The organism is Sphingobacterium sp. BIGb0165 (genome assembly GCF_024810095.1).
Lineage (GTDB): Bacteria > Bacteroidota > Bacteroidia > Sphingobacteriales > Sphingobacteriaceae > Sphingobacterium > Sphingobacterium detergens.
On sequence record NZ_JANUEB010000010.1, the window covers coordinates 230,686 to 288,356 of the forward strand.

A 57,671-nucleotide genomic window follows, 5' to 3' on the forward strand; every position below is an offset into this window, starting at 1 on the left:
GATTATGCGACCTATATGAAAGATAGTGTCTTCAATGTTGCAGGTATGACGAATACCGCCGCATTGTCAAAGGCTGTCTACGATAAGATCCCAACCAATGTTATTGGTCATGATAAAGTCTGGCGAAGATCTGTTGTACAGAATTTTCAAGATGGCCCATTGGGTGACAAGGGAGTTTACAGTACAGTACGTGACCTATATCGCTTTGATCTGGCACTGCGGGATGGTCGATTGTTGAAGCAATCAACCTTGGATTCAGCTTATCGTGGTTACCCTGATGCCAAAAAAGGCATTTTTAGCTATGGCTATGGATGGCGGACATTTGAACATGGAAACGATCATATTGTCTATCATACAGGATGGTGGCACGGTTTTCGTCACATTTATGTACGGGATCTGAAAAGGAATATTGTGATTGTTTTACTCTCCAATATGACAAATGGGAGCTTAGTGAAATTGGATGAACTTTATAAAATTTTGGGGATGCCAGTTTTACGTAAGAATGCCTACAGTACCCATGGCGATTTTATTATTGATGAATAGATCCATTCCCCTAATCGCTGTAAAAAATAAAAACAGCGTATTCAAAGGGAAACTACAGGATTAAAACTCCAATACCGATGAAGGCTGTGTAAATGCCTTTGCGCTGTATAGTTGATGAAAAAATAAGTATAAGGATGAAAAAGACATTAATCTTAGGTGCGAGTACGAACCCTTCGCGTTATTCAAATAAGGCAGCGAATATGCTCCGTAAGCACGGACATGATATTGTTAACATCGGTTTGAGCGGGGGAGAAGTGGCTGGTGTGCCTATCGAGAAGAAAGGAGACGTGCGTACTGATATAGACACAGTGACCATGTATCTTGGGGAGCAGAATCAAAAGGAATATTATAACTATATTTTGGCGACGAAACCAAAGCGTATAATCTTTAATCCGGGGGCTGAGAATGCTGAGTTTGAGCAGTTAGCTATGGAAAATGGTATTAAAACTGAAAGAGCCTGTACTCTGGTATTATTGAGTACAGGTCAGTTTTAGATTTTGGATTTCTGGAGCAATTCGACAGACAAATACTTTGTGATAAAATAGTTTGTCAAACCGACTGTATTACTGTCCAGATTCAAACTCGATACTTTTATATCACAATGTTCTTTTAATATCGCCATTGTATACGAATTGATCGCCTGTTGTATCGGGATTGTAATTAACTCGTTGGCTTTGGCAATTTTACCTCCAAGTACAATAAGTTCTGGATTGAGCAGCTGGATCAGGGAAGCGAAAGCTTTACCTAGATTTGTTCCCAATTTAGAAATTTGGTTTATGGCAAATTGATCACCTTTATTAGCAGCCTCGATCACATGAGTTGGTGTTAGGTGATCCAACTCTTCCTTATGTAATTCATTGAGCTTGGTAAGTTCACCTTTTTGGATCTCCTGTTTTGCATTGTTGACCAGGGCAATTCCCGAAGCTACTGTTTCCAGACAACCTCTTTTCCCACAATAACACAATTCACCATTATCAATAAATGGCATATGGCCCACCTCGCCGGAATAACCGTCCCGTCCGAGATAAACTTCACCATTGGAAACTATTCCAAGACCTATTCCCCAATCCATTAAAATAATGAGGCTATTTCTCGTGTTTTTGGCCAGACCAAATTTTAGTTCTGCATATGCGGCGCCTTTTACGTCATTGAGTATATAAACAGGTTTGCTGTATTTGTTCTCGAAGTAAGCTGTAATAGATTGCGATGTGTCATGCAGAAATGTTTCATTAGTTCCCTCCTCAGCATTGATTAGACCTGGCATGCTAATGATCAGTCCGGTTAAATTTTCCGTATCTACTGATTTTTCTAACAAATATTGATCGATAATCTGCGTAATATCATGGAGATTATCAGCATTGCGCGACAATTCATTATCCTGTTCTACAGTTTCAGCAACTATATTTTGGTTGTTATCCATGATGCTCAGTGTGATGGAAAAGCGTTGCAGCTCGATACATAACACCTGGAACAATCCATCACACAGCCGATATAGGTTTGGTTTGCGACCACCGATAGATTCTCCCTTGTCAAATTGACGGATAATATTGTCCTCCAATAGTTCAGCAATCAGGCTGTTGACTGTAGGAAGGCTTAGGGAGAGATTTTTTACAATGTCGTTTACTGATACAGATCCTAATTCGGCTATTAATTTGATAATAGAAAGTTTATTGAATAGATTTTTCTTTTCAGGTTTACTATCCAATTTTTTGTTAATCAGTAAGTTCACGGCTTTTGTCATAAAACATCATATTTTGAATTAGAATCCTAGAACCTTAATTTAATAAAAGTTTTGGAATCATTCGGTTATTTTTCTCACTTGTCAAACAAGCCGGTCGTTTAGAAAAAAGGGGATAAGATCCCTTATCCCCTTTATTTTACACTTCGTAAAACTATTTGAGCTTTTTTACTCGAATGTCTTTGAAGAATACTTCAGTTCCATGTCCCAAGAAACCAAGGTGGCCACTTGTACGTTTTAAACCTGGATGCTCTTTACCATCTAACGTACCATTTTTACTGGCTTCAGCAATATCAGCATCGACAATGACAGTACCGTTCAAGGTTACCTTAACACGGTTGCCTTTTACATAGATTTCTTCGGAGTTCCACTCGCCCAATGGTTTTAGGTAACCCCTTTTGGCCGTTACTACACCGTAGATAGAGCCATGATATTGGTAAGGTTTTAAATCTTTATAGACATCGGCATCATTATCAAGAACTTGGATTTCCATAGCTTCATAAGCTGCATCACCTTCTAACGGGGCACGTATACCGACACCATTGTTAGCTCCTGGTGTCAATTTGAAGTCAAAGCGATAGATAAAATCTGAGTACTCTTCTTTTGTATACAAGTTCCCGCCAAATTTAGCATTAGGGTATACCCAGATATAACCTTCATCATTAATGATGTAAGCTTTGTTTTCAGTCCATTTGTCCAGATTTGTTCCGTCAAATAGCACCTCAAAACCATCTTTTTTCTCTTGGTCGCTTATTTTGAAAATCTGCTTTCTAGGAAATTCCTTAATGAAAAGATCTCTGTAGTAAACAACTGAGCCATGAGCTTGGAGTTCGATCTGTTCCGTTGGGAAAATGGATTGATTTCTGTCCCAATAATTTTCAAGTGGAATATTATCTGTGACCAATTGACCGTTTAACCAAACTGTGACTTTATCGTCGACCATTTTGATTTTAAATGTATTCCATTCGCCTGTAGCATTGTCAGCAACCTTGAGCGGTTTGCTTTCATTTTTTTGGTTGTTGTACAATCCCCCCGAGCCTACTTGAGCGCCAACTCTCGTATTGGCGATATCCCAAATTTGTACTTGTGGAGTACCTCTCAAGTAAATACCGGCATCACCCTCTATACCACCATAGTTCTCTAATTTCCAGTCTACAAGCATCTCAAAATCTCCATATTGTTTTATGGTAGCAAGGTTATCTCCTTTTCCACTAAAAACAATCTCTCCATTTGAGGCAGACCAGCCCTTGCGCATGATCTCGTCTGCTTTCGCTTGTTCGGTTGCCAGCGTTTTGGCGTTCATTTTACCTCGTTTGATTGGATCAGCGACTAATCCTTTCCAGCCGCTAAGGTTCTTACCATTGAAAAGTGATACATAACCTTCTTTTACCGGCATTTCAGAAAGGTAGCGAACGACCGCTTCTTTCAGGTAACCACTCTCGCTACCGGACAGTTTGCCAATTACCTGTTCTAGAACTTCTCTGACTTTGCTACCATAGTATTTATTGTCCATGGCAATATTCATGGCTGTATTAGCAGCGGCTTCTCCCAGCTGTGAATCAGCCATTTTATCCGCAGCAAAAATAAAAGCTTGGTAAGTACCTGTTGGTTGAAGAGCTGAAAGTGCAGCCTTCTTCTGTTCTGCTGTCTTTGCAACACTAAATGCGTCACGCAATAAAAGTGTTTTTTGATCAGCCGAGTTAGCCGAAGATGAAATCGATTTGATTAATCCTCTGTAAACCGTATTGAATAGGTTGTCATCTTTTTCTGTTCTTGATAAGGATACTAGTTTAGGAAGTGCATTAGCGGATGACCAACTTGACAACGATGTAATGGCTGCAGCCCTTAATTCCGGATTATTATTATTTATGTAATTGCCGACTGCTTGCAATGATTGATCGTCACCAAGTCCAGCAAAAATAGGGAAGTATTTTGCAGCACTAGGAGCAGCTGATTTTGAAATATTTGCAGCTAATTTTCCTGTTAATCCCTTTGCATTAGGGCTTGATTGAACAACATTGACAACTGCTTTTTGCAATAATGCTGCCGATTTCGGATCAGTGGTATTGTTCAACCGATTGAAAAGTTCTTCAAGATCAGATTCCTGAGCCACATTAGGTAAAGCTTTATTTATAGCTTCTTCTACCGTTGGATTTGTTGTTTTGATTGCTAGAACAGCTTTTGAAGAAGCATTATTGGAGCGTTTGCTCAATATATCCAATAACTGAACTTTTTTGCTGTCATCAACAGAAGCGAGGGCAGTATTGACATCATTGATCACATTAGCATCCTTTGAAGATAGGATAAGCGCCTTAACAGAATTGTTAAATTCTTGATCCGCATCGAAGGCCTGTATTAGGATATTGGTCTCTTTGCCCTGTGAAAGGGTATTGATCGCGCTTAATCCTGCTAATTTTGTCACTGGCGAAGTCGTTTTGCCGACCAAGGCCTGGATTGCGTTTAAACTGCTCGCAGATCCGTTGTGTGCGAGATAGTTTAGGACACTTTCCTGCACCTCTGGTGTACCCTTACTCGCTAGAGCCAGCAGGCTTTTAGCATCACTACCCTTACCATATTTACCGAGTAATTGCAACGCAAGGTTACGGTATGCACCATTATCACTCTTTACTGCAGACAGTAGATTTTTTTGTTGCTTACCTGGATTGATGACAGCCAATAATTTCAATGAAGCAAATTGTCCGTTGATGGATTTCGCTTTTTGTGATTCCTGGAAGAATTTGTTCAGGAATTTGATCGCTTCTTGATCATGCTTATTCTCGATCAGTGATTGCGCATAGTCAATACCTAGTCCGACAGCATCAAATTTATCGTAACTGTACGCTGCATCGTTCAATTTATTTTGAAATAAAGAAGCGGAGGCTGTACCACCAATTTTACTTAGTGCGATCAATGCCGTGCGTTGGAATGCATCGGAGTTATATTTTTTGGTGAAATCCAAAATAACATTTTCAGCATTCGTAACCTTTAAATCACCTAATGCTGTAACAATAGCGATTGCAGTTTTTTCCGTTGTAGAAGCTGCTAATGCTTTTTCCAATGCTGCAGCTGATTCGCTGGTACGGATAGAGACCAAAGTTCTTGCAGCTGCATCGGCTAGATTATCGTTCGTTAAACAATTTGCCACAGCTGAGATTGCAGAGTTATCTGCGCACTGGCGCAGTAAACGTAAAGCGAAAACTTGATTTGTAGGTTCGCTCAGTTGTGCGATGGATTTTGCTAAACCTTCAACAAATATCTTTTTTTGTTGCTCTTTTCCAGGCTGATTTACATAAAAAGAATAGCTGTTGGCAGCAAATTCAATTGGAGCATTATTACTTCCTGGAGCTTTTAGGCCTTTAAGGAAAGCAACGATGTCATCGGAAGTAAATCCTTCCAGCTCGTGCATGGCGAGCAGAAACTTTTCTTTTTCCTCTGCGGGTTGCTGAGCCAGCACATCAGCTATTTTGGTAGCTGTGGTTCTATTTTGCGGTTGCTGGGCATATGAGGCACTCGAGATGAGAAGCAATACAGCCAGCGAATTAAATATCTTTTTCATTGAGATTATTTATCTTTTATCGGCATGAAGCTACCATGATTACTGTTATCCATCCAGTGTTCTGATGGCTTTTTTGGTTCATGATATTTCATCGGATTATAATTGTTAGATAGACCAAGGACCTCTCATTGGTTGGTGAATTAAACGATTTGCAGCGTCATCATCAATAAACTGCTCATTTTGAGAATCGTATTTTAATGAGCGGTTGAGGCGCAGTGCTGCTAATCCCATATTAACCAATGTACAGGAGCGGTGTCCATTTATTTCATTGAGGGCGAATTTTTCGCGTGTCCGGACAGATTCCAAAAAGTCGGTGATTTGCGGTGCCGGCTCAGGGTATTGTGCCAGTTTTCTTTCCAGATCAGGAATATCAGATGCAAATCCTTTATATAATTTACCTTTAGGTCCTTCGATATAAGCCGCTTTTTCATCTTTGGCCTCACCATCTAAAATGATCTGACAACCATCAGCATAAGTGAAAGTAATACGTCTCCAGGTGCCAACAGCATCTGGGTGTTGTTGTGGTGCATCCACATCTACACTCACAGGGCTTTCATTGTCCTTGCCTAAGAAATATTGTACAGGATCCATATAATGTTGGCCCATATCACCTAATCCACCACCATCATAATCCCAATATCCTCTAAAAGTCGTGTGTACGCGATGTTTATTGTAAGGTTTATATGGTGCTGGACCTAACCAAAATTCGTAATCTAATTCCGCGGGAACTTGTTCTTCTGGTAAGTTTTCTTTTCCTACCCAGTAGAATTTCCAGTCAAATCCTGTATGCTTACTTATTGTTACTTTTAATGGCCAACCCAACATGCCTGTATCTACTAGTTTTTTGATTTTACTAACAGGTACATTCATTCCATAAAAATCATCTTTGAAGCGAAACCAGGTGTTCAAACGGAACATATTCCCGTGTTGTGCAATGGCTTCTTTCACTTTCTTACCTTCACCAATAGTACGCGTCATTGGCTTTTCACACCAAATATCTTTTCCTGCTTTGGCAGCCTCTATAGACATAAGACCATGCCAGTGCGGCGGAGTAGCAATGTGGACAATATCTACTTCTGGAGATTTGATTAATTCTCTAAAATCGTGGTATTCTTTTACACCGCCACCCAAGTCACTTTGTGCAGCCGCAAGATGGCTTTTGTCAACGTCACAAATGGCAACTGTTTTTGTTCCGGCATAACCGAAGTGTCCACGGCCCATATTTCCGACGCCAATTACTCCTTTGGTTAGATGATCACTCGGAGCAAGATAGCCTTGGCCTCCAAGTACAAAGCGTGGTACAATAGAAAATGCTGCAGCACCTACCACTGATTTTTTAATGAAATCACGCCTTGATGAATTCTGTTCTTTCATGTTGGTTGGATTAGTTGTTTTATAATTGATCCATTTTAGGCTGTTAAAATTAACTGCAATTGGATATTGAACCTAAAAATAGATAAAAAACTGATAAATATAAACTGATAACTAAAATTTTATGTATTGTTTCTTCTTGTTTTATGAAAAAATAATAAAAGGATGGCTCTAAATTCATTTCTTTCGTATATAAAGTTTAATTCTATTGTCCAGAGGTAATATTTAGTTACAGAATTGTTACATGATCTGCACTGTTCGAATTTCTTACTAAAGAGCATAAGTTTTCTAGAACACAATCTAATCCACCTCATGATATAGACCTGCAGTATGTGGCATTTTGAAAGGGCAGAACGATTTATTGGTCCTATTGATACCTGAACAGTAGCCTTAGTTTGTATTCATACAGAGAGTACTCGCATAAAAATCAGGTGATAGGATACCGGAAACTCGTGAAACCACTCAATCGTTTTCGTAAAACAAGCTTGATTATGCTTACAGAATCAGGCATCTTTATGGAGCCTTCAAAAGAAGAAAACCGATATGATAAGATCAAAAACACTATTGACAATTATTTATGCGTTAATCCTACCTGTAATGGGGTTTGGGCAATTTAAAGTTGCTCCGCTCGGAAACACGATATATGAGGGCGTATTTACTGGGAATGGTCTATTGGGAACAATGACGTACCTATCGGGTAAAAAATCGGTGCGTATTGACATCGGCCGAACGGATGTATATGACCACCGTGCAAATTCGGAAGACAAGTTGTTCGATAAGGCCCGCCTGTCATTGGGGTACTTTAATCTGGACCTGGGGAGTGCAATAGCCCAAAGCAAGGGTGATATCTATCTAAAGGAGGCTTATGCCGTGGCAACGATCTCGACAGATCAGGGACAGATCAAAGTGAAAACGACAACACTTTCCAATGATAATATTATCTTGTTAGAGGTGTTAAAACAAGATTTTACGGGAAAGTACTCGCTCAATTGGGTAGCTGATTCGGCAATCAGTCCACGCATGAAATTTTCCTATACCCAAAAACCGAAGACATACCTTGCCAATCCTACTGGAAAAAATGGACAACAAGGTCACATAAAATACTATGAACAAGCATTAACAGCGGGTGGGGGATATACCACAGCTTATTTACTTCGATCATCCAATGATCTTGACACTTATGTTATCACAGTTGGATACAGCCAAGAAGGAAAGGATTTTACAAAAGAAACTCTGGACTATCTCAAAAAAATCGACAATAGGAAAATAACAAAGGCGCTGACACAACATCGTCAATGGTGGAAGAACTATTTTATGGCATCTACACTTGAACTGCCTGATTCAACTTATCAAGGTTTCTACGATATGCAATTGTACAAACTGGCAAGCGCAACTAGATCGGACAAGCCAGCTATGGATCTGCAAGGACCGTGGACGAGTCCCACTCCCTGGCCAGCTTATTGGCTCAATCTAAATATGCAGCTCGCATATTCACCGACTTTTAAAGCAAATCACCTGGATATCGCTAATTCCTTGATTCAAATGATTGACCAAAATAAGGATAATCTACGTCTTAACGCTCCGGAATCCTATCGCTACAATAGTATAGCCGTGGGTCGTTCTTCTGCACCGGATTTATGGAGCCCAGTATTATTGCAAAAAGGTGTCTCCCTTGAAAAAGCTTCTGATGGTGATAAAGAACTTGGTAACCTTGTATGGCTGCTGCACAGCTACTATCAGTATTATCGGGCAACACTGTCGCGAGATGTATACGATCGTTTATTCCCTCTTTTGAAGGAAGCAGTCAACTACCATTTGCATTTGCTGGAGAAAGATCAAAATGGGAAATATGCTATCGCTGTTAAAACCTATTCACCTGAATATTCAAAAGGATTTGCTTATAATACAAACTACGACCTATCAATCCTAAAGTGGGGTTTAAAGGCTTTACTGGAACTAGATGACGAACGTGGAGGCAACGATCCACTTCATACTGTATGGAAGGATGTGCTGGCACATTTGGTTGAATATCCACAAAACACGGATGGTTTTATGATTGCCAAGAACGTACCCTATGACGAGTCACATCGACACTATTCGCATCTGATGATGATTTATCCTTTTTATGATGTAAACTGGGATCAAAAGGAAAATAGGGAGCTGATCGAAAAATCTATTGCACATTGGCAGAGTAAAAAACAATGGCTTCAGGGGTATTCCTTTTCAGGGGCGGCTTCGATGTATGCCATGATGGGACGTGGCGATGCGGCTTTGGCCTCGTTGGATGTTTTATTGAACAAATATGTAAAAGCGAATACCCTCTATGCGGAAAGTGGTCCTGTGATCGAAACGCCGTTGGCCGCCATGGCAAGTATACAGGAGCTATGTCTGCAATATTGGAATGGGATATTGCGTGTATTCCCAGCTGTTCCGAGCAAATGGAAGAATCTCTCCTTTACCCACTTTTTAGCGGATGGGGGCAATTTGATTTCTGCACAACGTAAAAATGGGAATACAGTAGCTGTTGAAGTTAAAAGCCAATACGGTGGAACATTAAAGCTAAAGCTCGATATGCTTAACCCAATCGTTAAAATACAGGGAAAGGGTAAGTATACGAAACAAGAGGATGGTTTAATCATGTTAGAACTCAATAAGGGAACTATAGTCGCTATTCGTGAAAGTAAATAACATCAATATAGATTAAAACAATTAAAGTAAACAACGTATAGAAAGGGAATATAAATAATGAGATTTAGAAAGCAAATTTTTATGATTTTATGGGCTGCTCTGGGAACAGGTACTTTGGTCCATGGACAAACTGTGAAATTAAAACTGTCAAAAGAGTTTGTCCAACAGCAACTGGATGCAGCTGCCAAGCAGATTAAAGTTTTGGATAAGGAAACTCCGGCGGATAAGTTTCCGAAAACATTTGAAAATGGCAAGGAAGTTTTCTCGTCATCAAGCTGGTGGTGTTCGGGATTCTATCCTGGGACTTTATTTTATTTATATGAAGGAACCAAAGATCCAGATCTACTAAAGAAAGCTGAGGATAAATTAACCCACCTGGAAAAGGAGAAGAATAACAAAGGTACACATGACTTGGGTTTTATGTTGTTCTGTAGTTTTGGAAATGCCCTTCGATTGACTGGAAACACACAACAATATGAACCAGTTTTAACAATAGGAGCAAATTCATTGGCATCGCGTTATAGTCCGAAGACAAAAACTATCCGTTCATGGGATCACGGGTCCTGGGATTATCCCGTCATTATAGACAATATGATGAACTTGGAGTTTTTGACACAGGTCTCTAAAATAACAGGAGATAAAAAGTACTATGATATTGCGGTCACACATGCTGAAACAACGTTAAAAAACCATTTTCGGAAAGATTATAGTTCTTACCATGTGATCGATTATGATAAGAATACAGGTAAAGTACGCGCTAAAAAGACCCATCAAGGTGCATTTGACGAGTCAGCCTGGTCACGGGGACAGGGTTGGGCCTTATATGGTTATACCATGATGTACCGTGAAACAAAGAAAAAGGAGTTTTTAAAGCAGGCACAGCAGATAGCGAAATACATTCTTGACAATCCAGATCTACCCTCCGATCTAATTCCGTACTGGGATTTTGATAAGGATAAGATCGCTGCGTCTGATAAGATGTACCCGAATAAAGATTTAAGGGACGTCTCTGCTGCTGCTTTGTACGCTTCGGCCTTACTTGAGCTTTCGCAATATACCAAAGACGGCGAATCTGCACTTTACTTAGATAAAGCGGAGACAATGATCAAAAATCTATCTGAAGCACCTTATTTGGCTGCTTATGGTCAAAATGGTGGCTATATTCTTCAGCATAGTGTAGGGGCGCTTCCTTTAAATTCGGAGATTGATGTACCATTGACCTATGCTGATTACTATTATGTGGAAGCATTGGTGCGTTATAAAAGGTTATTGGATGGCGAACCAATGATTAAGGAAATCGCGAAGTAAATACAGTAAAAATACCAAGTTAAAGATGACAAAGGCGCCCATTTAGGCGCCTTTGTTACTTTTAAATTTATGTATCCTACTACAGTCTCTTTTCAAATATTTAATCCTTTTTCTAATCCATCTTGTGTTTTAATCATCTTCGTAGGAGTCCGCTATTTGCTCTGATGGATTATACCCAAATTGTTTCTTAAATTCCTTGCTAAAGTACTTTCTTTCAGAAAATCCGACTGCATAGGCTACCTCACTGACATTCATCGAAGATTTTAGCAACTCCTTCGCTCTGTTAAGTCGGTACATCTTTACATAATTATTGATTGAAAGGTTGGAAATCGCCCGTAGTTTTCGATAAATAATAGGTGTGCTCATTCCCATCTTTCGGGAGATGAAATTAACATCAAAGTCATCCGACTGCATATTATCTTCGATCAGTTGATCCAATGTGGCAATAAATTGAGCATCCAGTTCATTGTCAAAATCTGTCTTTTTAACCTGAAATTCCTTGCGCTTTTTATGACTGATTGCGATGAGATTCTGCACAGATAGAAACAACAACCTATTGTCAAAAGGTTTTGTTAGATAGATGTTTGCTCCGTATTGTAATGCCTGTGTCTGTGAGTTACTGTCTGTCACTGCGGTCAGCAGGATAACTGGAATATGGCTTGTAGCAATATTTGTTTTTACAGCCTGGCATAACTGGGCTCCATTCATATAAGGCATCATCAGGTCAGATAAGATCAAATCGGGGATATACTCTTGGGCTTTCGATAAGGCATCTTCTCCATTGACAGCTGTGATGACGGTATAGCTGTCCTGAAACAAATGGACAATGGTATCCAGTAGTTCTCTATTGTCTTCGACAATGAGAATGGTCTGTTGCAAAGATCTGTCCATTACGGTCGGAGTTGCTAAATTTGAATCATCTATTACAGTGATCAGTGAATCTGTGGGAGAGGACACGCGAACTTTCGATAGCTTTGGCAAACGTAGGTTGAACACCGTCCATTCACCTTTTTCATCGTTCATGGTAAAACAACTAATTTCTCCCTGATGCTGTAGGACAATCTGCTTGGTTAAGGCTAGCCCGATACCGGTACCTATAGTGTCATTTGCTTGTTCCTCCCGATAATACTCTTCAAAGATCCTGAATTGATTGTCCGTTGCAATGCCAATCCCGTTATCGACAATGTTGATAATGATGCTGTCTTCGCTATCAAGGAGCTCAAGATAAACGGTGCCATTCTCGGGGGTATACTTAATGGCGTTTGACAATAGATTGAACATGACCTTGTCAAATTGAACAGCGTCTATGGATTGTAACCCTACGGCATCCAATTGTCGGATATAATAATTGAGATGTTTATTCTGCGCAAGATCATTGAGGAGGTAGAATGTGTCTTCAATATATTCCCGGAAAGGAATATCGCTTTGTTTCAAGATGAAGTGTTTGTCATCAAATTTTTTGAAATCAAGTAGCTCGTTAACAACCCCCAATAATTTGGCTGCGTTCTTTTTAATCCGTTTTATCTTAGATTGGGTAGTCGATAAGTTGGCCGTTTCGGTGATGATTTCATCCAGAGGAGCAGTGATCAAGGTCAGTGGGGTACGGATCTCATGCGAAATTTGTGTGAAGAATTTGATTTTCTTTTCCTGTTCTCTTTCAGAATTGATTAGCATCTGGCGTTCTACGACAAACTTGATGACAAAGTGTACCCCGAGGGAAAATAGTCCGGCGTATAAGAGGTAAGCCCACCAAGTTCTCCAGAGCGGCGGCTTTATATCAATATGTATTTGTAGTGGAGTACTGCTCCAGATGCCATCATTATTGCTGGCATATACACTGAGTGTATGCTGTCCTTCGGGAATATTGGTATATCTGACACTAGGCGTACTGGTTTCTATCCAATCCTTATCAAAACCTTCGAGTTTATAACGATATCTATTTTTCTGTGGTTTAATAAAATTGGAACTCGAGAAATTGACCGTGATAAAATTCTCGTCATAACGTAATTGCAGCAGATAGTTATTGGACTGATCACCTTGCTGTATGCGGCCATAGTTCAATGGCGCATCTTCAAGGAATATATTTCTAAAAAGCACATTCGGTTTTTTCTGATTGAAAGTGATTTTTCGGGTGTCGATTGAAACTAGACCATTTAATGTAGTCACGAATAAAACACCAGATTCGCTGCTATAGACCTTAGCTCCCTGCATGTTTTTGACAGGGAGACCATCATACTGATTCAGGACAGTAGTATACTTTGTTGTTGGATCGAAAAAAATCAGCCCATTTTTGCTACTTATCCAGAAATGTTTGTCCATCATGACAGGCCAACCTAAGGTGTTATTGTGAAAACGGGCCAGTGGCTGGATATCGCCCAAATGATATAATTCAGTTGCAGTTGTAAACCAGATATCGCCATTTGGATGGACATAAAAGCCTTGAATTGATAATTTTGGATCCGTAAATGGGCGAATAACTTTTGTCCTGGGATCTTGCTGGTAAAGTCGCCCCGCCAATAAAAAATAAACGCAATTTTTGTTGTCCGCTTGGATATCCGTTAATGTAGTAGGGAGTACTTTGACCGGATATGGCGGTTTCCCTGGAGGTACAATATATAAACCCACATTTGTACCCAGGTACAGATAGTTGTCTACTCCGGCATAGATGCTATAGATATTGTTTTTTAAATGTAGCGGATTTTTGTCCAAGAGAACATGTTGTGCAGTTTTAGTCGTTAAATCAATGATCGAATAACCGCCACCATGCTGTGCCGCATAGAGGACATTGTTACGTATTGACAGATCCTTGATCAGATTGGATCGTGATAGCTGAGGAAAAGGATGGATTGTTCCCATCTTTTTATCCAAGAGATTTATACCTTCTTCCTCCGTCCCGATCCAATAAGCATTTTGGGATTCCGCAAAACTGCCAACAATATCGCTATTTAGCCTATTTTGAGGAGACTCACGACTCGAATAAACATGCAGGGGGATCATGTTCGGATAAATGGCATTGATTCCGCCAAAATAAGTGCCTAACCAAATAATTTGTTGATCGTCGACAAATATATCATAAATGGAATTTTGGCTTAGCGAATGCGGAACCAAAGTATTGTGTTTGTAATTAATAAAAGGTGTACTACCTGTAAAGACAGAAAGCCCTTTTAGTGTGCCCAGCAATAATGTATTATTGGGGCCTTTATTGATTTTTCGGATGTTATTACTTAGGAGGTTGCTGCTCCCTTCATGAATGTGTTGCCAATGCTTATCCGACAGTCGATATTGAAATAATCCCTGCAGTTTCGTCCCTATCCATAATGTACCATTTTGATAATACAAAGTGCTTACGATACCCTGATCTTTTAGTGGTAATGAGATACGGTCGATGCGTGTTATCTTATTCTCTTTTAACGTGCAAAACTCAATACCGCTATCGCTGGCAACAGCATATGTTGTTGAATTAACCGGAACAATAGCTTGAACATGATTGCGGGTCAGAATCGGTTTTATGGTATAGGAGTTTCCTAACGGAATGGCAAGATAGAGCCCCCGAGCGGAACAGAGGATGGTCTGATTGCCGTGAACATAAATATCATGGATAGCTAAGGGAAGATCAAATGGCTTGTCGTGTTGATAGACGGGTTTTCTTTTATCAATATTAAAAATGAAGAGTTTCGTTGCGGTAGCAATGAAAAGATCATTTCTTGAATTGATATTAATCTTATTGATGTAATCTACATTTTTGAAAATGGAGTCAGTGACTAAAACATTCGTCACATTCCTGGAATCGTAAATAAATAGGTTGTTTCCCCCACCAAACCATAATTTACCTTGTTGATCCTGCGCAATTGTCAGTACCGCCTGTTTGTCCAGGATATTATCCTGTGTCAATGTTTCGAAACTAAAGTGCTGGGCACAACAAATAATACTTGAGCATAGGAGCAATAAAGTGGCGGCAATGCTTCGAACCTGTTGTACTGGAGATTTCATAGATAAATAGAGGTTACAGCATCAAATTTAAGATTTTACCCCTTAATATTTATAAAAATCACCCTATTAAATCGTCGTTCTTGCTCAATTTTGACATAGTTAAGTAACCATTTTTAATTATAAAACCAATTTCCTAAAGTATGGCTAAGTTTTACGCAATAGGATTGTCCGCGATGACGCTATTTTCTGTAGGTGCAGTTCATGCCCAGCAGAAAATAAATGTAACGGGACAAATCAAAGACAGTCAAGGAACACCGCTATCAGGTGTAACAATTCGTGAGAAGGGGGGGACAGTCTCAACTTCTACAAACGGATCAGGAACCTATTCCTTATCTGTGAATCCTAACGCAACACTATCAATTTCCTATGTAGGATACCAAAATCAAGAGATTGTACTAAATGGCCGCAATGCCATTAATGTAACGTTGGAAAGTGCCAGCTCGGCGATTGATGAGGTTGTTGTTGTGGGGTATGGGCAACAGAAGAAATCCAAACTATTGGGCTCTGTTGCAACTATCGATGGAAAAAAACTGGAGAGTAGGGCTGTGACGAATGTATCCTCGGCCTTGTCGGGGCTGGCTGCTGGTGTTCAGGTGAAAGTCGGCAATGGTAAGCCCGGTAGTGATGGAGCAACCATTCGCGTACGTGGTACAGGTACCATGAACAATAATGATGCTTTGGTGATTATTGACGGTATTCAAGGGGTAATGGATGCTGTAAATCCAGAGGATATTGAAACAATATCAGTATTAAAAGACGCGTCTTCGGCAGCGATCTATGGTGCGCGGGCTGCGAATGGAGTTATTGTCATTACAACAAAGAAAGGAAAAGGTGGACAAGCACCGCAAATAAAATACTCAGGTTTGTTTTCGAGAACGACACCAAGCGCGAAGCCTGAATTTCTAAGCGATTATTTGAGGCATATGAGCTTGTTTCAAGAAGCTGCAGAAAATATAGGCGAGAAAGGTCCATATACGCAAAGTGCTATTGATACCTGGACAGCAGCAAATGCTGATCCAAATGGTGTGACCGCTCAGGGCATACCAAATTATGTCGCATATCCCAATACCAACTGGGGAGATTGGATTTATGAGAATGCCTGGTTAAAGAGTCATAACGTCAGTGTTTTGGGGGGGAGTGAAAATATCCGCTATAACCTATCCGGAAGAATACAAGACAACCCGGGTATTATGCACAACACAGGGATGAAGCGCTATGAAGGACGGGTGAATCTGGAGACAGATGTTACCAATTTCCTGACAGTCGGTACACAGACATTTATTCTGAAAGAAGACCGTTCTATGGCTTCCGATGCCAATCTGTATAATTTCTTGCGACAAACGACACCGGGTATTTACCCAATGTATGACGGTAAGTTTGGAAGCGCTGTACTCAGCTCCGGTGAATCATCGCAGCTGAACAATTTAATGACGTATCTTTACGATAATAAGGGAAGTAATGAGCGTACACGACTCAACGCTACCTTATTTGCAAATGTTAAACTTTGGAAGGGTTTGACATTTGAAACGAAATTTAACTATCAAAGCCGATTTGATGAAGTGAAAACCTGGTCTGATCCGTCACCACGCTATGACTTTTCAACCATGACGATTACATCGACACCTGTTAACCTTGCGACCTCGACGACCGGACAGTCTTATGGTAAAATTTACAGAAAATCTTTCGATAACGTATTGCGTTATAATACGACGATTGGTAAACATACGATTGGCGCATTAGTTGGTCATAATGAATTTTATTACAACGATTCCGGATTTAGTGCTTCTAGAAAAGGATTGATCGATGCGACTATTACCAATATCGGTACAGGAACGGAGATGAACAGTATTTCTGGAGGCGAATCTGATAACTCCATGCGTTCCTTTTTTGGTCGTGCCAGTTATGACTATGATGCAAAATATTTAGCAGAATTCAGTTTACGTCGGGATGGGGCTTCAAAATTTGGGCGAGGACGAAAATACGGTACATTTCCTTCTGCTTCTGTTGGTTATATCTTATCTAAGGAGTCGTTTATGGAAGCTGTCAATCCTTATGTACAGGATATTAAACTTCGGGCTTCATGGGGTAAATTGGGGAATGATGGCGGAGATGATTTGAATGTCTACGGCTGGCACGGAGTATATGGTTCGGTGGGATATTCATTTAATGGAGCTCAAGCCAACGGATTAGCATTGTCACGTTTTGGCAATAACTTGTTGCAATGGGAAGATTCCGAAAATAAAGAGCTTGGATTGGAATTTGCAACTTTAAACCGCCGTGCATCTGTGGAACTAAGTTTATACGAACGTAAAACGTCAAACATTATTCGTACAGCACAAATGCCAATTACGGCGGGTACTGCTAGTGGTCCTTATTACAACCAAGCCGCTATGCGTAATAGCGGAATTGAGCTCAATCTAAACTGGCGGGATAAGATTGGGGATTTCAGTTATAACATTGGTGGTAATTTCTCATATAATAAAAATAAAGTCACGGAATACCAAGGTAAGCTGGTTCAAGGTATGGTTGATGACGGAACGGGAAAAATGGTATGGAATACCAACTTAGGTGATGTATCCACAGGTGGTGTAAACCGGAGACTTGAGGGATACCAGTTGGATGAATTCTATCTACGTCAGGTATATCAAGGTGATGGTAGTTATTTTAATGCCGATGGTTCGGTTAATATCAATGGTGGACCTACCAAAGGGATGATCCGTACGGATCAGGATTACGAATGGGCAAAAGCAATGAAGGCTGCGGGCTATTCTTTTATAACCTCATCCCAAGCCATTGCGGATAGCTATGGTGCGAATGCACGGATGTATTATGGAGACTTGGTCTATGCCGATCGGAACGGAGATGGCATCTATGGAAATAATGCCGATCAGTACTTTACCGGTACGTCGACAAATCCTAAATATATCTATGGATTCAATCTCGGGTTCTCTTATAAAGGTCTGGATATGTCAATGATTTGGGCAGGAGAGGCTGGAGGACAGTATTACTGGACAGATATTGGTTATAATAATAATGTGTTGATTCTTGGTAACCAGGTGACCACTCGTATTGCAGATGATCATTATTTCTATAACCCGGCAGCACCAAATGATCCACGTACCAACCAAAATGGATATTTTCCTAGATTGAAATATGGCACTTCTGCAGAAAATATCAATAATCAAGCAAGCGATTATTGGTTATATAAGGCAAATTTTTTAAAGCTTAGAAATTTGCAAATAGGTTATACGTTTGATAAGAAACTAACTGAAAAAGTTAAAGTACGCAGCTTAAGGGTATTTTTTACAGGTGAAAATCTACTGATGCTTACGGACTTTCCAGGGTTAGATCCAGAAGTTGGTGCAGGAGCAGAATATCCAACAATGAAACAGTTTGCTTTTGGTTTGAATATTGGATTCTAAAATAGAAAGATCATGAAAAATAATATAAAAAAATATAATTTGTGGAGTAAAAAAATACTGCTTGGCGTGACTATCGGTTCGGCAACATTGTTTTCTGCTTGTCAGAAAGATTTATTGGATACCGTACCTAAAACACAGGTATTAACCAATAATATGTGGCTAACAGAAAATCTTACTGACCAAGGTGTAAATGGTGTTTACCAAGGTTTGCGTTTAGGTCAGATGCTGTATGTATATGACACCTATGTTAGCCTTCAGGGAAGGGACAATTCAACCTTGATGAACGCAACGGCTACTGCGTCATCGGGTATTTTCTCGTCTACATGGCAAAATTTGTATGAGGGTGTTCACCGGAGTAATAATGCGATCTATGGTATCACCAATGTGTCACCTGTAGGGGCTGAAAAGAAAGCAAGATTACTTGCAGAGATGAAATTTTTGCGCGCGTTCCATTACTATCGATTAAATCAACTGTATAAAGGAGTTCCCATTTATACTGAACCAATCGAGTGGGATAAGGTGGATAAACCAAGGAGTACAGAAAAAGAAGTCTGGGATTTGATTATTAAAGATCTGACGGATTGTATCAATGAACCCTTATTGCCAAATCGTTATGATAAAGGAAAGGCCGAGTTTGGGCGAGTGACTAAATCTGCAGCACATGCGCTTCGTGGTAAGGTGTATATGTATACGCAAGAATGGGCAAAAGCCATTGCCGACTTTGAGCAAGTCAAAAATATGGGACATACCTTATTTGGTAATTATGCCAACCTGTTTAAAGGTGATAATGAGCAAAGTCCTGAAATTATATTTAGTATCCAAAATATCGCTTTGGCAGGATATGGTTCAGATTACCAATTCAGGTTTGGATCACGATCAGCTTTTGGATCCAATTGGAATACCTATTTGGTACATCCTGATGCGATAGATCGCTATCAGCGTAAAGATGGATCTAAGTTTAATTGGGATGATTACCTGCCAGGTTATAATCAGATGGCACCGGGTCAAAGGGAGGTGTTTTTCTTACGGAATAATTTGACCCCCACTGAAATATCGAACATTGAAAAACGGACTACAAATAAGCTTGATATGTCTTTGTATTTGCCAACAGGTAATGAAGAACGACTTAAGAAAGCCTATGAAGATAGAGATCCAAGGTTAGTAAGCAACGTGATTTTGCCTTATTCTACTTTTGTCGGAGCAAATGGCGCGACAGACCAAACCTTCACCTCAAGATGGCCATATCGGCAAGAATTTGGTGGTGTGTTTGACTTGAGAACAGATATTGTCCCTAATTTTTACTATTACCCACGTAAGTTTGTTTATGAGGGAGCTAACCCAGGTATTCCCAATAGAGAGGCAGGCGCTTATGATTATATTGTGATGCGATATGCAGATATCCTTTTATTATGGGCAGAAGCACTGAATGAAACGAAAAAGCCTAGTGAAGCTGTGTTAAAAGTAAACGAGGTAAGAAAGCGTGCCGGAGTTGGAGAATTACCATTAGGGATAGGTGAGCAGGATCTCAGAAAAGAAATTCGTGAAGAACGCCGCCGTGAATTGATGTGTGAAGGTGTTATCTACTTTGATGAGTTGCGTTGGAAAACATTGAAAGAAACATCATTTTACACAGGAAATGGAATTAAACAGGCATGGGGAGGAGTTGTTTCGCCATATGACTGGCGAGGTGATCAACTTTATACATGGCCAATTCCACAAGTGGAACGGGAACGAAACACATCATTGACACAAAACAGTGGCTGGGATGATTAAGAAATAAGGAAAGATAGTTCTCCTTTTGTAAAGAACTTGTTATCAATCGCTCGTGCAATCGTTTGCTAGAGCGATTGATTCTTTTTAGTTTGTTTTTCTGTATTAAAATAAAGATTTTTAATGTTTTGTGTGCTTGTTGAGTACACATTATTTATAAACCATTATCGATGAAGAGAAGATCTGTATTAAAATTGTTAGGCGGAGCTGGCGTTGGTGCATTGACGGCCTCGTTGCCAATGGGGGCGAAGGCAAGTGTTTTATCTGATGAAAGTATAAGCTATGCTGGGAATGACCGTGCTTATTGGGTTTCAATACTAAGCAAGATGGCCACACCTATATTGGATAATATCAGTAAACAGCAATGGCGCAAAAGGATGCCGATGGAGGTAAGTCCTACTTTTGACAATAGAGATCCAGGAGTTGGTTATCTCGAGGCTTTCGGTCGATTGCTGGCAGGTATGGCACCTTGGCTGGCTTTAGCTGATGACAGCTCCGAAGAAGGAAAACTACGTAAGAAATTGCGTGATCAGGCCTTATTGGGGATTCAATATGGTGTAGATCCTAAATCTCCGGATTATTTTACATGGCGAGGTCCTTCATCGCAAACACTCGTAGATGCAGCACATCTTGCCCTTGCTTTCCTGAGAGCTCCCAAAGCACTGTGGGAACCATTGGATCAGGTAACAAAGAAAAGGGTTGTCGAAGAATTTAAACTATTACGTAAAATTAAACCTAATGAAAGTAACTGGTTGCTTTTTGCTGCAATGACCGAAACTTTCCTATATAGTGCTGGCGAGGAATGTGCGCGTGAGAAAATAGACTATGCCGTCAATAAATTTGATCAGGAATGGTATGTTGGTGATGGCTGGTATAGTGATGGAGCACATTTTAGCTTTGATCATTACAATGGCTATGTAATCCATTGCATGCAAGTGGAATCACTTCGTCATAATATCTCCGCTGGTGGAAAATACAAAGAAATGTATGAACGCGCATATAAACGCATGCAGCGTTATGCACATCATTTAGAACGTATGATATCGCCTGAAGGACACTATGTGGTTGTAGGACGTTCGTCTACCTACAAGAATGCAGCGTTTCAACCTTTGGCAACTGTAGCCTTAGAAAATAAATTACCCGATGATATTTCAAAAGGTCAAGTGAGGGCAGCCCTGACTGCAGTCCTCAGACACATCTATATTGACAAGACTTTCGCTCCATCGGGATGGCTGCGTATGGGTGTGGTTGGAGACCAGCAGTCAAATTTGGCCGACTATTATACCAACGCCGGATCAATGTATGTGGCATCGCTGTCGTTCCTACCCTTAGGATTACCCGTTACGGATGAGTTCTGGACATGTGCCCCACAGAAATGGACCTCGCAGAAATGCTGGAATGCGGAACAGTTTCCGAAAGATTATTACGTCAGTTACTAATTCCTTGTTCTTTTATTCATAATCTAAATACTAAAAAAAAAAGAGATACTAGGTAGGTCTTAGACTTGTATAAGTAAAATCTCCATACTCATATCTCAATACTAAATACTAATAATGAAGATACAACACTATATTACAGGAGCTTTACTGATTGGGCTTGGCGTACAAGCAATATCATGTTCTAGTCAGAAGAATTTAACAACAGCCAAATTAGGACTGAATAAAGAATTTGTCAAAACTAATCTTGAAGATGCACGTAAACAGATTAACTATCTAGCTTCGTCCATCCAGGAGTCGGATATTCCTACCACCTATAAAGATGGGAAATATGTCAATTGGGGTTCTAGCTGGTGGTGTTCCGGATTTTATCCTGGTACTGTGCTCTATCTTTATGAATATACAAAAGATGAGAAATTGTTGGATGAGGCAAAACGAAAATTAAAACATTTAGAAAAGGAGAAAAACAATAAAGGAACACATGATCTTGGATTTATGCTTTATTGTAGTTTCGGTAATGCATTACGGTTGACAGGTGATTCTACAGCATATAAAGGCGTGTTAAGTACAGGTGCTGCTTCATTGGCAACACGCTTTCATGAAGCTCCAAAAACAATCCGCTCATGGGATGGTGGTAAGAACTGGGATGGGCAACCGTGGACATATCCTGTTATTATTGATAATATGATGAATCTGGAATTTTTGACCGAAGTGTCCAAAATGACAGGAGATAAAAGATTTCGGGATATTGCTATCCAGCATGCAAATTCGACAATGGTTAACCATTATCGAAAAGACTACAGTTCTTACCACGTGGTAGATTATAATCCGGATAATGGAAGTATAATCTCAAGAAAAACAGCACAAGGAGCATTCGATGAGTCTGCATGGGCAAGGGGACAAGCTTGGGGATTATATGGATATACAATGATGTACCGCGAAACAGGTGAAAAGAAATACCTGGAACAAGCGCGGAATATCGCTAAGTTTTACCTTAATCATCCCAATCTTCCAAAGGATCTGATTCCATATTGGGATATGGATCAAAATAAACTGACCAAGGAAAGTAAGTATTATAATCAAAAGGATCTACGTGATGTTTCTACTGCTGCGGTTACAGCTTCTGCATTGTTGGAATTGGCACAATATACAAAGGGCAGTGAAAGTCAGTTGTACATTTCCAAAGCTGAGCAGATGTTAAAGTCACTTTCTGCGAAACCATACAAAGCGGATTACAAAGAAGCTGGGGGTTACATATTGAAACATAGTGTCGGTTCTATTCCGCATAAAACGGAGGTAGATGTGCCATTGACTTATGCCGATTATTATTACGTAGAGGCATTGATCAGATATGACCGAATGCTCAATGGCGAAAAAGTGATCAAGCGATAAGGGCATTATCTATGGATAACGGGTGGGGGAAACTAATTCCATTTTAAAATAACTAATTCCAGTACTATGAACTATAAAAAATTAGTCATTATCGTATTATTAGTGCCACAGGTATTATTTGCTCAAAAGAAAGAGAAAAATAATGGTCTACAGCAGCGGGCATATTTGGTAAAAACGCTTACCAAAATAGCTGATCCTGTACTAATGGCATTGAGCAAAGGTGAATTAGTTAAAACAATGCCGATCGAATCGCGTAACAATCTGGACCGGACAGGTTGTACTTATTTGGAAGCATTCGGTCGGTTAATGGCTGGAATGGCACCTTGGCTTGAACTTGGACCGGATGATACCACGGAGGGCAAGCTGAGAAAGAAATATATCGATTTATCCATTGCCTGTATAAAAAATGCGACGGATCCCGATAATCCGGATTATATGAACTTTAGAAAGCATCCCAAAACACAAAGTCAAGCGTTGGTGGATGCTGCATTTTTAGCGCAGGCGCTTTTAAGGTCCCCAAATCAACTCTGGGGTAAATTAGATGATCAGACCAAGAAAAATGTGATCAGTGCATTTAACCTGACCCACGAAATGAATGCCTATGGCAATAACTGGGTGTTATTTAGTTCCGAAATCGAGGCCTTTTTCTTAAAATATGATAAGGTTGTCGATAAAAGTCGGTTGGACAGGGCCATTGACCTAATGGTTTCCTGGTATAAAGGTGATGGAATATATGGTGACGGCCCTAACTTTCATTACGATTACTACAATAGCTTTGTAATACATCCGATGCTTTTAGAAACTAGTCTGGAACTGAAGAATGCTAATTTGGACACAGCAAACCTCTATCCGATATTCTTAGATCGCGCCAGAAGATACGCGACTATACAAGAACGTTTAATCTCTCCGGAAGGAACTTATCCGCCTGTCGGACGTTCATTGAGTTACCGTTTCGGTGCTTTTCAGCTGCTGTCTAAAATTGCGTATATGCACGAATTAGAAAAAGGAATCGAACCTGCTCAGGTGCGATGTGCGCTTTATACGGTAATAAAAAGACAGATTGAAATGCCAGGAACTTTTAATCGCTCCGGTTGGTTAAATATTGGTTTTGCTGGCCATCAACCGGAAGTGGGCGAAACCTATGTTTCTACGGGAAGTGAATACTTATGCTCAGAAGCCTTCATCATTTTGGGCTTACCACCAAACGATCCGCTGTGGACTGCCCCCGATGCAAGTTGGACAGCTAAAAAGGCATGGAATGGTGAAACAATGATTATAGATCATACGTTGACACCGGATATTATTGGAGCAGATGTTTACAAAGAGCGGAAGAAATAACAAGCACAATAAAAATGAAAACAAACTAAAAACCTTGGGAAAGGAAAAGATCATTGATATTGCTATTCAAACAGGGTAGGAAAATAATCCTGGGAGAATTGGAACGACCATTACATATATTTTCATTGGGATAAGCGATCGATTCAGTTTATCTTGTTAGTAACTAACATGAAAGGAGGTTGCCTATGGCGTATTGAAAACGGAGGATTATTTTTTGATAGGCTGTAAAAAACTTATCGTTTATTCAATTATTTATAAACAATTTTAAATTATGTTAAAAAAATCTTTTATAGTAACATTTATGCTATTGATCAGCGTTAGCTTATTGGTTCAAGCGCGAGATCATGGAACCACAAATCTTGTTAAGGGTTCGAAAGCAGCAAATAAAACTTTAACGACTCATCTCTCCAAGGAAAAGGTAGCAGGTAAGAGTACATCGAACCTTAACAATACTTTCGAATTTTATGTTTATAATTTTACTAGTTCACCTATTTATTTAACTTTTAGCCCTAATTTTCCCGCTACTCCCGTTCAATATGTTACTGTTCCCGCAAATACACTTGGATATCCCGTCAATATTAAAGAAGGAAATTATTATCTTCAAGCCAGTTCTTCTTGGCAATCTATGCGGTATTTGATGAGTTGTGGCTATTCTGGCTCGGGACAGTCTTACGCTTTTGAAAATGTGTTTTTATCTGATACCCAAGGTTGTACTTCTTTGGATATAGAAAACGAATAATTAATAACACGATATTTTGAAAACGCCTGTCTCATTTTGTTGAGGCGGGCGTTTTTTATAGAATTTAGGATCGATTCAGTCTAAACGAATAGCTGTCTTTTAAGGGCAATTTTTCTGTGTATTTGATGATAATCCTTTGCTTATATATGGTGTTGATCTGTTGTCGATTGTTCGATGGCTATTCGGGCGTTGTTCGGGGATCTGTTGGGATTGCTTCGGGACCGCGTTGAGATAACTTTGGGATTGGTTTGACTGTTCTTCGACTATTGTTTGCCTTGTTGCTAATGAATGACCGAAACAGAACTGACCAAATGTCGAAGCAATCCCGAAGTTGCTTCGAAGCATTTGCAGAGCGTATCCGAACACCGTTGGCGCTCGAACGGACTTGAGGGGACTTTAAGGGAGTTGGAGGGACTTTGTCGACTCTAACTATCTTGGTCTTATGTGTTGTTTTACATCCTATAATTGATATGATGGATTTGGAATCACATAAGATACAACTGTGGTATGATTGGGATAGTTGTATAAAATGTCGTCATAAAGCAACAATATATTGTCTTTTTTTTGCATTTTGTGTGATAGAATTAGACCGATCTCTCAATATTAAACTGAATAGGTGAAAAAACTTGTTTTTCTTTCTATGCTGCTGTGCAGTACGTTTTTATCTACTTTCGCATTACAGCAGAGTGGGGCATCAATCAGTTCCATTGATAGTCTACGGAATGTATTCAATACCGTTAGGAACGATAGCGTTAAGGCCAGAGCAGCGCTATTACTGGCAAATAAACTCATGTTTGAGTGGAAAGATACTATCGCGGCGACAGGTTATCTGGCGGCAGCACAGAAATTGTGTACAACGAAGCCTTACCTGAAAGCACTATACACCTATTATAGTGCCTCCCATATCTTTATGACTGCTGGTGAAACTGATGAATGCTTACAGCTGTATAAACAGACTGCGGAGATGCTCGAAAAATTTAAGACTAAGGAAGCTTATGAATTTTGGGTGAAGGCTTGGTGGAATTACGCCATGATCATCGATCATAAAGATGATCGGAAAGGTATGGTGCAGATCCAGATTGATAAAATAATTCCCGGAGCAATCAAACAGGAGGATTATAATCAAGCTGCAAAATCCTACCAATCAATTGGCTTTGCTTTTAAGGAAATAGGCGATACAGAAAAAGGTATCTATTATTTTAAAAAAGGGCTTGAACTCTATGAAAAATATCCCCTGTCTAAAGAGAGACATGCAATATCACTATTAAACTTGGCGCGTGAATATGTTGAATCTCGCGAACTTAATCTCGCAAAATCTTATCTGTTAAAATCGGAGCAAATTTTAGATACGCTAAAGGAGTCTGTAGCTCACCTAAACTACGGTGAGACAGCCAGCATGTATTATTGTGCGAAAAATGACTTTACGAAAGCCCTCGAGGTTGTCGAGAAAGCACTGAAAATTGCGGAACGACTAAATATGCCTTATGAGATCGGCATGATGCATTATCAGAAGTTTAATATCTATTTTAGTTTGGAAAAATATGAACTGGCATTGAAGGAGCTGAAGATTGTCATGCGGGATATGCCTTATGATATGACAAGTAACATGCAACAATTTGCCAAGGACCTGTCTGAGACCTATGCCAAATTAAAGGATTACCCCAATGCTTATAAATGGATGGGAAAACATGTTGCCATTAAAGACAGTTTGGCCCAAGCGGCTTATAAAAGTGAAATAGCGGGCCTTGAAACCAAATTTAGAACGGCCGAGAAGAACGAGAAGATCATGAGATTGGAGTTTGAACAGCAGCAGACGGTACTTCAACAGAAAAACCAGCGTTTGTATAATTATATATTGGGGATATTTTCTTCGGTATTGCTGTTGTTGCTCGGTTTGTCTGTTTATTTATATCGTCAGCATAGGAAGAGGGCGCAGCACGATATGGAACTGTTGGCACAGCAGCAAGAACTTCAGGTGACCAAAGCGCTATTGAAAGGGGAGGAGCTGGAGCGTCATCGGGTCGCCCGTGATTTGCATGATGGCCTTGGTGGCCATTTGACAGCGATGAGACTTCAGATCTCTTCTGAAGGGGATCTGCCTGTATTGGATGGGATAAAATCTCAGCTGGATCAGATGATTGCTGATGTCAGGTTGATCGCACACAATATGATGCCCGAAAACTTATCACGTTCGGGGCTATTGGTTGCCCTTGAAGATCTCTGTACTTCGATGCAGCACGGTGCTGTTGTCATTGAGTTGCAGTGCAATGGCCTGTCCAACAATATTACGGAGAATATGCAGGTCAATATTTATCGTATTATTCAGGAGTTGATCAACAATGCCATTCGACATGGGAATGCCGATCAAATTATCGTGCAATGCTTACAAAATGAACAAGGCTTTTTGATTAGTGTAGACGACAATGGCAAAGGATTTGATGTGGAGGAGGTTGTGGAAGCTAAACGGGGAATAGGACTTAAAAACGTACAAATGAGAGTTGAATATTTAAATGGAAAAATGAATATCTTGTCGCAGCCTGGGGCAGGAACAAGTGTCAATATCGAAATACATGTCTGAGCAGCAAAAAACATTAGCGATCTTGGACGATCATCCAATTGCCATCGAAGGGATCAAATCATTTTTAAAAGAAAATCTGTCATACGACCGGGTACTGGGATTTTCGTTGGGACAAGCGCTGACTGATTTTTTGAAACAAGATCAGGTAGACCTGCTCTTATTGGATATTTCTTTGCCCGATACGAATGGTATCGATCTGTGCGGTGAACTCAAGAAGAACCATCCTGAACTTATCATCCTTGGGTTTAGTAATCATATGGCACGCAACAGCATACTACAGATGCTTGCCAATGGTGCTGCTGGATATATCTTGAAAAGTGCCGATGCGGAGGAAATTATTACTTGCATTCAAAAAGTCTCCCTAGGTAGTATGGGCTTATGCGCGGCAACGCAGCGGATCATAGCAGCTGCACCATCTCAACAACTACCCTCACTGACAATGCGCGAGAAGCAGGTATTACAATTGTTGGCAGAGGGAAAGACAAGTGCACAAATTGCCGAAAAACTATTCTTAAGCCCATTGACAGTGGATACTTATCGGAAAAATCTGATTCAGAAATTTGCCGTAAAAAATACCGCAGAACTGTTGACAATACTATTTAAGGAAAACTTGCTCTAATTCATTTCGAGTAACTACCCTAAAATTAGGAGGGTAAATTACCCTATTTCGTGGTATTGTCCTGTGCACAGTGTATTTATACTTTTGCTTATATAGATATGCAAAAGATGAAAACAATAAACAAAAACCTAATGATCCTTTGCCTAGTGGCAATGGTTGCAATGATCTTTGTCGGATGTAGCAAAGATAAGGATGAGCCAACAGTCTCAGGAAAAATAGATGCCATTGTAGGTACCTTTAAAGGGAAGATGGTCATCGGCGGTGATGCTGAATATTTTAACGCGATTATCACTATTTCTAAAGTCGATGATGGCAAGGTGAAAGCTACGGTGAAAACAGGAGAGGCTTACAGTAGAGCTACAGCAAAAACATTCCCTGTTCAAAACATTTCCAATATCCATATTTCCGGTCAGGGGCCTATGGGCTCAATTACCTATAAACTTGATGATAAGAATATCCAGATCACTACGGAGGCTGAAGCCAGTAGCGATGTAGAATACTTCTTCCAAGGGACAAAACAATAACCATCGCTGCTCTAAGGGCTTTTGGTGATAACAAATCACGATTCATGTATTAGGGTCGTGATTTTTTGTTTTGTCATGCTGTTTTAATCAATATCATTTAGTTTAAAAATATGGAATAACTCGTACCTTTATCCCTATGACCGACATTCAGAAACGATTCGACCGTATCCTTGCTATCTATATGCATTTACAGGCAAAACCTGTGGTGACAGCCGCAGCGCTGGCAGAAAAATATGAAGTGAGCCTACGGACAATCTATCGTGATATCCGATCCCTGATGCAGGCTGGAATACCTATTTATGGCGAAGCAGGAAATGGCTATTCTTTAGTTGAAGGGTATAAGATGCCGCCATTGCAATTTAGCCGCGAGGAGGCCTTAAGTTTTGTTGCCGCGGAGAAATTGGTCGAAAAGTATACAGACAAGAATCTCGCCCACCATTTTACGACAGCAATGCTCAAGATGAAAGCTATTTTGAGAGGGAATGAAAAGGAACATGTTGCTCTGGTCGGAGATAACTTTTTGGTACGGGGAGAACGTCATCAATTCAATGAAAAATTAACGCATGGAACCAATACACTTATTGAAAGTATAGCGGCGAAAAAATGCGTAGAAATCTATTATTCCAAACCGTCTGACGAAACTCCAGAAAAACGTGAAATCGAAGCAGTCGGTATTTTTGTGGAAAGTAAATTTTGGTATATACTTGCTTTTTGTAAACTCCGAAAGGATTATAGGCAATTTCGTCTGGACCGGATCAGCAATATCCGGATACTCGCCGACGATTTTGGAAAAGACCATCCTGAACTTTCATTTTTTCTGAATAAGAAACATGAAATGCCGACAACCAAAGTGGTGGTTCAGGTGGACAAGGAAATGGCGCGATATATGGAATGGGATCGCCATTACTTTGGATTTCAAAAAGAAGTGGTTACCGATAGTTATGTTGAAATGCACTTTGAAAGCATTCATGTTGAAGGTGGATTTGCGCGCTGGTACCTGATGTTTGCTGATAAAGGAAAGATTATAGAGCCGGAATCACTAAAAGGAACCGTAAAACGATTGCTGGCGGCAGCACTCGAACAGGTTTAATCTGAGTTTAGGCCCCCTGGTGTTCCCCATAGGGAGATTACTAAAAAGGATACTTGTCCGGTATCTGAGTTGAACCCGAACAAGTATCTTTATATTAAATAGATTATATGATGTCAGTGATAATAATGTGGTAGGTCTCCAATACTATCTAGCGCGTCTTCGACTAGTAATACTAGTATCTCCTATCTCAAATCTAATATCTCTCATCTAACAATTAGTCCCGCTCCCAGAAAAATGGAGGTTGGATACCCAACAAACGTAAATAGACAAATCCTTGACCACGGTGGTGGATCTCATTATCGATGAAATAGAATATACTGTGGATGATCGGCGAATTGTATTGTCCGAACAGGTTAAATTCCTCGGAGAAACGTTCTGTTGGTATCTTGTCGAATAATGCGCTGATCTGCGGAGTGGCTTCGTCCCAAGCTTGTAATAGTTGAGCCTTGGTTGTATAGCTAAACTTCTCATTAAGCTCACCGCTTTTATTATTGACAATTTCCTGTAGCCCTGGGACAGCAATACCCAAAAGTTCCTGAATCATTTCGGCAAATGTCCGCATCCCTTCTACTTTATAATTGAAAAGTGCTTCTTCTGGAAATTTTTCGATTGCTTGTCTTGTTAAGTTTCTGTGGCCTAGCCAATGTGCAAGTAGTTCGTTCTTGGAAATGATTTCTGTTTTCATGATTATCGTATTTAAAGTATTTAAATTTTAGTCTACACTAAGCGTCTTATGTTGTTAAGACAGTTCAAAATTAGCTGAATCAATGACAGCAGTCTGGCAGCAGGAAAATAGAAATATTGTTTTTTTATATTTTTTGTGAGGGCTGTTATGATCAGGAACAGGAGCTGTGTAATTGGACAAATAAAAACTGATAACTGAGTAAAATAGAAAATAAAAAAAATAATTCACTAATTATTTGACAGTTATAAAAATGTTTGTAACTTTGCAGTCCCTTAATGGGAATAGTGTGTCTTGAGCGAAGCCCTACTGCTTCGAAGGACTTTTAATTAATTAATTTACAACATGTCAGGTATTATTGGAAAAAAAGTAGGAATGACGAGCCTGTTTAACGCTGATGGGAAAAATATTCCTTGTACAGTGATTCAGGCCGGGCCGTGCGTGGTTACGCAGATACGTACGGAAGAAAAGGATGGCTACTCGGCAATTCAACTTGGTTTCGACGAAGCTAAGGAGAAAAACACGACAGCTCCTTTGAAAGGGCACTTTGCGAAAGCAAACACAACGCCTAAGCGTAAGTTGGTAGAGTTTAAAACTTTCCCAGATGCAAAACAACTTGGTGACGTAGTTGACGTTACACTTTTCGAGGAAGGCGAATTCGTAGATGTAGTCGGTACTTCAAAAGGTAAAGGTTTCCAAGGTGTAATGAAACGTCATGGATTTGGTGGTGTAGGTGGTGCGACTCACGGTCAGCACAACAGATTACGTGCTCCAGGTTCATTAGGTGCTTCATCATGGCCTTCACGCGTATTTAAAGGTATGCGCATGGCTGGTCGTACAGGTGGTGACAGAGTTAAAGTTCAAAACTTACAGGTGTTGAAAGTTTACGCTGAGCAAAACCTTATCGTTGTTAGTGGTTCCATTCCAGGAGCTAAAGGTTCTTATGTAATCGTAGACAAATAGTAGAGATGGAAGTTAAAGTTTTAAATTTATCAGGTAAAGAAACAGGTGCCAAGGTGCAACTTCCTGAGTCGGTATTTGGGTTAGAGCCTAACGATCATGCGATCTATTTGGATGTGAAACAATACTTAGCGAACCAACGCCAAGGAACTCACAAATCTAAACAACGTAATGAAATCGCGGGTTCAACTCGTAAATTACACAAACAAAAAGGTACTGGTGGTGCTCGTGCGGGTTCTATCAAATCTCCATTGTTTAATGGTGGTGGTCGTGTATTCGGTCCTCAACCTCGTGATTACTCGTTCAAATTGAACAAAAAATTGAAACAAGTAGCACGTAAATCAGCGTTATCTTACAAAGCTCAAGATAACAATGTAGTTATTTTGGATGCAGTTCAATTTGATTCTTGCAAAACAAAAAACTATGTAGCTTTAGTAAACGCGTTGAACATTGCTGACGAAAAAACTTTATTGGTTTTGCCAGCATATGATAAAAATGTTTATTTATCAAGCAGAAACTTGAAAAAAGCAAAAGTTATTGTTGCTTCGGATTTAAATACATATGATGTATTAAATGCAACAAAATTATTGTTGACGACAGATTCTGTTAAAACTTTGGAGGAAGCATTAGCTAAGTAATATGGAAATTATCAAAAAACCTATCTTGACTGAGAAAGCTTCTATGTTAACGGAAAAATTAAACCGTTACGCTTTCAAAGTAGATCACAGAGCAAACAAAATCCAGATTAAATCAGCTGTTGAAGCTATGTTCGGTGTTACAGTTCTTGCTGTAAACACTGCAGTTGTAGCAGGTAAAGCAAAAAGCCGTTACACAAAAGCAGGTTTCGTATCTGGTAGAGCTCCTAAGTATAAAAAAGCTATCATTACTATTAAAGATGGCGAAACTATTGACTTTTACAGTACTATATAATTTAAGATGGCAGTTAAAAGATTCAAACCGGTAACCCCTGGTACTCGTTTCAGAATAGGCGCAGATTATTCTGATGTTACTACAAACGTTCCTGAAAAATCGTTAGTAGTAAAAATCAACAAGAAATCAGGTGGTCGTAATAACTCCGGTAAAATGACTATGCGTTATCTCGGTGGGGGACATAAAAAAGTATACCGATTAATTGATTTCAAACGCGATAAAAAAGATATCCCTGCAAAAGTAGCTACTATTGAGTACGATCCAAACCGTACTGCTCGTATTGCATTGTTGCACTACGTAGATGGTGAAAAACGTTACATCATTGCTCCAGCTGGTTTAAAAGTTGGTCAAACTGTAGTAGCAGGTGATAAAGTTGCCCCAGAAGTTGGTAATACATTACCATTAGCAAACATTCCATTGGGTTCTATCATCCACAACATTGAATTAAATCCTGGTCAAGGTGGTTCAATTGCTCGTTCGGCTGGTACTTATGCTCAATTGTCTGCTCGTGATGGTAAATATGCCATCATCAAATTGCCTTCAAGCGAAACACGTATGATCTTATTGACTTGTGTTGCTACAATTGGTTCAGTATCGAACCATGAAAGATCTAACCAAGTGTTAGGTAAAGCAGGTCGCAAACGTTGGTTAGGTCGTCGTCCAAGAGTTCGTGGTGTTGCAATGAACCCAGTAGATCACCCTATGGGTGGTGGTGAAGGCCGTACTTCGGGAGGTCACCCACGCTCACGTACAGGTGTATTAGCTAAAGGCTTCAAAACACGTTACAAGAAGAAAACATCGAATCGTTACATCATTGAGAGAAGGAAAAAATAATGGCTCGTTCAATTAAAAAAGGTCCTTATATCGATCACAACTTAGAAAGAAAAGTTCTTTCTATGAATGAAACTAACAAAAAGTCAGTTATCAAAACATGGTCTCGTAGATCAATGATTTCACCTGATTTTGTTGGCCATACCTTCGCAGTGCACAACGGGAATAAATTTATCCCTGTTTATGTAACAGAAAATATGGTAGGTCACAAGCTTGGTGAATTCGCGCCTACGCGTACATTCAGAGGCCACGCAGAAAAGAAAAAATAATAGGTAATGGAAGCAACAAAAAAACTTAAAAAGTCTGTCTTAATTAGACAGCGCAAAGAGCAAGAGAAAGCTCAACAAGGTGGAGCTTCGGATGCCAAATTATTGAACTGCCCTACTTCGCCTCGTAAGATGCGTTTAGTGGTAGACTTAATTCGTGGTCAGCGTGTTGAAAATGCATTATACATTTTGAAACACTCTAGTAAAGAAGCTGCTGCTCGTGTAGAAAAATTATTATTATCTGCAATCAAAAACTGGGAAGCCAAAAACGAAGGTAAATCAGTGGAAGAAAGCGAACTTATTGTAAAAGAAGTATCAGTAGGTGGAGGTCGTCAATTGAAAAGATTGCGTCCAGCTCCTCAAGGTCGCGGATACAGAGTTCGTAAACGTTCAAATCACGTTACGTTGGTAGTTGATAGCAAATTAAACGTTGAACAAAACTAATTTATTGAGAAATGGGACAAAAAGCAAATCCAATAGGTAGCAGATTAGGAATCATCAAAGGTTGGGATTCTAACTGGTTCGGAGGTAAAAACTATTCCGATAAATTAGTTGAAGACGAAAAAATCAGAAAATATCTTTCTGTTCGTATTGCAAAAGGTGGTGTAGCTAAAGTTGTTATCGAAAGAACTTTAAAACGTATCACTGTTACAATTCACACTGCTCGTCCAGGTATCGTTATCGGAAAAGGTGGTCAAGAAGTTGACAAGATCAAAGAAGAGTTGAAAAAACTGACTAAAAAGGATGTTCAAATCAACATTTTCGAGATCAAACGCCCTGAGTTAGATGCTAAGTTAGTAGCTGAAGGTGTCGCTAAGCAATTAGAGGCGCGTATTTCATTCCGTCGTGCAATGAAAACTTCAATCGCTTCTACAATGCGTATGGGTGCAGAAGGTATCAAAATCATGTGTTCTGGTCGTTTAGGTGGTGCTGAAATGGCGCGTACTGAACAATACAAAGAAGGAAGAACTCCTTTACACACATTGCGTGCTGATATCGACTACGCTTTAGCTGAAGCATTGACTACATACGGTAAAATCGGTATCAAAGTTTGGATCTGTAAAGGTGAGGTTTACGGTAAACGTGACTTATCTCCAAACATTGGTCAAGCATCTGGTGTAAAATCACGTGGCAACCACGAAGGTGGTGGCGAACGTCGTGACAACCGTAATAAAGGTGGTCGCGGTGGAAACAACCGTGGTGGAAACAACCGTGGTGGAAATAACCGTGGTCCGAAAAAAGATTAATAGAGTTTATTTAGATTACAACAAAGACCTGCTGAAGAGGCAGATTTAAAAAGTATACGAACATGTTACAGCCAAAAAGAACGAAGTTCAGAAAGATGCAGAAAGGCCGCATGAAAGGTAACGCTTCTCGTGGAGCGGAGTTAGCTTTCGGTTCTTTCGGTATCAAAACAATGGAGCAAGCATGGATCACTAGTCGTCAAATCGAGGCAGCTCGTATTGCGGTTACACGTTATATGAAACGTGAAGGTCAAGTTTGGATTCGTATTTTCCCTGACAAACCTGTTACGAAAAAACCTGCAGAGGTACGTATGGGTAAAGGTAAGGGTGCTCCAGAATACTGGGTAGCAGTAGTACGCCCAGGCCGTATGTTATTTGAAGCAGAAGGTGTGCCTTTGGAAATTGCCAAAGAAGCTTTACGCCTTGCAGCTCAAAAACTTCCGGTTCAAACTAAGTTTGTGATTCGTAGAGACTACGTTGAAGCATAAAAATCTTGGTAATGTCATCATTTAAGCGTTAGGGCCGTTACCCCTAACGCTATATATAAACGGATGATAACCCAAATAACAACTGAAAAAACATGAAAAATTCAGAAATTTTAGAATTATCTAATGAGGACCTTGCAGCTCGTCTAGTCGAGGAGAAAACGGCCCTTACAAAATTGAAATTTGCACATGCTGTTTCAGCTATTGAGAACCCTAACGTGATCAAAGCAGCACGCAGAGCTATCGCCCGTATTAGTACAGAGATCAGTGCACGCAAAGCTGCAGCTAAAAATGAAACAGCCTCTGAGGCGTAAAATTAAGTCGAAATGGAAAGAAATTTAAGAAAAACAAGAATCGGCTTAGTAGTTAGCAACAAAATGGACAAGTCTATCGTAGTAACTGTTGAACGTAAAGTAAAACACCCTATCTACGGTAAGTTCGTTAAAAAAACTACTAAATTCAAAGCTCATGACGAAACTAATACCTGCGGTATCGGCGATACGGTATTAATCATGGAAACTCGTCCGCTGAGTAAAACAAAAAACTGGAGATTAGTTGAAATTATAGAAAGAGCTAAATAACATGGTACAACAAGAATCAAGACTTAATGTAGCTGACAATAGCGGTGCTAAAGAAGTTTTAGTAATCCGTGTATTGGGCGGTACGCGTAAGCGTTATGCATCAATCGGAGATAAGATTGTTGTGACAGTGAAAAGCGCTATGCCTTCAGGAAACGTGAAAAAAGGTTCCGTTTCTAAAGCAGTAGTAGTTAGAACGAAAAAAGAAATCCGTCGTAAAGATGGTTCTTATATCCGTTTTGATGACAACGCCGCTGTATTATTAAATAATAATGATGAGCCACGTGGCTCACGTATCTTCGGCCCTGTTGCCAGAGAATTGCGTGAGAAACAGTTCATGAAAATTGTATCACTAGCACCGGAGGTTTTATAATTATGGCAATCAAGAAAACAAAAACGACTACGCACAAAATCAAAATTAAAAAAGGTGATTTAGTGAAAGTTATCGCTGGTAACTCTAAAGGTGTTCAAGGAAAAGTATTGACTGTTTTAGTGGATAAAAATAGAGCTATCGTTGAAGGCGCTAACATCGTAAAAAAACACACTAAACCAAGTGCAGCTAATCCTAATGGTGGTATCATTGAGAAAGAAGCTGGTATTCACATCTCTAATTTAGCTGTTATCGATCCTAAAACAGGTGAAACTACCCGTGTAGGTCGTAAGTTAAATGCAGATGGTAAATTAGTTCGTTACGCTAAAAAATCAGGGGAGGAAATTAAATAATGACTTACGTACCAAGATTAAAAGTGAAATATGCGGAGGAAATCCGTAAAGCACTTCAAGAAAAATTTCAGTATAAAAGTATTATGCAGGTTCCTAAACTTGAGAAAATCGTTGTTTCACAAGGCGTAGGAGCTGCAACAGCTGACAAGAAATTAATCGATAACGCTATCGCTGAATTGACTTTGATTACAGGTCAACAAGCTGTTGCTACAAAATCGAAAAAAGATATTTCAAACTTTAAATTACGTAAAGGTATGCCTGTAGGGGCACGTGTTACTTTACGTGACAACAACATGTTTGAATTCTTGGATCGTTTGGTAGCAGTATCGCTTCCACGTATTCGTGACTTCCGCGGTATCAACGATAAAGGTTTTGACGGACGTGGTAACTATAACTTAGGTATCACTGAACAAATCATTTTCCCTGAGATCAACATTGATAAAATCAACAAGATCCAAGGTATGGATATCACTTTCGTGACTTCTGCTCAAAATGATGTTGAGGCTTTAGAATTGTTGAAACAGTTCGGTTTACCATTTAAAAATCAAAATACTAATAACAATGGCTAAGGAAGGATTAAAAGCACGCGAAGTAAAACGCGCTAAATTGGTAGCTAAATATGCGGCAAAACGTGCAGAATTAAAAGCTGCTGGCGATTACGTTGCATTAGATAAATTACCTAAAAATGCTTCTCCGGTACGTTTACACAACCGTTGTAAATTGACTGGCCGTCCTAAAGGATACATGCGTCAATTCGGTATCTCTCGTGTAACTTTCCGTGAGATGGCTTTAGATGGCAAGATCCCAGGGGTGAAAAAAGCTTCTTGGTAATTTAAAAAAAATACTTAATTTTGCCCGGGCAATTCTACTAGGGATTGCCGGGGTTTTTGCATTTTAAAATTGTTTAACAGATAGAAGGTCCCATACCAATGGTTGGGAGGGAAACCGCTGTCACAAATTTTCATATATAATGACTACAGATCCAATTGCGGATTACCTTACACGAGTAAGGAATGCCATCAAGGCCAACCACAGGGTTGTTGAAATTCCTGCATCGAACCTTAAAAAAGAAATCACTAAAGTTCTTTTTGACAAAGGTTACATTGCTAATTACAAATTCGATGAGAATGGCGTACAGGGTACGATCAAAATCGCATTGAAATATAACCCAATTAGCAAAATTCCGGCTATTCGTACGTTGACACGTGTGAGTAAACCTGGTTTAAGAAAGTATGCAAGCGTTGATACTATGCCTCGTGTTTTGAATGGTTTAGGTATTGCTATCTTGTCAACATCTAAAGGTGTAATGACAGATAAAGAAGCTAGACTTCAAAATGTTGGTGGTGAAGTTTTATGTTACGTTTATTAATCTAGGTAAAAACACAAAGAAATGTCAAGAATTGGAAAAGCGCCTATCGCTATCCCTGCTGGGGTAACTGTTACTATTTCGGACAAAAACTTAGTTTCAGTAAAAGGTCCTAAAGGCGAATTAACACAACAAGTTGACCGTGACATCACTATTGCTCAAGAAGAAGGCAATATCGTCGTGACACGTCCAACTGATCAAAAGAAACACAAAGCATTACACGGTCTATACCGTTCCCTGTTGAACAACATGGTTCAAGGTGTGACTGAAGGTTACAAAACTACTCAAGAGTTAGTCGGTGTAGGTTACCGTGCTACAAGTACAGGTAATGTATTAGAGTTAACTTTAGGTTTCTCTCACCAGATTGTTTTTGTATTGCCAAATGAAGTTAAAGTATCAACTACTGCTGAAAAAGGTAAAAACCCTACAATCACTTTAGAATGTGCTGACAAACAATTGATCGGTCAGATCGCGGCTAAAATCCGTGGCTTCCGTAAACCAGAACCTTACAAAGGAAAAGGTATCAAGTTTGAAGGCGAAGTGTTGAGAAGAAAAGCAGGTAAATCAGCTAAAAAATAATAATCATGGCAGGACAAAAAGCATCTCGTAGAGAGAGAATCAAAAAAGGAATCAGAAAAAACCTTGCTGGAACGTCTGAACGTCCACGTTTATCGGTTTTTAGAAGCAACAAAGGTATCTATGCGCAAATCATTGATGACAATGCAGGTAAAACATTAGTTGCTGCATCTAGCTTGTCAAAAGAATTTGTTGCATCTGGTAACAAAGTTGATCAATCTAAAGCTGTAGGTAAATTGGTTGCTGAAAAAGCAGTAGCAGCAGGTATTAATAAAGTAGTTTTTGACCGTAATGGGTACTTATACCATGGCCGTATCAAATCTTTGGCTGAAGGTGCTCGCGAAGGCGGTTTAGACTTTTAATCTTAGAAAGAAATGGCATTAAGCAATATAAAAAGAGTAAAATCAAGCGAAATTGAATTGAAAGATCGCTTAGTAAGTATCCAACGTGTAGCTAAGGTTACTAAAGGTGGTCGTACTTTCAGCTTCTCTGCAATTGTTGTAGTAGGTGATGAAAACGGTATCGTTGGTTACGGTTTAGGTAAAGCGAAAGAGGTAACTGAAGCTATCACTAAAGGTATCGACGACGCAAAGAAAAATTTAGTGAAAGTTCCTGTAATCAAAGGTACTGTTCCTCACGCACAATATGGTAAATATTCTGGTGGTTCAGTTTTGATTAAGCCAGCTGTAGGTGGTACAGGAGTTTTGGCAGGTGGTGCAATGCGTGCAGTATTGGAGTCTGCTGGTATCAAAGACGTATTGGCTAAATCATTAGGTTCTTCTAACCCACACAACGTGGTAAAAGCAACTGTAACTGCTTTAGCAAACATGCGTGATGCATATACAGTAGCACAACACCGCGGTGTCGATTTGAATAAAGTATTTAACGGTTAATTATCATGGCAAAAATCAAAATCACCCAGATAAAGAGCGTTATCGACAGAAGCGAGCGCCAAAAGAAAACTATTGAGGCATTAGGTTTGAAAAGAATCAACCACTCAGTAGAAGTTGAAGCTACTCCATCAATCATTGGAATGGTACGTAAAGTAAACCATTTAGTAGCTATCGAAACTATTTAATATTAGCATATGGAAAGGGTCTTTGGGCTCTTTCCATTACTTGTTATTAATAATAATTATTTTTTAATCGCTAGTACCTGTTTAGTGAGAGCGAAGGGCTAGCACAATTTAGTTTAAAAATGAACTTAAGTAATTTAAAACCTGCAAAAGGTGCAGTAAAAGGTAGCAAACGTATCGGTCGTGGTACTGGTTCTGGTCGTGGTGGTACTTCTACACGTGGTCACAAAGGTGCTGGTTCTCGTTCAGGTCACTCTACGAAAATCGGTTTCGAAGGTGGTCAAATGCCTTTGCAACGTCGTGTACCTAAATTTGGTTTCAAAAACATCAACCGCGTTGAGTACAATGGTGTCAACTTGGATACTTTACAAGCGTTGATCGAGAAATTCAATTTGACAACTGTAGATTTCGATGCATTGAAAGCTCATGGATTAGTGTCTAAAAATGACAAAGTAAAAATCTTGGGTCGCGGTGAATTGAAAGCTAAAGTTGAAGTAACAGCGCACGCGTTTACTGCTTCTGCTCAAAAAGCTATCGAAGCTGCAGGCGGTTCTATCGTTAAAATTTAATAAATGAAGAAACTAATCACAACCTTAACCAATATTTGGAAAATCGATGATTTACGTACGCGTATTCTAAATACCTTACTTTTTCTTTTGATTTACCGTATTGGATGTCACGTGGTATTACCAGGTGTAAATCCTCATGCTTTGGCTTCTGGTCAAAAAGAGGGTTTATTGGGCCTATTGGATATGTTTGCGGGGGGCTCGTTCTCTCGTTCAGCTATCTTTGCGTTAGGGGTAATGCCATATATCTCGGCATCCATTGTTGTTCAATTGTTGGGCATCGCGGTTCCTTACTTCCAAAAGATGCAGAAAGAAGGGGAAAGTGGTCGTCAAAAAATGAATCAAATTACTCGCTATTTAACATTAGGGATTACTTTGCTTCAGGCTTTTGCTTATGTACGTACTCAGATCGAGCCAAGTGCTAAGACAATCGCTGACCCATTGTTCACGATTCTGACTGCCATAGTTTTGACAGGCGGTACTTTATTTGTGATGTGGTTAGGGGAAAAAATTACTGATAAAGGTATCGGTAATGGTATTTCTTTGATCATCATGACTGGTATTATCGCTCAATTGCCAAGTGGTATCACTGCGGAATGGGTTTCTAGAATGGCGAAAGGTGGTGGTGGTCCAATTCCATTGTTGCTTGAATTTGTGGCTTTATTTTTCGTTGTGATCTTTACGATCTTGATCGTACAAGGGGTTCGTAAGATCCCTGTACAATACGCGAAGAAAATTGTCGGAAACAAGCAAGTCGGTGGAGTACGTCAGTATATACCGTTAAAGGTAAATGCTGCAGGTGTAATGCCGATCATTTTTGCACAGGCAATTATGTTTGTGCCGATGAGTTTAGGACAGTTCTTCCCAAATCTTCAGTCGGAATTTTTGACTTCGTTGAGTAACTATACTTCCGTAGCGTACAACGTGACTTTTGCGGTGTTAATTATCGCATTTACGTTCTTCTATACAGCAATTATGGTTAACCCGCAACAAATGTCAGATGACATGAAGAAAAACGGAGGTTTTGTCCCAGGTATTAAACCGGGATTGGAAACTAGTAATTTTATAGACCGCGTAATATCAAATATTACATTCCCAGGTGCAATTTTCCTAGCGATCATTGCTATTCTACCTGCTATTGCAAGTTTGTTTGGTATTAATAATCAATTTGCACACTTCTACGGAGGTACGTCATTATTGATTTTAGTAGGTGTGGTGTTGGATACTTTGCAACAGATCGAATCTCATTTATTGATGCGTCATTATGATGGATTGATGAAAACAGGTCGTATTAAAGGTCGTTCGGCCGCGTCTGTTGAGGGAATGGATCATTCGGCAATTTAATTTCTTTAGATGTCTAAAGTATTTTATAAGTCAGCAGATGATATAGAGCAATTGCGGAAGTCAGCAGATGTGCTTTCGCAATTGCTTGGTGAAATCGCAAAAGTGATTAAGCCTGGGGTAAAAACTATATCTCTTGATAAATTAGCTTATGAGTATATTCATGATAATGGCGGAACGCCGGCGTTCTTAAATTATCACGGATTTCCATACTCTTTGTGTATCTCTGTCAACGATCAGATTGTACACGGTTTTCCTAGCGATTATGAAATTAAAGATGGTGATCTTGTTTCGGTCGATGGAGGTGTCAATTTGAACGGTTTTATCAGTGATTCAGCCTACACTTTTGGTGTTGGTGAGATTTCTGAGGAAGCGCAATTGTTGCTGGATGTCACAAAGGAATCATTGTACAAAGGTGTTGAACAGGCTGTGGCCGGTAAACGTGTTGGGGATATTTCCTCTGCAGTTCAAGAGTACGTGAGCAAGTTCGGTTTCGGAATTGTACGCGAACTGGTCGGACACGGAGTTGGGTATCATTTACATGAAAAGCCAGAAGTTCCGAATTACGGAAAACGTGGCGCGGGTCCAAAATTAGAAGAAGGTTTGGTTATTTGTATCGAGCCGATGATTAATGCGGGGCGCGCAGGTGTTCGTTTTTGGGATGATGGTTGGACTGTAAGTACAGTAGATGGGAAGTTATCGGCGCACTTCGAACAGATGGTTGCAATCCGAAAAGGTGAACCAGATGTGTTGCTGACATTCGAACATGTAGAGAAAGTTTTGAACAAAAAGTAGTTGGTTTTCAATTATTTTTATTTATCTTTGCACTCCTGTTCGCAGGCTTTTAAATTAAATTTAATCGAGAATATATGGCTAAACAAGCCTCAATAGAACAAGACGGTATAATTAGAGAGGCACTTTCTAATGCTATGTTTAGGGTAGAATTGGAAAATGGACATGAAATCATTGCCCATATTTCTGGTAAAATGCGTATGCACTATATCAAGATTTTACCTGGGGATAAAGTTAAATTGGAAATGTCTCCGTATGATTTGACTAAGGGAAGGATCACTTACCGCTATAAATAGTAGTAAGCCTTTTAATTAGCACAAGCTTTTGAAAAAATAAATATCATGAAAGTAAGAGCATCAATAAAAAAACGTAGCGCGGACTGTAAGATCATCCGTCGTAAAGGTAAAGTTTTTGTAATCAACAAAAAGAACCCTAAGTTTAAACAACGTCAGGGTTAATTCATTAAAAAAATAATAGCTTAATATTATATGGCAAGGATAGCAGGTATTGATTTACCTAAAAACAAAAGAGGTGTGATCGGCCTTACCTATATTTTTGGTATCGGTCGTACAAGAGCTGAATATATCTTGGAAAAAGCTGGTATCAGCGAAGATGTGAAGGTACAGGAGTGGAATGATGACCAATTGGCAGCAATTCGTAGCATCATCAACGACGAATTGAAAGTTGAAGGTTCATTGCGTTCAGAAATTCAATTAAACATCAAACGTTTAATGGATATCGGTTGTTACCGTGGATTGCGTCACCGTAAACACTTACCAGTTCGTGGTCAACGTACTAAAAACAACTCACGTACTCGTAAAGGTAAACGTAAGACAGTTGCAAACAAGAAAAAAGCTACTAAATAATAAATAAGAAATGGCTAAAACTAAAAAAGCTGCAAAAAAGCGTATCGTTGTTATTGAACCTGTAGGTCAGGCTCACATTAACGCAACGTTTAACAATATCATTGTAACTTTGACTAACAATCAAGGACAAACTATTTCTTGGTCTAGTGCTGGTAAAATGGGTTTCCGTGGTTCTAAAAAGAACACTCCATATGCTGCTGGTCAGGCTGCACAAGATTGTGGAAAAGTTGCTCATGATTTGGGTTTACGCAAAGTTGAAGTGTTTGTTAAAGGACCTGGTGCAGGTCGTGAATCTGCAATCAGAACATTACAAACTGTAGGAATCGATGTGACTACTATCAAAGATATCACTCCACTTCCTCACAACGGTTGTCGTCCTCCAAAACGCAGAAGAGTTTAATTAATTTAAAGATAAGATTCATTGGCTATAGGCTGATAGATACTTTAATTGTAAAAAAAAATGGCTAGATATACAGGACCTAAGTCCAAAATTGCCCGTAAATTTAGAGAGCCGATCTTCGGCCCAGATAAAGCGTTAGAAAAGAAAAATTACCCTCCTGGACAACATGGAGCTTCTAAACGCAGAGGTAAACAATCTGAATACGCTATTCAGTTGTTAGAAAAACAAAAAGCAAAATACACTTACGGTGTATTGGAGCGTCAGTTCGCAAACTTATTTGTTAAAGCTGCCTCTAAACAAGGTATTACAGGTGAGATCTTCTTGAAATTACTAGAAGCTCGCTTGGACAACGTAGTTTACCGTTTAGGTATTGCTACTTCTCGTGCCGCTGCTCGTCAGTTGGTATCTCACAAACACATTACTGTTAACGGAAGTGTTGTTAACATTCCATCATATAGCTTGCGTCCAGGTGACGTCGTAGCAGTTCGTGAACGTTCTCAAACTCTTGAAGCCATCTCAAATTCAGTTGCAGGTCGTACTGTAAATAAATTTTCTTGGTTAGAGTGGAATGCGAAAGAATTGACAGGTACTTTCTTAAGCTATCCAGAAAGATCTGATATTCCTGAAAACATCAAAGAGAACTTAATCGTTGAGTTATACTCTAAATAATAAATAAAATAGAAGTATGCATAGTCCATTTTTGGGGTATGCATCTTTCTATTGTATTACAATTATTATTACAAATAAAACATTAAAAGAAAATAAATGGCAATTTTAGCATTTCAAAGACCGGATAAAGTTATCATGCAAAAATCTACGGATTTTGATGGTACGTTTGAATTTCGTCCATTGGAGCCTGGTTTTGGTGTAACCATTGGTAATGCTTTGCGCCGTATTCTATTGTCCTCGTTAGAAGGATATGCAATTACGTCGATAAGGTTTTCTGGCGTTTCGCACGAATTTTCAACGATCAAAGGTGTTGTTGAAGACGTAACTGAAATTATCTTGAACTTGAAACAAATCCGTTTCAAAAAAACAGGTGAGATTGGCGACAACGAAAAGGTATTTGTAGTAATCAATGGTCAAGAACAATTCTTAGCTGGTGATATCACAAAATTCTCTAATAACTTTACTGTCTTAAATCCAGACTTAGTAATCTGTAACATGGATAACGCAGTGACAATTGAATTGGAATTGAGTATTGCTAAAGGTCGTGGATATGTAAATGCAGATGAGAATAAAGTGACTGATGCTCCAGTAGGTGTTATCGCTATCGATTCGATCTTTACTCCGATCAAGAATGTTAAATATACCATTGAGAATTACCGTGTAGAGCAAAAAACTGACTACGAGAAATTGTTGTTAGATATCTCTACTGATGGCTCAATTCACCCCGAAGAAGCTTTAAAAGAGGCTGCTAAAATCTTAATTCAACACTTTATCTTATTCTCTGATGAGAATATGCTTCTTGAGTCTCAAACGAAAGAAGAAACTAAAGTAGTCGATGAAGAAATCTTGCATATGCGTAAGATTTTGAAAACTGAATTAGTTGACCTTGACCTTTCAGTGCGTGCATTGAATTGTTTGAAAGCTGCTGATATTCGCACATTAGCTGAGTTGGTAACTTACGACGTAGCTGACATGTTGAAATTCAGAAACTTCGGTAAAAAATCGTTAAGCGAAATCCAAGAATTGGTTAAATCTAAAGGTTTATCATTCGGAATGAACTTAGCAAAATATAAATTAGACGAAGAATAATAGTTTATTAAGCGACCACTATATGTAATTCCTCTTGAAGTCGATTGATGAAGAAGATGGGCATATTGCCTTTGAAAAGTTTAGCAATTTAGGTAAAACAAGAACGGTACATATAGTATAATAAAATCAAAATGAGACACGGAAAAAAAGTAAATCACTTAGGCCGTACGGATAGCCATAGAAAAGCAATGTTGGCTAACATGGCGACATCATTAATCCTACACAAACGTATCACTACGACTTTGGCTAAAGCTAAAGCATTGCGTACATACGTTGAGCCTTTGATTACTAAATCTAAAAACGACACAACACACTCTCGTCGTACAGTATTCGCTTATTTGAAAGATAAAGACGCAGTTTCTATCTTGTTCCGCGAAATTTCTGAAAAAGTAGCTAACCGTCCAGGTGGTTACACTCGTATTATCAAAATGGAAAACCGTTTAGGTGATAACGCAGAAATGGCTTTCATCGAGCTAGTTGATTACAACGAAATCTACGGTAAAAAAGCTGCTGCAGCTGATAAAAAAGCTACTCGTCGTCGTGGTGGTGCTAAAAAAGCTGCTGCTCCTGCTGAAACTGACGCTCCTGCGGAAGTAAAAGCTGAAGTAGAAGGTGAAGAAAAAGTTGACGGAGAATAATATTGTTCCCGTTATCATAGAAAAAGTCCTCTTTATTAAGGGGACTTTTTTTATTTTATGACCATTCCTACCGTTATAACTGATATATTTGTAATGCTAAAATCTGATAGCTTTTTCTAATACAAGCTATTTCGTTTATCAATCTATAATTCATTAAGATGAAACCATTTGATGTTTATCCCATTAATCCCATTAACATAGTTAAAGCTAATGGATCTACGGTGTGGGATGCCGAAGGAAATGCTTATTTGGACTTGTATGGTGGCCATGCCGTGATATCGATCGGACACACGCATCCACGCTATGTGCAACGTATTACAGAACAGTTGAATCGTATCGGATTCTATTCTAATTCTGTTGAGATTCCAATTCAGCGTGAACTTGCGCGATTGCTTGGCGAGGTATCTGGTAAGGTTGATTATGACTTATTCCTCTGTAATTCTGGCGCTGAAGCGAATGAAAATGCATTGAAGCTTGCTTCCTTTTACAATAAAAGAAAAAAGGTGATTGCATTCTCTAAATCTTTCCACGGTCGAACGTCGTTGGCTGTAGCTGCTACGGACAATCCTAGTATTGTTGCTCCTATTAACGAAACAGAGAACGTTGTTTTTCTTCCTTTCAATGATGAGGATGCACTAAAAGAGGCATTTTCAGCTTATGGTGATGAGATTTCTTCTGTTATTATCGAAAGTATTCAAGGTGTCGGTGGAATTAGGGAAGCATCCGTTACCTTTCTTCAATTGATCCGCTCACTTTGTGACCAATATAATGCAGTATTTATTGCTGATGAGGTACAATGTGGCTATGGTCGGACAGGCTCCTTCTACGCACAGGATTATTCTGGAGTAGATGCGGATATTTACACGATGGCGAAGGGAATGGGAAATGGTTTTCCTATCGGTGCAATAAGTATCTCTCCTAAGTTTAAAGCTTCGCATGGTAGTTTGGGGACAACCTTTGGTGGCAACCATCTGGCATGTGCTGCAGCTTTGGCTGTTTTAGAGGTCATCCAACAAGATCGTTTGATGGAGAATGCGAATGCTGTAGGACAGTATCTCATTGACGAACTAAAGAAAATTGAAGAGATTGTAGAAGTGAGGGGTAGAGGATTAATGATCGGAATTGAACTTCCAGCATCTTTGGCACATGTAAAGAAAGATCTTTTATTAAAGAATCGTATTTTTACGGGAGAGGCTAAACCGAATGTTATTCGATTGCTTCCAGCATTGAATATTACCAAAGAGCATGCTGATCAATTTTTATTGGCATTAAAAGAACATATAAAGGCGGTTGTAGTCGCTTAAAGATAATAGATGAAATAATCTAGATTGGCCTCCTGATATCAGGGAAGATCAATCCGAATTGTTCCATCAGCATAAATGAACAAAGTGGGTAGCACAACGTGTTGTGTCATAGAAAATACCCCCATAAATGATTTATATAGATGAAAAAGTTTTTCTCTGTAAAAGACGTATCCAGTGTAGCAGACGTTGTCCAGGAGGCGTTAGCACTAAAAGCGGCACCTTATGATAATCAAGATCTTGGTAAACATAAGACCTTGGGTCTTGTGTTTTTGAACCCCAGCTTGCGTACTCGTCTGAGTACCCAAAAAGCGGCAATGAACTTGGGAATGAATGTGATGGTCATGAACATGGACAAGGATGGTTGGGCATTAGAAACACAGGATGGTGTCGTGATGAACGGCAGTACTGTTGAGCATATCCGCGAAGCAGCAGCGGTCATGGGCGAATATTGCGATATACTCGGATTGCGATCTTTTCCGAAGCTAAAGGACCGAGAGGAGGACTACAGCGAGGATTTATTCAATAAATTTATTAAATATTGTGGTGTCCCTGTTGTCTCTTTGGAAAGTGCCACACGTCATCCATTACAGAGTTTGACGGATATCATTACTATTACTGAGCATAAGAAGACGGCGAAACCAAAGGTTGTATTGGCTTGGGCTCCGCATGTGAAAGCTTTGCCGCAAGCCGTGCCGAATTCCTTTGCAGAGTGGATGTGTAAGGCGCAAGAAGAAGGGCTTGTAGAGTTTACGATTACACAACCTATGGGCTATGAACTGAGCAAGGATTTTACGAAGGGAGCTACGATTTCAACGAATTTAAATGAAAGTCTGAAAGACGCTGATTTTGTTTATGTGAAAAACTGGTCATCTTATCAGGAATATGGCGAGGTATATACGGTAGATGAGGATTGGATGATGGATAATGAAAAACTGTCTTTGACAAATGATGCGAAGGTCATGCATTGTTTGCCTGTAAGACGGGATCTGGAGTTGTCATCTGAAATCTTGGATGGACCGAACTCGTTGGTTATTAAAGAGGCAAGTAATCGTGTCTGGGCAGCTCAGGTTGTTTTAAAACGAATGCTGGAAGATCTAGTCTAAGACCGATCTTTTGATTATTGAGAAACTATTTTTATTTGGGAAAAGTTGCGTAATGGCTAATAGTGTATTAAATATTATAAAAATTGGCGGAAATATTATCGATGATGAGAGTCTGTTGGATTCTTTTTTAGAGAAATTTTCTGCATTGTCTGGGAAGAAGATCCTAGTGCATGGCGGTGGTAAAATTGCAACACGTTTGGCAAGCGAGCTTGGTGTACAAGCTCAAATGGTTGAAGGTCGTAGAGTGACGGACGAGGATATGCTACGTATAGTCACGATGGTATATGCTGGATTAACAAATAAAACCATCGTTGCCAAATTACAAAAATTGAAATGTGATGCTGTAGGTTTAACTGGTGCTGATGGCGATGTGATAAAGGCTATAAAACGTCCTGTCAAGGATATTGACTATGGTTTTGTAGGGGATTTATTGCATGATTCTGTGAATACACTGGCTATTAAAAAATTCCTGGAAGCGGGTTTTATTCCTGTGTTCTCTGCCATCACTCATAATGGTTTAGGACAGCTGCTTAATACCAATGCAGATACCATTGCCTCATCGTTAGCGGTCTCTCTGGCGTCTTTATATGAAACATCATTGGTGTATTGTTTCGAGAAGAATGGTGTATTACGCGATGTGACAGATGAAAATTCGGTTATACCAACGATTAAATCCGAAGAATTTGAATATCTCAAAGAATCGGGAATTGTCAATGATGGTATGATTCCGAAACTACAAAATGCATTTAATGCTATAAATAAAGGTGTTCAGGAGGTATATATTGGTCATGCCAATAATTTGCACTTGTTCCAACAAGGACAGTTTGGTACCTGTCTTACATTAAAGTAATCATGTAATCTAATCTAAACCCAACTATGAAAAAGGTCACTATTATCGGAAGTGGCAATATCGGTCTATCCTTGGCAAAAGGGCTTGTAAAAAGCGAATTTGCCAGTGCTGCTGATATTACATTGACCCGCAGAAATCTGAATGCTTTGGCTGAAGAGGCAAGCCAAGGATTCTCGGTAAGTAATGATAATAAAGCTGCTGTTAAAGGCGCTGATATTATTGTCTTCGCCATACTGCCACAGCAGTTAAAAAAGGTATTGGTTGAAGTTGCTCCCGAAATAGATAAGAAAAACCAGATTTTTGTATCCATTGTATCTGGTGTTTCATGTGCTGACCTGAAAGCGGAGTTGGGAGAGGATACAACTGTAATACGTGCTATGCCGAATACGGCGATCGCGATTGCTCAGTCGATGACTTGTATTGCGAGCGATAATGCTTCGGATGTTAGTCTTGCCGAAGTAGAGAAGATGTTTGAGACCGTTGGATCAGTCGTCGTTATCAATGAAGATCTAATGACTTCGGCAACTGCCTTGTGTGCCTGTGGAATAGCCTTTTTCCTGCGTGCTATCCGAGCTGCATCCCAAGGTGGGGTTGAAATAGGTTTCCATGCACATGATGCTTTGAAAATGGCCGTTCAAACAGCTAAGGGTGCTGCGGATCTATTGTTGCATACGAATGCTCATCCAGAAGGTGAGATTGATAAAGTTACTTCGCCCAAAGGATGTACTATTGCTGGATTGAATGAGATGGAACATAATGGTTTTAGTTCTGCATTTATCAAGGGAATAAAATTGTCTGCGGATAAAGCAGGAGGACTATATCATGAAGGATAAAGATAGCTTATTTCAGGATAGTCTAGCTTTATTGAAACAGTTAATCGCTGTATCTTCCCTAAGCCGGGAGGAAATATTGACAGCAGATCTGATTGAAGCCTTCTTCAAAGAACGGTATATTAAGACCTTCAGGAAGGGAAACAACGTTTGGGGATATAATACACATTACGAGTCAAATAAGCCAACGATCCTGCTTAATTCGCACCATGACACAGTGAAGGCTAACCTTGGTTATACCCGTGATCCATTGGCTCCTACGGTAGAGGAGGGGAAGCTCTATGGCTTGGGTAGTAATGATGCAGGCGGATGTTTGGTATCACTGATCGCCACCTTCTTGTATTTTTACGAAGAGAAGGATCTAAAATATAATTTTTGTCTAGTTGCGAGTGCCGAAGAGGAGATCTCCGGCAGAAATGGTATTGAATCTGTCTTGGAAGATATCGGAACAATTGATTTTGCAATCGTTGGCGAGCCAACACTGATGGATCTTGCCGTAGCCGAAAAAGGGCTGATGGTATTGGACTGTAATGCAAGAGGAATAGCAGGCCATGCCGCTCGTAACGAGGGTGATAATGCTATTTATAAAGCAATTAAAGATATTCAATGGTTTAAGGAGTATGCTTTTGAAAAAACATCAGCAACCCTAGGCCCGATCAAAATGTCAGTGACGATGATTCAAGCTGGATCGCAGCACAATGTAGTGCCAGCCAACTGTAGTTTTGTTGTCGATGTACGGACCACCGATGCTTATACCAATGAAGACACCTTAACGATAATTAAATCCCATGTCTCTTCAGAAGTTTCGGCTCGATCGACCCGTTTGAAATCTTCTTCTATTCCGGAGGAACATCCTATTGTCCAAGCCGGAATAACGCTTGGCCGTAAACTATATGGATCTCCGACGATGAGTGATCAAGCGCTTATTCCGGTACCTTCTTTAAAGCTAGGGCCAGGGGATAGTGCAAGATCGCATATGGCGGATGAATTTATCTATATTGATGAAATTAGGGAAGGAATTGATTTGTATATAGCGATGCTACAAAAGATTGTATAAAAAAAGCTTCCAACTGTTGGAAGCTTTTTTTATACTAGACTAAGCTGATCTGACGCTTAATACTTTCTTCAAGGGAGATGATCGTTTCCGTACGCTGAATCCCAGGTACCGATTGAATATCTTCGTTCAATACTTTTCTGAGGTGGACAGTGTCCCTACAGATAATTTTTGCAAAAATACTGTATTGGCCGGTACAATAATGTAGCTCAACCACTTCTTTGATTTCTTTCAATTTATCTACCGCATCTGCATATTGTGAACCTTTTTCTAGATAGATACCGAGAAAGGCAGTGATGTCAAATCCGACTTTTTGAGGATTGATAATAAGATTTGAACCTCTGATGATACCTAACTCTTCCATCTTCTTCATTCTAACGTGGATGGTACCACCTGATACGATTAGCTTTTTCGCTATCTCAGTATAAGGAATAGAAGCATCGTTCATTAGAATAGACAGGATTTGGATATCCAAATTGTCTAGATCATAGTTTGCATATTGATTTTCCATTAACAATGGGTTTTGTGTTTCATTCATTGGTCATACATCAAAATCTGACCAATAGCTAAAATAATTAAATTTATTTCAAAATTACTAAGAATTTTCGGTTTATAGATGTAAATTTAATAAAAAATACTTATTGATATTGATAATGTTATATGTTTTTGATTGAAAGTGCTTATAATTGTTTTAGAGGTGATTTTATTGTAAGGTTATCGGAATGTTTCGTTATCTTGTTATTAACGTCAGCAAGACGATTAAGATGTAGGATAAAGATCAAAAACAAAAGACAAGTAAGTAAGCTGCAGGTGTGTGAAACCAAAGTCTCAAAATGCATATCTAATATCTCAAGACTAAAATAAAGATGGAAGAAGTTCAAGATGTAAAGATTTCGAGGAAGAAGCCAATCTTTGAGGTAGGGGAAGGGCTTCATAAATATCTTAAGCTATATCAACGGGATGAAAAGCTGCCCATTGGTTATAAGGATCTATTGAATTTTACAGAGACCGTACCGGTCATGGACAAATTTGGTCATGATACGTTCTGGGAAACACCACTTTATCCTCAATATCTGATTGACCAATTATATGATGGGTTAAAGGTCATTTATGCAAAGCTTAAAGCTTCCGGCAATACACGTATTGTACAGCACAAATATATAGACCGTGTTGAGTACTGTGGTTTTGGTAATACAAGACCATTTCGGATTCGTATTGTAAACCGATTGAATGACGTTTATGATTATTTTTATATCAAACAGGCGGATGCATCACGGATTTACGGTTTAGAACTGGAGGAAATATTATCTCCAAACCAGGTCAACTATATGGTGGATCAGGACACTCTGGTTGAAGAACATATCGTGGGTATCCCGGGTGATATATTTTCGCAAACTAGGATGTTTACACCGGATTATAATTTGACACGTATTTCGAAGGAATTCGTCAAGTTTAATGAACGTTGTATTATCACGCTGCTGGGAGATATGCGTGCCTATAATTTTGTCATGCAGATTACACCTGATTTTGATGACTTTCAGTTTAGAATCCGAGCAATTGATTTTGATCAACAATTTTATGAGGGAAATCCCAAGGTCTATATGCCGCAATTTTTTAAGGAGAATTACCCATACGTCAAGCTTGCGATGGAACATCTAACTGAAAAAACAGTATTGCAGTACCAACAGGAGGAGCGGTCCTCGATTGTACATAGGGTACGAAGTGAACGGCACAGAATCGCTGATCTTCGGGACGCTTCGCAGACACAAATTCTTTCGACGCCAGAAAACATTAAACAACTGCGCGAAGGTTACGCAGAGTTTTACCAAAATAATTCTTATTTGAAGTGCAAGACAATGACTGATATCGTCGAGTTAAATGTGAAGAATGTGATTCGACAGGTACAGATGTAGCTATTTGATTCGGTCTTTGTTGTCTTTGATAAAAGAGGACCAACCTGAATAAGATTTGCCGCTGCCTGAGGTACTATTTTTTTGAAATGAATGACAAACAGCAATTGCCAGCCCGTCTGTTGCATCTAGAAATTGAGGTGTCTCTTCGAATTTTAAGAGATTTTTGAGCATGGCAGAAACCTGTTCTTTCGTAGCATTTCCATTTCCTGTAACTGATTGCTTTATTTTTCTGGGTGAATATTCAAAGATCGGAATATCCTGTGCCAGCGCTGCTGCCATAGCAACACCCTGTGCTCGTCCTAATTTGAGCATCACTTGAATGTTTTTGCCGTAGAAGGGTGACTCCAGTGCAACACAGTCAGGATTATATTCTTGCATTAATGCGGAGGTTTTTTTGAAGATGCGCTGCAGCTTTAGAGCATGGTCGTCGAGATGCCCCATTTTGATGACACCCATTGAAATAAGGGAGATGGTATTGCCAACTTCTTTAATAATTCCGTATCCAAGTACGACTGTCCCAGGATCGATCCCCAAAATGATTCTTTCTTTCGCCTTTTCCTTCTGCATGTACAATATTACAAATTTTGCTTTTTATAAGTGGATTGCTGTACACAAAACTTAATCATTTGGCTAAAATTTAGTAACATTGCTCTCTAATTATCAAAAGTTGACTGGGAGACAAAAAAAATATATCAGTTTTTTATTGAAGATACTTGTATTTGCACTTGCAACATGGTACATTATTACCAAGGTATCTGATAAAAGCAATATCGATAAGTTTAAGACGCTAATTACAGGACTAGAGCAACATTCTGTTGTCTGGACATTGATCTTGATTGTTGTTTTAATGCTTGTAAACTGGCTTCTGGAGGTTGTTAAATGGCGCTATCTTGCATCCAAACTGGAGCATATATCCTTTTGGAAAGCATTTCAATCCGTTTTTTGTGGACTTACATGGGCGATTTTTACCCCGAATAGGATTGGTGAATATGGTGGAAGAGTGTTGTTCCTGAACCCGCAGAATAGGGCTAAAGGCGCTGTTGCGATGGGCGTAGGATTATTTGCTCAACTGGTATTGACAAGTGTTGCAGGTTCGATGAGCATTGCTTGGTTTATCTGTAAGTTTTTGTCCACACCTTTATCCGTCCAATTTGGAGTCTGGTTGCTCGCCATTATTTATGCTGCTGGATTTGTCATCTTGTATTTTAATGTGAAATGGGTGGATATGCTTGTGGGGCGAATTAAGTTTTTGGCGAAAATAAAACCTTTTTTTGAGGTACTGGAGCATTATTCTGCACGTGAACTGAGCATTGTTTTGGTAAACTCATTAGCAAGGTTTATTATTTTTACTTCGCAGTATATTATTTTGATGAAGCTAACCTTACCTGAGTTGCCACTTGTCTCCATGGTTTTGATGATCTTTATCCTCTTTTTTGTTCAGGCAGCTTTGCCGACATTGGATATTTTCGATTTTAGTGTACGTAGTTTTGTGGCAAGTAATCTTTATAGCTATATTACAACACAAGAAATTGCGGTGATGGCTATTGTATCGTGTATCTGGTTTGTCAACTTGATTCTCCCTGCGATATTTGGTTCTATTTTTGTTTTTAAGATTAATTTTTTCGGTGATACAAATTCTTAGCTATTTATTAATCAGTTTTGCCTGCGTGTACGCCATTCTAGTATTATGGATGCGTAAAGGCTGGGCCACGATTCAAGCGCCCACAGGTCTCTTACCTTCTACCAAAACGGTATCAGTTATTATCGCTGCACGGAATGAAGAAGCAAATATCCGGAGAACGATAGAATCAATATTGAATCAAAATTTTCCGAGTGAACTTCTAGAACTTATTATTATTGATGATCATTCGGATGACAACACCTCCGCTATTGTAAAGGAATATGCAGAACGGGGTGTGAAATTGATTCAGTTAAATGAGAATGGCCGAATGAATTCCTATAAGAAGCTTGCGATTTCAAGAGCAATTGATTGCTGTAGGGGGGAGATTGTCATTACTACGGATGCAGACTGTAGGATGGGGGGAAATTGGCTTGCAACTGTGATTGGAACCTTTGAAAAGGAAGATGCTTATTTATTGTCTTCTCCAGTTGTATATTCTGAGGAAAAGAGCTTTTTTGAGCGATTGCAGACCTTGGAATTTCTGTATCTCATAGGTCTTGGTGCGGCGGGTATTGGAAACAGAAAACCTACGACCTGTAATGGTGCAAATTTGGCCTATCGAAAAGATATATTCAAGCAAATGGGCGGTTTTAAAGGTATTGACGAACTTGCATCTGGGGATGATGAGTTATTTTTGCATAAAGTGGCGGAGAAGCATCCTGAACGAATTGCCTTCTGTAAATCGGAGGAAGCGATCGTGTATACAGATGCGAAGCCCGATCTTAGGTCATTTATCAGCCAACGAAGACGCTGGGCATCTAAGAGTACCAAGTATAAAAATAAGGGAGTTATTGCTTTAGGAATCGCTATTTGGCTGTTTAATGTGTTATTATTGGTTGCTGCTATTCTTGCGGTTGCAGGTATTAAGACACTTGCTTGGGTTGTCCTCTTCGCTTTGCTACTTAAAATGACAGTCGAACTGTTGTTTATCCAACCTTTAACCAATTTTGCAAAACGTACTAATCTGCTTTGGTATCTTCCTATATTGAGTCTGGCCCATATCCTGTATTTAGCTTATATTGGAATATTGGGGAATATTGGAAAGTATGATTGGAAGGGTAGACAAGTCAAATAATTCTACTTTATTTTTCAACTTTCTGCTTAATAGTCTCTTCGGCTAGTTTTACAATTTCCTCAATATCTTTATCCTTTGTATCCAGTGGATCAAGCACCTCCCATGTCATATGCAGAAAAGGAGTTAGCGGATACATACCATATTGTACCATTTCGTATGATCCTTTGATTGCAATAGGGACGACCAATGCATTTGGGTTTTTCTTTAATAATGTTGCAATACCACCGACGTGAAAGGCTTTCATCTTACCTGTTTTTGATCGAGTCCCTTCTGGAAAGATAAAGGCCGACCAATTCTTTGTTTTCATATTGTTGGCAAGTTTCAGAATCTCAGCTATCGATTGTTTGGGGTCATTACGATCGATATTGGCTGCGCCACCATGTTTTAGATTGAACGAAATACTTGGTATACCACTGGCCAGCTCAATTTTTGAGATAAATTTTCCATGAAATCTCCGTAGAAAATAAATGAGTGGTGGAATGTCAAAGGTACTTTGATGATTGGCAACAAATATAATGGGTTGTCCTAATGGGATGGATTTGTTGTCGATAAAAGTGACCCTATTGAATAATGTATAGTAAGATGCAACGAGGCATGCATTTAAGATGTCAACACTTTTTTTGTGAGCATTATAGCCACCGAATTTCAAGCACAGCCATTGGATGGGGTGGAATATAATCAAGGATAAGCCAAAACAGAACCAAAATATAATAGATAGAATATAGCCTAAAAACTTTTTCATATGCTTTTTTTATTGTTTACAAATATATCATTAAGCAATGATTTTGAAAAATATTGATAATATTGTGTTTGATTTTAATATTATTAATATTAACTTTAATAATATCAATAGTATTATTGTTAAATGAAAAAGATACCTGTAAATTGTCCATGTTGTGATGCGAAGTTGAAAGTCTCCAAGCTGGTCTGCGATTCCTGCGACACTGAAGTTGTCGGTAAGTTTACTTTACCCTTACTGATGCAGTTGACAGTCGAAGAGCAGGAGTTTGTCCTCAATTTCTTAAAGTATTCAGGTAGTTTAAAAGAAATGGCCAATCAGATGGGTAAATCTTACCCAACAGTTCGTAATATTTTGGATGACCTGATTCATAAATTAAATTCGCTCGCCAATGAAAATTAAGCAGTTATTTTTAAATCCGTTTGCGGATTTTTCAGAACGGACATTGTTTCTCGTGGGGATCACCGGTTTCCTATTATCCAGTTACCTTATTTATTTATTTATCAGGTCAGCAGTTCAATGGCTTTATGCACTTCTATAAGCCCGAAGTAACTGTTTCCTTTATTGCCGTGTTAAAAGTTCATACTTATATGGTTTTGGCCCCTTTAATTCTACTGTATATTGCAGGGGTTATTGTCAATAATAAGACAAGAATTATTGACGTATTGAATGTTATCTTGATTGCACCATTTCCGCTTTATTTAATGTTGTTTCTGAGTAGGTTAATCAATCAGGACAAGTTTACCAGTGAGATAGATCAAGCGTTAAAAAATGGTGACCATACCTTGTCGAGCATTGACAAAGGGCGGATGGCACTATTTGGCTTATTTGGGATCTTTGTGTTATTTCTCTTGTTTTATCAGTTCTATTTATTGGTAAAAGGAATGAACATCGCTGTTAACAATAAACAGGTTTGGGTAAGCATTTTGTTTGTGGCATTATA

61 protein-coding genes (2 of these 61 only partly in view) are annotated in these 57,671 nt (G+C 39.3%); 53 read left to right on the top strand and 8 right to left on the bottom strand.

Annotated features, from left to right (window positions below):
• Both M2408_RS22515 and M2408_RS22520 read left to right on the top strand, forming a co-directional pair.
• Positions 1 to 543, top strand: partial view of a serine hydrolase gene (locus M2408_RS22515; protein ID WP_259186818.1) — the final stretch only. The gene continues 624 nt to the left of window position 1, outside the view; only the last 543 of its 1,167 coding nucleotides appear in the window; its start codon lies off the left edge, out of view; its stop codon occupies positions 541 to 543.
• Between the two features lie 134 nt (positions 544 to 677).
• Positions 678 to 1,037: a CoA-binding protein gene (locus M2408_RS22520; RefSeq protein ID WP_259186820.1), complete on the top strand. Its 360-nt coding sequence runs from the start codon at positions 678 to 680 to the stop codon at positions 1,035 to 1,037.
• Here the strand turns inward: M2408_RS22520 and M2408_RS22525 are convergent.
• The 3 genes from M2408_RS22525 to M2408_RS22535 form a co-directional block, all read right to left on the bottom strand.
• Positions 1,034 to 2,284, bottom strand: a complete 1,251-nt coding sequence (locus M2408_RS22525; RefSeq protein ID WP_259186821.1) for an ROK family protein — start codon at positions 2,282 to 2,284, stop codon at positions 1,034 to 1,036. The genes M2408_RS22520 and M2408_RS22525 overlap by 4 nt on opposite strands.
• A 151-nt stretch (positions 2,285 to 2,435) precedes the next feature.
• Complete coding sequence (locus M2408_RS22530) at positions 2,436 to 5,837, bottom strand: DUF1080 domain-containing protein (RefSeq protein WP_259186822.1); 3,402 nt, start codon at positions 5,835 to 5,837, stop codon at positions 2,436 to 2,438.
• 105 nt (positions 5,838 to 5,942) lie between these two features.
• Positions 5,943 to 7,211, bottom strand: coding sequence for a Gfo/Idh/MocA family oxidoreductase (locus M2408_RS22535; RefSeq protein ID WP_259186824.1), 1,269 nt, complete (start codon positions 7,209 to 7,211; stop codon positions 5,943 to 5,945).
• A gap of 540 nt (positions 7,212 to 7,751) precedes the next feature.
• Here M2408_RS22535 and M2408_RS22540 point away from each other — a divergent pair.
• Both M2408_RS22540 and M2408_RS22545 read left to right on the top strand, forming a co-directional pair.
• A complete protein-coding gene (locus M2408_RS22540; RefSeq protein ID WP_259186826.1) occupies positions 7,752 to 9,896 on the top strand; it encodes a glycosyl hydrolase family 95 catalytic domain-containing protein in 2,145 nt (714 codons plus the stop codon).
• Positions 9,897 to 9,953: 57 nt separating this feature from the next.
• Positions 9,954 to 11,204: a glycoside hydrolase family 88 protein gene (locus M2408_RS22545; RefSeq protein WP_259186827.1), complete on the top strand. Its 1,251-nt coding sequence runs from the start codon at positions 9,954 to 9,956 to the stop codon at positions 11,202 to 11,204.
• Positions 11,205 to 11,333: 129 nt separating this feature from the next.
• On the opposite strand, the gene M2408_RS22550 is transcribed toward M2408_RS22545, so the two are convergent.
• Complete coding sequence (locus M2408_RS22550; RefSeq protein ID WP_259186828.1) at positions 11,334 to 15,194, bottom strand: hybrid sensor histidine kinase/response regulator transcription factor; 3,861 nt, start codon at positions 15,192 to 15,194, stop codon at positions 11,334 to 11,336.
• A gap of 140 nt (positions 15,195 to 15,334) precedes the next feature.
• On the opposite strand from M2408_RS22550, the gene M2408_RS22555 reads away from it, so the two are divergent.
• The 10 genes from M2408_RS22555 (at position 15,335) to M2408_RS22600 (ending at position 30,102) form a co-directional block, all read left to right on the top strand.
• A complete protein-coding gene (locus M2408_RS22555; RefSeq protein ID WP_259186829.1) occupies positions 15,335 to 18,616 on the top strand; it encodes a TonB-dependent receptor in 3,282 nt (1,093 codons plus the stop codon).
• Between the two features lie 12 nt (positions 18,617 to 18,628).
• The gene (locus tag M2408_RS22560) at positions 18,629 to 20,389 is read left to right on the top strand and encodes a RagB/SusD family nutrient uptake outer membrane protein (protein WP_259186832.1); all 1,761 of its coding nucleotides are present in this window, start codon (positions 18,629 to 18,631) and stop codon (positions 20,387 to 20,389) included.
• A 167-nt stretch (positions 20,390 to 20,556) separates the two neighbouring features.
• Positions 20,557 to 21,825, top strand: a complete 1,269-nt coding sequence (locus M2408_RS22565; RefSeq protein WP_259186833.1) for a DUF2264 domain-containing protein — start codon at positions 20,557 to 20,559, stop codon at positions 21,823 to 21,825.
• Between the two features lie 114 nt (positions 21,826 to 21,939).
• Positions 21,940 to 23,214 (top strand): glycoside hydrolase family 88 protein, encoded by a 1,275-nt coding sequence (locus tag M2408_RS22570; protein ID WP_259186834.1) that lies wholly within the window; start codon positions 21,940 to 21,942, stop codon positions 23,212 to 23,214.
• A 66-nt stretch (positions 23,215 to 23,280) separates the two neighbouring features.
• Positions 23,281 to 24,552: a DUF2264 domain-containing protein gene (locus M2408_RS22575; RefSeq protein ID WP_259186836.1), complete on the top strand. Its 1,272-nt coding sequence runs from the start codon at positions 23,281 to 23,283 to the stop codon at positions 24,550 to 24,552.
• A 271-nt stretch (positions 24,553 to 24,823) separates the two neighbouring features.
• Entirely contained in the window at positions 24,824 to 25,291 is a 468-nt protein-coding gene (locus M2408_RS22580; protein WP_259186837.1) for a hypothetical protein, read from the top strand.
• A 616-nt stretch (positions 25,292 to 25,907) separates the two neighbouring features.
• Positions 25,908 to 27,869, top strand: coding sequence for a sensor histidine kinase (locus M2408_RS22585; protein WP_259186839.1), 1,962 nt, complete (start codon positions 25,908 to 25,910; stop codon positions 27,867 to 27,869).
• A complete protein-coding gene (locus M2408_RS22590) occupies positions 27,862 to 28,488 on the top strand; it encodes a response regulator transcription factor (RefSeq protein WP_259186840.1) in 627 nt (208 codons plus the stop codon). Before M2408_RS22585 ends, M2408_RS22590 begins: the two co-directional genes overlap by 8 nt.
• Positions 28,489 to 28,595: 107 nt before the next feature.
• Positions 28,596 to 29,012, top strand: a complete 417-nt coding sequence (locus M2408_RS22595) for a hypothetical protein (protein WP_259186841.1) — start codon at positions 28,596 to 28,598, stop codon at positions 29,010 to 29,012.
• A gap of 136 nt (positions 29,013 to 29,148) precedes the next feature.
• Positions 29,149 to 30,102 (top strand): YafY family protein, encoded by a 954-nt coding sequence (locus tag M2408_RS22600; RefSeq protein ID WP_259186842.1) that lies wholly within the window; start codon positions 29,149 to 29,151, stop codon positions 30,100 to 30,102.
• A 214-nt stretch (positions 30,103 to 30,316) separates the two neighbouring features.
• Here the strand turns inward: M2408_RS22600 and M2408_RS22605 are convergent, their stop codons facing one another.
• Positions 30,317 to 30,787 (bottom strand): DinB family protein, encoded by a 471-nt coding sequence (locus tag M2408_RS22605; protein WP_120261739.1) that lies wholly within the window; start codon positions 30,785 to 30,787, stop codon positions 30,317 to 30,319.
• Positions 30,788 to 31,129: 342 nt separating this feature from the next.
• Here M2408_RS22605 and rplC point away from each other — a divergent pair, with 342 nt between their 5' ends.
• From rplC to M2408_RS22775, 34 genes are all read left to right on the top strand, one after another.
• Positions 31,130 to 31,747, top strand: a complete 618-nt coding sequence (gene rplC / locus M2408_RS22610) for a 50S ribosomal protein L3 (protein ID WP_104385215.1) — start codon at positions 31,130 to 31,132, stop codon at positions 31,745 to 31,747.
• A gap of 5 nt (positions 31,748 to 31,752) precedes the next feature.
• Positions 31,753 to 32,382: a 50S ribosomal protein L4 gene (rplD, locus tag M2408_RS22615; protein WP_120261738.1), complete on the top strand. Its 630-nt coding sequence runs from the start codon at positions 31,753 to 31,755 to the stop codon at positions 32,380 to 32,382.
• 1 nt (position 32,383) lies between these two features.
• Positions 32,384 to 32,674: a 50S ribosomal protein L23 gene (rplW, locus tag M2408_RS22620; protein ID WP_223584514.1), complete on the top strand. Its 291-nt coding sequence runs from the start codon at positions 32,384 to 32,386 to the stop codon at positions 32,672 to 32,674.
• A 6-nt stretch (positions 32,675 to 32,680) separates the two neighbouring features.
• Positions 32,681 to 33,508: a 50S ribosomal protein L2 gene (rplB, locus tag M2408_RS22625; protein WP_120261736.1), complete on the top strand. Its 828-nt coding sequence runs from the start codon at positions 32,681 to 32,683 to the stop codon at positions 33,506 to 33,508.
• The gene (gene rpsS / locus M2408_RS22630) at positions 33,508 to 33,774 is read left to right on the top strand and encodes a 30S ribosomal protein S19 (RefSeq protein WP_002997495.1); all 267 of its coding nucleotides are present in this window, start codon (positions 33,508 to 33,510) and stop codon (positions 33,772 to 33,774) included. The genes rplB and rpsS overlap by 1 nt, the downstream gene beginning before the upstream one ends.
• Before the next feature lie 6 nt (positions 33,775 to 33,780).
• The gene (gene rplV, locus M2408_RS22635) at positions 33,781 to 34,215 is read left to right on the top strand and encodes a 50S ribosomal protein L22 (RefSeq protein ID WP_077438121.1); all 435 of its coding nucleotides are present in this window, start codon (positions 33,781 to 33,783) and stop codon (positions 34,213 to 34,215) included.
• 11 nt (positions 34,216 to 34,226) lie between these two features.
• Positions 34,227 to 35,018, top strand: coding sequence for a 30S ribosomal protein S3 (rpsC, locus tag M2408_RS22640; protein ID WP_077438120.1), 792 nt, complete (start codon positions 34,227 to 34,229; stop codon positions 35,016 to 35,018).
• A 62-nt stretch (positions 35,019 to 35,080) separates the two neighbouring features.
• The gene (rplP, locus tag M2408_RS22645) at positions 35,081 to 35,503 is read left to right on the top strand and encodes a 50S ribosomal protein L16 (protein WP_046674870.1); all 423 of its coding nucleotides are present in this window, start codon (positions 35,081 to 35,083) and stop codon (positions 35,501 to 35,503) included.
• A gap of 92 nt (positions 35,504 to 35,595) precedes the next feature.
• The gene (gene rpmC / locus M2408_RS22650; RefSeq protein ID WP_108636200.1) at positions 35,596 to 35,814 is read left to right on the top strand and encodes a 50S ribosomal protein L29; all 219 of its coding nucleotides are present in this window, start codon (positions 35,596 to 35,598) and stop codon (positions 35,812 to 35,814) included.
• A 12-nt stretch (positions 35,815 to 35,826) separates the two neighbouring features.
• Positions 35,827 to 36,081 (top strand): 30S ribosomal protein S17, encoded by a 255-nt coding sequence (rpsQ, locus tag M2408_RS22655; RefSeq protein ID WP_153844936.1) that lies wholly within the window; start codon positions 35,827 to 35,829, stop codon positions 36,079 to 36,081.
• A gap of 1 nt (position 36,082) precedes the next feature.
• On the top strand, positions 36,083 to 36,451 hold the full coding sequence (gene rplN, locus M2408_RS22660; RefSeq protein WP_223584515.1) for a 50S ribosomal protein L14: 369 nt from the start codon (positions 36,083 to 36,085) through the stop codon (positions 36,449 to 36,451).
• Between the two features lie 2 nt (positions 36,452 to 36,453).
• A complete protein-coding gene (gene rplX, locus M2408_RS22665) occupies positions 36,454 to 36,801 on the top strand; it encodes a 50S ribosomal protein L24 (RefSeq protein WP_104385211.1) in 348 nt (115 codons plus the stop codon).
• Positions 36,801 to 37,370 (top strand): 50S ribosomal protein L5, encoded by a 570-nt coding sequence (rplE, locus tag M2408_RS22670; protein WP_046674875.1) that lies wholly within the window; start codon positions 36,801 to 36,803, stop codon positions 37,368 to 37,370. Before rplX ends, rplE begins: the two co-directional genes overlap by 1 nt.
• The gene (gene rpsN, locus M2408_RS22675; protein WP_028071569.1) at positions 37,363 to 37,632 is read left to right on the top strand and encodes a 30S ribosomal protein S14; all 270 of its coding nucleotides are present in this window, start codon (positions 37,363 to 37,365) and stop codon (positions 37,630 to 37,632) included. The genes rplE and rpsN overlap by 8 nt, the downstream gene beginning before the upstream one ends.
• Positions 37,633 to 37,768: 136 nt before the next feature.
• Positions 37,769 to 38,170, top strand: a complete 402-nt coding sequence (gene rpsH / locus M2408_RS22680) for a 30S ribosomal protein S8 (RefSeq protein ID WP_223584601.1) — start codon at positions 37,769 to 37,771, stop codon at positions 38,168 to 38,170.
• Positions 38,171 to 38,191: 21 nt separating this feature from the next.
• Positions 38,192 to 38,746, top strand: a complete 555-nt coding sequence (rplF, locus tag M2408_RS22685) for a 50S ribosomal protein L6 (RefSeq protein WP_120261733.1) — start codon at positions 38,192 to 38,194, stop codon at positions 38,744 to 38,746.
• Positions 38,743 to 39,105, top strand: a complete 363-nt coding sequence (gene rplR / locus M2408_RS22690) for a 50S ribosomal protein L18 (protein ID WP_172392455.1) — start codon at positions 38,743 to 38,745, stop codon at positions 39,103 to 39,105. The genes rplF and rplR overlap by 4 nt, the downstream gene beginning before the upstream one ends.
• A gap of 12 nt (positions 39,106 to 39,117) precedes the next feature.
• Positions 39,118 to 39,636: a 30S ribosomal protein S5 gene (gene rpsE / locus M2408_RS22695; RefSeq protein ID WP_104385209.1), complete on the top strand. Its 519-nt coding sequence runs from the start codon at positions 39,118 to 39,120 to the stop codon at positions 39,634 to 39,636.
• A gap of 5 nt (positions 39,637 to 39,641) precedes the next feature.
• A complete protein-coding gene (gene rpmD / locus M2408_RS22700; protein ID WP_046674880.1) occupies positions 39,642 to 39,821 on the top strand; it encodes a 50S ribosomal protein L30 in 180 nt (59 codons plus the stop codon).
• Positions 39,822 to 39,940: 119 nt separating this feature from the next.
• The gene (gene rplO, locus M2408_RS22705; RefSeq protein WP_104385208.1) at positions 39,941 to 40,387 is read left to right on the top strand and encodes a 50S ribosomal protein L15; all 447 of its coding nucleotides are present in this window, start codon (positions 39,941 to 39,943) and stop codon (positions 40,385 to 40,387) included.
• Positions 40,388 to 40,390: 3 nt separating this feature from the next.
• Positions 40,391 to 41,728, top strand: coding sequence for a preprotein translocase subunit SecY (gene secY, locus M2408_RS22710; RefSeq protein WP_046674882.1), 1,338 nt, complete (start codon positions 40,391 to 40,393; stop codon positions 41,726 to 41,728).
• Between the two features lie 9 nt (positions 41,729 to 41,737).
• A complete protein-coding gene (map, locus tag M2408_RS22715; protein ID WP_104385207.1) occupies positions 41,738 to 42,520 on the top strand; it encodes a type I methionyl aminopeptidase in 783 nt (260 codons plus the stop codon).
• A gap of 74 nt (positions 42,521 to 42,594) precedes the next feature.
• The gene (infA, locus tag M2408_RS22720; protein ID WP_002997456.1) at positions 42,595 to 42,813 is read left to right on the top strand and encodes a translation initiation factor IF-1; all 219 of its coding nucleotides are present in this window, start codon (positions 42,595 to 42,597) and stop codon (positions 42,811 to 42,813) included.
• Between the two features lie 45 nt (positions 42,814 to 42,858).
• A complete protein-coding gene (gene ykgO / locus M2408_RS22725; RefSeq protein WP_013665024.1) occupies positions 42,859 to 42,975 on the top strand; it encodes a type B 50S ribosomal protein L36 in 117 nt (38 codons plus the stop codon).
• A gap of 30 nt (positions 42,976 to 43,005) precedes the next feature.
• Complete coding sequence (gene rpsM / locus M2408_RS22730; protein ID WP_259186902.1) at positions 43,006 to 43,383, top strand: 30S ribosomal protein S13; 378 nt, start codon at positions 43,006 to 43,008, stop codon at positions 43,381 to 43,383.
• A gap of 10 nt (positions 43,384 to 43,393) precedes the next feature.
• Positions 43,394 to 43,783, top strand: a complete 390-nt coding sequence (gene rpsK, locus M2408_RS22735; protein ID WP_046674885.1) for a 30S ribosomal protein S11 — start codon at positions 43,394 to 43,396, stop codon at positions 43,781 to 43,783.
• 60 nt (positions 43,784 to 43,843) lie between these two features.
• A complete protein-coding gene (rpsD, locus tag M2408_RS22740) occupies positions 43,844 to 44,452 on the top strand; it encodes a 30S ribosomal protein S4 (protein ID WP_120261729.1) in 609 nt (202 codons plus the stop codon).
• A 96-nt stretch (positions 44,453 to 44,548) separates the two neighbouring features.
• Positions 44,549 to 45,541: a DNA-directed RNA polymerase subunit alpha gene (locus M2408_RS22745; RefSeq protein WP_077438111.1), complete on the top strand. Its 993-nt coding sequence runs from the start codon at positions 44,549 to 44,551 to the stop codon at positions 45,539 to 45,541.
• 131 nt (positions 45,542 to 45,672) lie between these two features.
• The gene (rplQ, locus tag M2408_RS22750) at positions 45,673 to 46,179 is read left to right on the top strand and encodes a 50S ribosomal protein L17 (RefSeq protein WP_259186903.1); all 507 of its coding nucleotides are present in this window, start codon (positions 45,673 to 45,675) and stop codon (positions 46,177 to 46,179) included.
• Between the two features lie 158 nt (positions 46,180 to 46,337).
• Positions 46,338 to 47,483, top strand: coding sequence for an aspartate aminotransferase family protein (locus M2408_RS22755; protein ID WP_259186904.1), 1,146 nt, complete (start codon positions 46,338 to 46,340; stop codon positions 47,481 to 47,483).
• A 140-nt stretch (positions 47,484 to 47,623) separates the two neighbouring features.
• Entirely contained in the window at positions 47,624 to 48,586 is a 963-nt protein-coding gene (locus tag M2408_RS22760) for an acetylornithine carbamoyltransferase (protein WP_259186905.1), read from the top strand.
• 52 nt (positions 48,587 to 48,638) lie between these two features.
• Positions 48,639 to 49,436, top strand: a complete 798-nt coding sequence (gene argB, locus M2408_RS22765) for an acetylglutamate kinase (RefSeq protein WP_259186906.1) — start codon at positions 48,639 to 48,641, stop codon at positions 49,434 to 49,436.
• Between the two features lie 26 nt (positions 49,437 to 49,462).
• Positions 49,463 to 50,269 (top strand): pyrroline-5-carboxylate reductase, encoded by an 807-nt coding sequence (gene proC / locus M2408_RS22770; RefSeq protein WP_259186907.1) that lies wholly within the window; start codon positions 49,463 to 49,465, stop codon positions 50,267 to 50,269.
• Positions 50,259 to 51,323, top strand: coding sequence for a M20 family metallo-hydrolase (locus M2408_RS22775; protein WP_259186908.1), 1,065 nt, complete (start codon positions 50,259 to 50,261; stop codon positions 51,321 to 51,323). Before proC ends, M2408_RS22775 begins: the two co-directional genes overlap by 11 nt.
• A 34-nt stretch (positions 51,324 to 51,357) precedes the next feature.
• On the opposite strand, the gene M2408_RS22780 is transcribed toward M2408_RS22775, so the two are convergent.
• The gene (locus M2408_RS22780; RefSeq protein ID WP_046674894.1) at positions 51,358 to 51,831 is read right to left on the bottom strand and encodes an Lrp/AsnC ligand binding domain-containing protein; all 474 of its coding nucleotides are present in this window, start codon (positions 51,829 to 51,831) and stop codon (positions 51,358 to 51,360) included.
• A 355-nt stretch (positions 51,832 to 52,186) separates the two neighbouring features.
• Between M2408_RS22780 and M2408_RS22785 the strand changes: the two genes are divergently transcribed.
• Complete coding sequence (locus M2408_RS22785) at positions 52,187 to 53,233, top strand: hypothetical protein (protein ID WP_259186909.1); 1,047 nt, start codon at positions 52,187 to 52,189, stop codon at positions 53,231 to 53,233.
• On the opposite strand, the gene ruvC is transcribed toward M2408_RS22785, so the two are convergent.
• Positions 53,234 to 53,800 (bottom strand): crossover junction endodeoxyribonuclease RuvC, encoded by a 567-nt coding sequence (gene ruvC, locus M2408_RS22790; RefSeq protein ID WP_120261721.1) that lies wholly within the window; start codon positions 53,798 to 53,800, stop codon positions 53,234 to 53,236. It abuts the gene before it with no gap.
• A gap of 136 nt (positions 53,801 to 53,936) precedes the next feature.
• Between ruvC and M2408_RS22795 the strand changes: the two genes are divergently transcribed.
• Both M2408_RS22795 and M2408_RS22800 read left to right on the top strand, forming a co-directional pair.
• Entirely contained in the window at positions 53,937 to 54,875 is a 939-nt protein-coding gene (locus M2408_RS22795; protein ID WP_259186910.1) for a flippase-like domain-containing protein, read from the top strand.
• A complete protein-coding gene (locus M2408_RS22800) occupies positions 54,859 to 55,989 on the top strand; it encodes a glycosyltransferase (RefSeq protein WP_259186911.1) in 1,131 nt (376 codons plus the stop codon). The genes M2408_RS22795 and M2408_RS22800 overlap by 17 nt, the downstream gene beginning before the upstream one ends.
• A 7-nt stretch (positions 55,990 to 55,996) precedes the next feature.
• On the opposite strand, the gene M2408_RS22805 is transcribed toward M2408_RS22800, so the two are convergent.
• A complete protein-coding gene (locus M2408_RS22805) occupies positions 55,997 to 56,731 on the bottom strand; it encodes a lysophospholipid acyltransferase family protein (RefSeq protein WP_257094550.1) in 735 nt (244 codons plus the stop codon).
• Positions 56,732 to 56,854: 123 nt separating this feature from the next.
• Here M2408_RS22805 and M2408_RS22810 point away from each other — a divergent pair, with 123 nt between their 5' ends.
• Both M2408_RS22810 and M2408_RS22815 read left to right on the top strand, forming a co-directional pair.
• Positions 56,855 to 57,130: a DUF2089 family protein gene (locus tag M2408_RS22810; RefSeq protein WP_120261717.1), complete on the top strand. Its 276-nt coding sequence runs from the start codon at positions 56,855 to 56,857 to the stop codon at positions 57,128 to 57,130.
• A 125-nt stretch (positions 57,131 to 57,255) separates the two neighbouring features.
• Positions 57,256 to 57,671, top strand: the 5' portion of a protein-coding gene (locus M2408_RS22815) for a hypothetical protein (protein WP_259186912.1). Its footprint extends 37 nt past the window's final position; the window shows 416 of its 453 coding nt (coding positions 1-416); the start codon lies at positions 57,256 to 57,258; the stop codon falls past the right edge of the window.

Coding starts and splice junctions, on each gene's coding strand:
- M2408_RS22520 (WP_259186820.1), top strand. CDS start 678: ATGAAAAAGACATTAATCTTAGGTGCGAGTACGAACCCTTCGCGTTAT.
- M2408_RS22525 (WP_259186821.1), bottom strand. CDS start 2,284: ATGACAAAAGCCGTGAACTTACTGATTAACAAAAAATTGGATAGTAAA.
- M2408_RS22530 (WP_259186822.1), bottom strand. CDS start 5,837: ATGAAAAAGATATTTAATTCGCTGGCTGTATTGCTTCTCATCTCGAGT.
- M2408_RS22535 (WP_259186824.1), bottom strand. CDS start 7,211: ATGAAAGAACAGAATTCATCAAGGCGTGATTTCATTAAAAAATCAGTG.
- M2408_RS22540 (WP_259186826.1), top strand. CDS start 7,752: ATGATAAGATCAAAAACACTATTGACAATTATTTATGCGTTAATCCTA.
- M2408_RS22545 (WP_259186827.1), top strand. CDS start 9,954: ATGAGATTTAGAAAGCAAATTTTTATGATTTTATGGGCTGCTCTGGGA.
- M2408_RS22550 (WP_259186828.1), bottom strand. CDS start 15,194: ATGAAATCTCCAGTACAACAGGTTCGAAGCATTGCCGCCACTTTATTG.
- M2408_RS22555 (WP_259186829.1), top strand. CDS start 15,335: ATGGCTAAGTTTTACGCAATAGGATTGTCCGCGATGACGCTATTTTCT.
- M2408_RS22560 (WP_259186832.1), top strand. CDS start 18,629: ATGAAAAATAATATAAAAAAATATAATTTGTGGAGTAAAAAAATACTG.
- M2408_RS22565 (WP_259186833.1), top strand. CDS start 20,557: ATGAAGAGAAGATCTGTATTAAAATTGTTAGGCGGAGCTGGCGTTGGT.
- M2408_RS22570 (WP_259186834.1), top strand. CDS start 21,940: ATGAAGATACAACACTATATTACAGGAGCTTTACTGATTGGGCTTGGC.
- M2408_RS22575 (WP_259186836.1), top strand. CDS start 23,281: ATGAACTATAAAAAATTAGTCATTATCGTATTATTAGTGCCACAGGTA.
- M2408_RS22580 (WP_259186837.1), top strand. CDS start 24,824: ATGTTAAAAAAATCTTTTATAGTAACATTTATGCTATTGATCAGCGTT.
- M2408_RS22590 (WP_259186840.1), top strand. CDS start 27,862: ATGTCTGAGCAGCAAAAAACATTAGCGATCTTGGACGATCATCCAATT.
- M2408_RS22595 (WP_259186841.1), top strand. CDS start 28,596: ATGAAAACAATAAACAAAAACCTAATGATCCTTTGCCTAGTGGCAATG.
- M2408_RS22600 (WP_259186842.1), top strand. CDS start 29,149: ATGACCGACATTCAGAAACGATTCGACCGTATCCTTGCTATCTATATG.
- M2408_RS22605 (WP_120261739.1), bottom strand. CDS start 30,787: ATGAAAACAGAAATCATTTCCAAGAACGAACTACTTGCACATTGGCTA.
- rplC (WP_104385215.1), top strand. CDS start 31,130: ATGTCAGGTATTATTGGAAAAAAAGTAGGAATGACGAGCCTGTTTAAC.
- rplD (WP_120261738.1), top strand. CDS start 31,753: ATGGAAGTTAAAGTTTTAAATTTATCAGGTAAAGAAACAGGTGCCAAG.
- rplW (WP_223584514.1), top strand. CDS start 32,384: ATGGAAATTATCAAAAAACCTATCTTGACTGAGAAAGCTTCTATGTTA.
- rplB (WP_120261736.1), top strand. CDS start 32,681: ATGGCAGTTAAAAGATTCAAACCGGTAACCCCTGGTACTCGTTTCAGA.
- rpsS (WP_002997495.1), top strand. CDS start 33,508: ATGGCTCGTTCAATTAAAAAAGGTCCTTATATCGATCACAACTTAGAA.
- rplV (WP_077438121.1), top strand. CDS start 33,781: ATGGAAGCAACAAAAAAACTTAAAAAGTCTGTCTTAATTAGACAGCGC.
- rpsC (WP_077438120.1), top strand. CDS start 34,227: ATGGGACAAAAAGCAAATCCAATAGGTAGCAGATTAGGAATCATCAAA.
- rplP (WP_046674870.1), top strand. CDS start 35,081: ATGTTACAGCCAAAAAGAACGAAGTTCAGAAAGATGCAGAAAGGCCGC.
- rpmC (WP_108636200.1), top strand. CDS start 35,596: ATGAAAAATTCAGAAATTTTAGAATTATCTAATGAGGACCTTGCAGCT.
- rpsQ (WP_153844936.1), top strand. CDS start 35,827: ATGGAAAGAAATTTAAGAAAAACAAGAATCGGCTTAGTAGTTAGCAAC.
- rplN (WP_223584515.1), top strand. CDS start 36,083: ATGGTACAACAAGAATCAAGACTTAATGTAGCTGACAATAGCGGTGCT.
- rplX (WP_104385211.1), top strand. CDS start 36,454: ATGGCAATCAAGAAAACAAAAACGACTACGCACAAAATCAAAATTAAA.
- rplE (WP_046674875.1), top strand. CDS start 36,801: ATGACTTACGTACCAAGATTAAAAGTGAAATATGCGGAGGAAATCCGT.
- rpsN (WP_028071569.1), top strand. CDS start 37,363: ATGGCTAAGGAAGGATTAAAAGCACGCGAAGTAAAACGCGCTAAATTG.
- rplF (WP_120261733.1), top strand. CDS start 38,192: ATGTCAAGAATTGGAAAAGCGCCTATCGCTATCCCTGCTGGGGTAACT.
- rpsE (WP_104385209.1), top strand. CDS start 39,118: ATGGCATTAAGCAATATAAAAAGAGTAAAATCAAGCGAAATTGAATTG.
- rpmD (WP_046674880.1), top strand. CDS start 39,642: ATGGCAAAAATCAAAATCACCCAGATAAAGAGCGTTATCGACAGAAGC.
- rplO (WP_104385208.1), top strand. CDS start 39,941: ATGAACTTAAGTAATTTAAAACCTGCAAAAGGTGCAGTAAAAGGTAGC.
- secY (WP_046674882.1), top strand. CDS start 40,391: ATGAAGAAACTAATCACAACCTTAACCAATATTTGGAAAATCGATGAT.
- map (WP_104385207.1), top strand. CDS start 41,738: ATGTCTAAAGTATTTTATAAGTCAGCAGATGATATAGAGCAATTGCGG.
- infA (WP_002997456.1), top strand. CDS start 42,595: ATGGCTAAACAAGCCTCAATAGAACAAGACGGTATAATTAGAGAGGCA.
- ykgO (WP_013665024.1), top strand. CDS start 42,859: ATGAAAGTAAGAGCATCAATAAAAAAACGTAGCGCGGACTGTAAGATC.
- rpsM (WP_259186902.1), top strand. CDS start 43,006: ATGGCAAGGATAGCAGGTATTGATTTACCTAAAAACAAAAGAGGTGTG.
- rpsK (WP_046674885.1), top strand. CDS start 43,394: ATGGCTAAAACTAAAAAAGCTGCAAAAAAGCGTATCGTTGTTATTGAA.
- rpsD (WP_120261729.1), top strand. CDS start 43,844: ATGGCTAGATATACAGGACCTAAGTCCAAAATTGCCCGTAAATTTAGA.
- M2408_RS22745 (WP_077438111.1), top strand. CDS start 44,549: ATGGCAATTTTAGCATTTCAAAGACCGGATAAAGTTATCATGCAAAAA.
- rplQ (WP_259186903.1), top strand. CDS start 45,673: ATGAGACACGGAAAAAAAGTAAATCACTTAGGCCGTACGGATAGCCAT.
- M2408_RS22755 (WP_259186904.1), top strand. CDS start 46,338: ATGAAACCATTTGATGTTTATCCCATTAATCCCATTAACATAGTTAAA.
- M2408_RS22760 (WP_259186905.1), top strand. CDS start 47,624: ATGAAAAAGTTTTTCTCTGTAAAAGACGTATCCAGTGTAGCAGACGTT.
- argB (WP_259186906.1), top strand. CDS start 48,639: ATGGCTAATAGTGTATTAAATATTATAAAAATTGGCGGAAATATTATC.
- proC (WP_259186907.1), top strand. CDS start 49,463: ATGAAAAAGGTCACTATTATCGGAAGTGGCAATATCGGTCTATCCTTG.
- M2408_RS22775 (WP_259186908.1), top strand. CDS start 50,259: ATGAAGGATAAAGATAGCTTATTTCAGGATAGTCTAGCTTTATTGAAA.
- M2408_RS22780 (WP_046674894.1), bottom strand. CDS start 51,831: ATGGAAAATCAATATGCAAACTATGATCTAGACAATTTGGATATCCAA.
- M2408_RS22785 (WP_259186909.1), top strand. CDS start 52,187: ATGGAAGAAGTTCAAGATGTAAAGATTTCGAGGAAGAAGCCAATCTTT.
- ruvC (WP_120261721.1), bottom strand. CDS start 53,800: ATGCAGAAGGAAAAGGCGAAAGAAAGAATCATTTTGGGGATCGATCCT.
- M2408_RS22805 (WP_257094550.1), bottom strand. CDS start 56,731: ATGAAAAAGTTTTTAGGCTATATTCTATCTATTATATTTTGGTTCTGT.
- M2408_RS22810 (WP_120261717.1), top strand. CDS start 56,855: ATGAAAAAGATACCTGTAAATTGTCCATGTTGTGATGCGAAGTTGAAA.